The following is a 57,671-nucleotide window of genomic DNA, read 5'->3' on the forward strand; positions in this document are numbered from 1 at the left end:
GGCATTTCCGCCATCTTTTCCTTGACCAGTAACAACTTTAGCGTAAGTGGCTAATTTGAATTTGTTCAAAGACTTTAAAAACTCTGTAGGATTGTTAAAGTCAGCAACAGTTTCCGGTTTGTTAATGTCAATACCTGCATCTCCATCTGGTTGCGGTTTTGAAGGTTCTGTAGGCCCTGTAGGGTCAGTTGGTTTTGAAGGTTCTTCAGTATCAGGACGAGTTGGGTCCGTTACAATAGGGTCTTTGCTACAAGAAAAAATGGCCATAGCCATCCCTAAAGCTAAAAAAAATGAAGCTTTTTTCATTTCAAAGGGTGTTTTTCAATTAAATCAGTGAAGTGTTTTGTCCTATTGATATATAAGTAGTGTTTACAATAGGATATTATATAAACAACAATAGCAAGCTTTAATTAAAGCTTGCTATTGTTTATTTTATTTCCAAAGGTTATTAGCTGTTGGTCCTCCCCAAATTAAAGTAGCTAAGTATGGATTATCAATAAAAGGATTTCTATTTCCTTGTCCATATTGATTACTTGCATTTCCAAGGTACTCATTTCTTTGTGTTTCTATTTCCGAAACTGGATCAATAGCGTTCCATTCTAATAATAGGTCAACCATTTTACTGTCAACTTTGTTTTTAGAACCAATTGCTACTCCAGTTGGTAAACATCTAGATTCATAACGTAAGTACATATACATCATCATACGAGCTACATCACCTCTCCATTCATCACCAGGATACCATCCTCCTGATACTTTTCCAGAAAGTCCACTTCCGTTAGCAAATTTTAAATTTCCACGAGTTGAATTCCATCCTGTATCTGATGCTCTTAAGTGGTGAGCATCAGCACCTGGTCCAGAAGTACCTAAGTTAGGTGTACCCAATGATTTAGCATAGGTGTGTTCTCTATTCCACTGATTGGCATTTCCTCCATTAGCATTTACACCTCTTGTATAGGCTTGTTTACCAGAATTTGTGCCTTTGTGACCGTATAATAAGTATACAGTCCTTCCATCAGGTGTTAAATCAGTGTTTTTGATAGCTCCCCAAACACCATCGTAGCTTAATGTCTTCTTGTGGGTAGATTTAACCAAAGTAGTTAAAGCTTGTTTTAAAGCCATTCCTTTAGTTGTTTTAAAGTCTATTGTACTATAATAGCTTTGTAGTTGAGCAGGAACTTTTATATCACCAGGCTCTGTCGGATCAACGGGATCCACTGGATCTACCGGATCCACAGGAGTTGTAGGTTTAGCATCNTAAATGAAGCTTTTTTCATTTCTAAGGGTGTTTTTCAATTAAATTTTATAAGTGAGTTTAAATTTTAGTTATGTTGTTTGTTTTAGTAGGTAGTTTATTGTTTCTTTCTTTCTAATAAAGCCATGTAAAAACCGTCAAATCCCGATTCGTGGGCAAGAATCTTGTGGTCTTCAACGAAAGTAAAGTCTTTACCAGCCTCGCTATTTAAAAAGTGTTCTATTTGTTTTTCGTTTTCTGAAGGTAAAATTGAGCAAGTAGCGTAAACTAATTTTCCTCCAGGTTTTAATATTTTAGAATAATCTTGAAGAACTTGTCGTTGAACTTGTTTGATTTCTTCTATAAACTCTGGTTTAAGCTTCCATTTGCTATCTGGGTTTCTCTTTAGCACACCAAGTCCACTACAAGGAGCGTCAATTAGTACACGATCAGCTTTGTCGTGTAGTTTTTTAATTGTTTTAGTTCCTTCAATGATGCGGTATTCTATATTGAAAGCACCGTTTCTTTTGGCTCTTATTTTAAGTTGTTTTTGCTTGCTTTCATAGATATCCATAGCAATAATTTGCCCTTTGTTTTCCATTAACGAAGCAATGTGTAGTGTTTTTCCACCTGCACCTGCACAAGTGTCTACCACTCTCATTCCAGGTTGTACATCTAATAAAGGAGCAACAAGTTGGGAAGAAGCATCTTGAACTTCAAAAAGTCCTTCTTTAAAGGCATCTGTTAAGAAAACATTTGCGCGTTCTTTTAAAATTAAGGCATCTGGATATTCAGTAGTTTTGATTGTCTCAATGTCTAAATCCATTAAGATACCATAAAGTTTGTCACGTGTAGTTTTTAGGGTATTTACACGTAGAATCACACTAGCTTGTTTGTTTTGTGCCGCAATTTCTTTTGTCCACAATTCTTCACCCAGTTCTTTTATACCTAATTCATCCATCCAATCAGGGATAGATTCTCTGTATTTTCTCGTTTTTGTTAACTCGTCAAATCTTCCTTTGATTCTTCGAACCGGAGTATTTTCAAAGTATTTCCAATCTGGTAAATTATAACCTCTCAGAACAGCCCATACAGCAAATACGCGCCACATATCATCTCTGTTAAATGGCTCTTTTACTTCAGCTATTTCGGCATATAGTCTTTTCCAACGTACTATTTCGTAAATTGTTTCTGCAACGAATTTTCTGTCAGCACTTCCCCAGCGTTTGTCTTTTTTTAAAGCTCTTGCTACCACTTTATCAGCATATTCTCCTTCGTTGAAGATTGCAAGTAGTGAGTCAATAACTGTAAATACAAGGTTTCTATGTAGTCTCATTAATATATAAATAAAATAGCCCACAAATATACATCTTTTGTGAGCTATTAGAACATGACTAATGTTATTTTATCGTTATTAAATATTATTTCTTTTCCTTGTATTTACGAAGTAATTTTCGGTTGAAATCATCTTCGGCTTTTTTAAGTAATAAGATTTTTTTATTTGACAATATTTTTTTTGCTTCCGTTAAGAAGTCTTTTCGCGTACTAAAGTAAGCCTCTTCAAAATCAATGAGTTCCTGTATCTTTTTTGAAGCTTCTTTCTCACTCATGGTTTCAATCTCTGAAATTTCATTGTGTTTTAAGAATTTGACTATTTCATTGTGTCTCAATTCTGACATTTTATGGTCATAAGTATTGTACAAAGGCCAAAATTTTTCAGCTTCAGTTGTGCTTAAATTTAAAACTGAAGTTAGGTGAGCTATTTTTAATGAGCGAATTTGTTCTCCGTGATCTTGTGCTTTGATTGAAAGCATGCAGATAAATAGAAAGAATAGGGTTATGTGTTTTTTCATAAATTAATCATTTAAATAATACTCAATATCAATGTTTGTCAAGACGTAATCATTAATCTCTTTTTGATTGAGTTCAATGGATTGCTCTAATTCTTGGATGTCTTGTTCATCAAATGAATTGATGAAGTCACTTGATAGGGTGAGTGTTGTGTTGTATTCAATGTAGTTGCTTATTGCTTCGTCTTTGAGTGTTTCTTGTTTTTCAGAAGTATAGAAAAATGTCAAACCTATGACTAAAGCAATAGTGGCTGCTATTGAACTGTAATAATAGCGTTTGATTCTCTTTTGGGGTTTAGAAACGCTATTGTTTTTTTGTTCAATATTTTGCATCAATCTACCTTCAAAAGATTCGAAGTAGTTATCTGGCGTTTTAAAAAGCTTTTTATTATTAAAAGAAGTTTTTCTTTCCATGTTTTTAACCTTTCCATATTAGACGAAAAAAAGCGTCTTGGGTTTAATTGTCTTTTAAATATTCTTCTATTTTCTTCGATGCGATGTGGTATGACGCCTTTAGTGCACCGACACTTGTCTGTAATATTTCAGATAGAGAGTCATAGTCAATCTCTTGATAATACCTCATTTTAAATACTAATTGTTGTTTTTCAGGCAGTGTGTTAATAGCTTTTTGCAAGAGAATCTCAGCTTCATCTCTATTGAATAATTCATCTGCGTATAACTGGTCTATGATGAGGTCATTGAGTTCTTCAGTAGAGACGCGTTGCATTCTACTTTTAGACTTGAGAAAGTCTAATGCCTGATTTGTAGCTATTCTGTACAACCAAGAGAATAACTTGCTATCTTGTTTGAAGGAATCTATATTATTGAAAATTTTGATGAAAGTCTCTTGAAGTATATCATCAGTGTCATCATGGTTGAATACAAGTGAGCGTATCTGATGATACAATCTTTCCTTGTACAAATGAACCACCTCGCGAAAAGCTTCGTTTTTTGTAGAAGGATTTTTTAACCGCTCTATTAAAGTTTGTTCGTCAAGATCCAAGGTGATTCTAATTTAAGATTGCGCTAAAAGTAAAATTAGGTAAACTCTCTGAGATTATACTAATAGTATTCTTATTTTTGCTAAAAAAAACATGGTAAAGACAGTGATTTTTGATATGGATGGTGTTATTGTGGATACAGAACCTGTACACAGATACGCTTATCACAGACATTTTGATGAATTGGGGATAGAAGTGAGTGAACATGTTTACAACTCTTTTACGGGACATTCTACTAAAAATACCTATGAGCGCATTAAAGAATTGTATGGTGTTCAAGGTGAGGTTAAGGATTTAGTCTTGCGCAAGCGAAATTTGTTTAATGATTCTTTCGACACGAAAGCAGATTTAGATTTGATTGCTGGAGTTCGCCCTTTGATTGAAGGTCTATATCAAGCAGGAGTTGAGTTAATTGTAGGTTCTTCAGCATCTAAAAGTACCATTGATAGAGTCTTTACTCGTTTTGGATTATATCCTTTTTTTACCCATATAGTTAGTGGAGAAGACTTTCCTAAATCAAAGCCAGATCCCACTATTTTTTTGACTGCAGCTTCATTAGCCAAAAACAGTGATAAGCAAGATTGTCTTATTATAGAGGATAGTACAAATGGTATAAAAGCAGCAAATGCTGCTGGTATTCGCGTTATCGGATATAAAAGTGAAAATTCGAAACAACAAGATTATACGGGAGCTGATTATATCGTAAGGGATTTTCGTGAGATAGATGCTCAGTATATCATTGGACTAAAGTAAGCTTGTATCATTTTGCAATTAGCACTTTTTATTTTTGAACAGATGGATTGGCAAGCTATCATTAAGTAACTATATAGCTATTGTATCAAAGGATAGGATCAAAGGTGCGTTTAGCTGGGAGAGGATTATAATCTTTTAATCTTTGAGTGACTTACATTTAAAGTTAATACAGGTTTCTGATTGTTTTTATGTTGTCAATGTTAAGTTATAATAGATTCATTGTAGAGTTAATTCAAGTGTATCTATGTTATGTTTGATTGAAGTTATAAGGAACATAAAGATTTAAATAACAAGTTGAGCTTAGAAATAAAAGTGATTTGTTTTTTAAGTAGGGGGAATTTTGTAAATTTGCGTTCTTTGATTATAAACACAAAATATATAAATGTTTCACAGGTATATTAAATTAGGTATTGCAGCTGCACTTTTTGCAACAGCAATTTGGCAATTCGTAGAAGGGAATATAGGGAATGGGATTTTTCTATTGTTTTTAATGGGGTTAGTAATCCTATTGTACTTCAAAAACGAGTATATTCTTTTGGCTTTTTTAAAGCTGAGAAAACAAGATTTTGAAGGTGCTCAAAAATGGTTGGATAAGATTAAAAACCCTGAAACAGCTTTAGTGCGCAAGCAGAATGGATACTATAATTACCTAATGGGAATTATGACATCTCAAACTAACTTGAACGCTTCTGAAAAATACATGAAGAAAGCAATCGAATTGGGATTGAATATGGATCAAGATTTGGCCATGGCTAAGTTACAATTAGCTGGAATTGCTATGACTAAGCGCAGAAAAATTGAGGCGACTAAGCTTTTAAGTGAAGCGCAAAAACTTGACAAACAAGGAATGCTAAAAGAACAAGTAAAAATGATGAAAGAACAAATGAAGAGATTCTAATCTCGTTTGTTTACAATATAAAAAAACCTCTCAATTTATTGAGAGGTTTTTTATTATATAATATCTTCAGATGTAAATCTCAGTTTTACTGAAGGGTATTTGCTTTGTGTCATTTGAATAGAGAATTCACTATTAGCTAAAAACACCAATTGTCCAGATTTGTCAAAGGCAAGGAACTTTTGTTTTACACGTTTAAATTCTTTAAACTCATCATTTTTAGGATCATCTGGCTGTACCCAACATGCTTTATAAGCAGGGAAGTTTTCATACGTACATTTAGCTCCATATTCATGCTCTAAACGGTATTGTATTACTTCGTACTGAAGTGCTCCAACAGTACCAATTACCTTACGACCATTCATTTCAAGGGTGAATAACTGTGCTACTCCTTCGTCCATTAACTGATCAATCCCTTTTTCTAATTGCTTAGATTTCATCGGGTCAGCATTGTTAATGTATCTAAAGTGTTCAGGAGAGAAACTTGGAATACCTTTAAATTGCATGATTTCTCCTTCAGTTAATGTGTCTCCGATCTTGAAGTTACCAGTATCGTGAAGTCCTACAATATCACCAGCATAAGAGATATCTACAATTTCTTTTTTCTCTGCAAAGAAAGCATTCGGACTGGCAAACTTCATCTTTTTACCTTGTCTTACATGTAGATAAGGAGTGTTTCTTTCAAAAGTACCAGATACGATTTTAATAAAAGCTAAACGGTCTCTGTGTTTAGGGTCCATATTAGCGTGAATCTTAAATACAAAACCAGAGAAAGCATCCTCTTTAGGATCTACTAGTCTTGTGTCAGATTCTTTGGCTCTTGGAGAAGGAGCGATTTGAATAAAACAGTCTAATAGTTCGCGTACACCAAAATTGTTTAATGCAGAACCAAAGAATACAGGTTGTAGTTCTCCTTTTACATATTGTTCTCTGTCGAATTCCGGATAAATACCTTCAATGATTTCAAGTTCTTCTCTCAGTTTTCCTGCTGCAGTTTGCCCTACTAATTTGTCAAGTTCTCCAGAAGCTAAGTCTGAAACCTTAATGACATCTTCTATGTTTTTGCGGCTGTCATCACTGAATAAGTTGATATTCTTCTCCCAAATATTGTATATTCCTTTAAAGTCATACCCCATACCGATTGGGTAACTTAAAGGTGTAACTTTCAATTGAAGCTTTTGCTCTACTTCATCCATTAAGTCAAAAGCATCGCGACCTTCACGGTCAAGTTTGTTGATGAAAACAATCATAGGAATGTTTCTCATGCGACAAACTTCCACTAATTTTTCAGTTTGTTCCTCAACCCCTTTTGCCACGTCAATTACGACAATCACACTGTCCACTGCCGTTAGTGTACGGAATGTATCTTCAGCGAAATCCTTGTGACCAGGAGTATCAAGAATGTTGATTTTTTTATCTTTATAATTAAATGCAAGAACAGATGTTGCAACAGAAATACCTCTTTGACGTTCAATCTCCATAAAGTCAGAAGTAGCTCCTTTTTTTATTTTATTGTTTTTTACAGCACCAGCTTCTTGGATTGCTCCACCAAATAATAGTAATTTTTCTGTTAAAGTAGTCTTACCAGCATCTGGGTGAGCAATAACACCAAAGGTTCTTCTGCGTTCAATCTCTTTTAAAAAACTCATTATTAAAAATTTTTAGGCTACAAAAGTAGTTATATTTTAAATAATTTGATAGTTTTTATTCCACAGGGCTAAAAGCAGAGATAAGACAAAGGAATATTGGAGTGTCTTTTAATAAGTTGATCAGTGATTGTTTCCCGTTAAAAGCAAATCCATTGTAATACAGATGGTGCTTTCTTGGGGTTTTCTAGGGGGATGCTTGCAGTTTGCTTGGGAAAACACCCCTTGTTCCCAGTAAAAGTGCAAGAATACCCGAAGAAAAGCGCAAGAAACCCCAAGAAAGGCTCCCTCATTTTATATTCTTAATAAACCTATATTGTAGCTTTAAAGAGGGGCAATGATCAAGTACAAGTCAGTATGTCAATTGACTGATACCCCAATAACAAACAAGTTTGTGTTTTTAAATAATCTCCTAAGTAGAAATATACTCAATAAAAAAGCTGCGACTTGGTGTAGTCATTGGTTCAAGGGACAAAAAGAAATTCTAATTAGATACTTTATGTTGTTTTTTGGGTTTTTGGTCAACAACTCAGCAATATTCTTCTTGATTCTGGTTGATTAGGTTTGATAGCTGTTAATTAATCTTGTATTGCGTTTACCAAATTTTTTCACATAGGGTCAGCAGAGCGTTAGAGAATGAAGTTCTTCTTTTATCCACCTGATTAAATTTGTATTGTATAATTTAGTTTTTCAAGTTAATTGCGTTTCTTACGTTGCACTATTTCGCGTAGTGGTGAAAGTGAAAAAAAGGTTTAGAAAGAGAATTTGGTTTATTTTTAAATACTCAAGCCTCTAAAGTATATATAAGTAAAGTATTTCGTTATTTTTGTAAGATTGAATTTTAAAACAATAAAACTATTGTATTTGGAAATGACTAAATTTAAAAAGAAATGCCTGCAGTTGTGCTTTTTATCTCTTTCAGCATTAGTTGCTTATTCATGTGATGGCAAGGATGCAGAAACAAAGAATAATATGGCTGCTCGAGTAAACAATACTTATTTGGCAAAAGATAAATTAGAAGATATTGTTCCCGTAAAGGTAACTGGCAAAGATAGTCTTGCTTTTGTACATCGTTTTATTGATAAATGGGCTACAAAGCAACTGTTAATCGAAGCAGCACAGTTAAATTTACCAGAAGATAAAGTCGTGGAAATCGATCAGTTGGTAGAGAACTTTAAATCTGATTTATCTATAAAGGCTTATTTGGAGCTATTAGTGCAGAATAAGATAGACACCATTATATCAGATAATCAGTTAAAGGAGTATTACGAATCGTATAAGAGTAATTTTTTAGTAGATGATATGTTGGTTCAGTTGGCCTACGTGAATGTATTAAATGACAATACAAACTTTGCAACTATTAAGAGAAAGTTTAATTCTACAAAGTCAAGTGAGATTAATTCATTAGAAAATTTATCTTTGCAGATGAAGTCTTATTTTCTAAATGACGATGTGTGGATTGAAGTAGGTAATATTTACGAAAGATTGCCGTTTATTACATTAGAAAATAGGAGGGATTTTTTACGTTCGAATTACAGTTTTGAATATAGCGCTGAATCAAGTACATATTTTGTACGTGTGAAGTCTGTAATCCCCAAAGGGGGAATCATTCCTTTCGAGTTTATAAAAAAATCATTGAGATCATTAATTATTAATGACCGCAAAGTAGAATTAATGAAACAGATACAAGAAGATATTATAAAAGATGCAAAAAATAATAAGAGGTATGAGATTTTTTAATAAGAAGACATTATTGGCTTTAGCTATGTCATTGTCTTTTGTTGGTATTTCCCAAGGTCAATCAGCCAATACTCAAAAGAGAAAGATTGATGGAGTAGTAGGAGTAGTTGGTAAATATGTGATTTTAGATTCTGAAATTGACAAAACATTATTGGAGTTAAAAGCACAGAATATCCCTGTGGGAAGTTTATCTCGCTGTGAATTATTTGAAAAATTATTAGAGGATAAGTTATATGCTCACCAAGCGTTGCAAGATAGTTTAGATGTTCCAGATGCAGAGGTAACTACTTTTATGTCTGAACAGATTAATGGGATGGTAGAGCAAGTAGGATCGATGGATCGCATCTTGAAGTTTTACAACAAAAAGAATGAAGAAGAATTTCGCGAGTACTTTTTTGAGATTGTAAAGCAGAATAAATTAACTCAGAATATGCAAAAGCACATTGTAGAGAAAGTAACTATCACTCCAGAAGAAGTGCGTCAGTTCTACAAATCTATTCCTGAGGATGAATTGCCAATGATTGGAGATGAAGTGGAGATTGCAGAAATTGTTGTCAGACCAGAGGTTTCAAAAGAGCAAAAACAAAAAGTAATTGACCGTTTAAATGAAATGCGTAGAGATGTTTTAGAGAACGGGGCGAGCTTTTTTAGTAAGGCTGTATTATTTACAGACGATAAGGGGTCCGCAACAAATGGAGGATTTTATTCTATAACAAAGAAGTCGCCATTTGTAAAAGAGTTTAAAGAAGTTGCTTTTAGTTTAGCAGAAGGTGAAATTTCACAACCATTTGAAACTGAGTTCGGATATCATATCATTTATTTAGAGAAAATTAGAGGTCAGAATTTAGATTTGAGACATATTCTCTTGGTACCAAAACCTACAGATGAGGCTTTAGAAGAAGCAAAGAAAAAAATCGAGGGGATTCGCGAGAAAATTGTCAATAAAGAAATTAGTTTTGCCGATGCAGCAGCAGCGTCTTCAGATAATAAAGATACCAAGCAAAACGGCGGTATTATGAGAGATCAGATGACAATGGATCCGCGTTTCGAGTTAAATAATATGGATGATAGAGAATTGTATCAGTTAGTTGCTAATCTTGGAGAAGGAGAAGTATCTCAACCAGCGATTAAGTACGATTTTCACAAACAAGAAAAAACTTACCGCATTGTTACGATAAATAAAAAGTATCCATCACATAAAATGGATTTTGCGGAAGATTATACGAAGATTAGAAACCTTGCATTGAATAAAAAACAAGGAGAAGAACTTCAAAAATGGATATCTAAGAAGCTAAATGATGCTTATATCAATATCCAAGGTGAATTTCGCGATTGTAAATTCCGTAATAATTGGGTCAAAAAATAAGAATTTAATAATCTGAGATAAAGAAAACGACATTTTAGCAATAGGCTGAAATGTCGTTTTTTTATAAAATAAAGGGTAAATTTTACAAAATCCTATTTTAACCATTAAAAAAGAATTAATATCAAATAAAATGGTTTTAATTATTAAAAGTACTGAGTTTTATTCATCAAAATAGAATCTTTATAAATAATAATTTTTGGTTTTGAGGGTTTGATTAAAAATTTTTGAAAATAAAGAAGTTTGATTAAATTTGTGATGACAAAAATAAATACCAGTACAACTCTTTTTTAGATTAAAAGTTAATTGGTCTTGAATCACTTAAAGCAAGAGTGATATGAGTTTCTTAATCGAAACTTATTTTATTTAATACAATGTTATTTAAGTAGAGAAATCACAGTTATGCTAAGTTTTAAAAGTAGTCCGTTTACCTTTTGTTTGAGAAATGAAATTGTCTTGTATGATAACTAATTAGGAATAATGTTTTACGGGTTGATTAACAAGTTGTATTTAATCAGTCAGCCTTAAATTTAATAGAGATTAATTATGAGCCTTTATAAGGATTACATCAACGAGATTGAAGAAAGAAAAAATCAAGGACTTAACCCTAAGCCAATTGACGGTGCTGAACTATTAAGTGAAGTTATAGCACAAGTAAAAGATGCTGAGAACGAATACCATGAGGATTCTCTTAAGCTTTTTATTTATAATGTTTTACCTGGCACTACAAGTGCTGCTGGTGTTAAAGCAAAGTTTTTAAAAGAAATTATCTTAGGTGAGGTTGTAGTAAAAGAAATTACTCCAGCTTTTGCTTTCGAATTATTATCTCATATGAAGGGAGGTCCTTCTATCGAGGTTCTTTTAGATTTAGCATTAGGTAATGATGAAGCTATCGCTTTAGAAGCTGCTAAAGTACTTAAGACACAAGTGTTCTTATACGATGCAGATACATTACGTCTAAAAGAGGCTTTCTTAGCTGGTAATGCTATTGCTAAGGATATCTTAGAGAGCTATGCTAAAGCAGAGTTCTTTACTGAACTTCCTGAAGTGGCTGAGAAAATAGATGTAGTGACTTTCATCGCTGGTGAAGGGGATATCTCTACAGACTTATTATCTCCAGGTAACCAAGCTCACTCTCGTTCTGACCGTGAACTTCATGGACAGTGTATGATCACTCCTCAGGCTCAACAAGAGATTAAAGCGCTACAAGCAGCTCATCCTGGTAAAAGCGTGATGTTAATCGCGGAAAAAGGAACAATGGGAGTGGGGTCTTCTAGAATGTCAGGTGTGAATAACGTAGCATTATGGACAGGTAAACAAGCAAGTCCTTATGTACCTTTCGTTAATATTGCTCCAATTGTAGCAGGTACAAATGGAATTTCTCCTATTTTCTTAACGACTGTGGATGTAACAGGAGGTATCGGAATTGACCTTAAGAACTGGGTAAAGAAAACAGACGCAAATGGAAAAGTTGTCCTTAACGAAAAAGGAGAGCCTATCTTAGAGGAAGTTTACTCTGTAGCAACAGGAACTGTATTGACAATTAATACAAAGACAAAAAAACTTTATAACGGAGAAAAAGAGCTTATCGATATTTCTAAAGCCTTAACTCCACAAAAAATGGAGTTTATCAAAGCAGGTGGTTCTTATGCTATCGTGTTTGGTAAAAAAATTCAAACTTTCGCTGCAAAAGTATTGGGTATAACAGCTCCAACAGTATTTGCTCCTTCAAAAGAAGTTTCTGTGGAAGGACAAGGACTTACAGCTGTAGAGAAAATCTTCAATAGAAATGCAGTAGGAGTAGCTCCAGGAAAAGTATTACACGCTGGATCTGATGTACGTGTAGAAGTTAATATCGTTGGGTCTCAAGATACAACTGGTCTTATGACTGCTCAAGAGTTAGAGGCAATGGCTGCTACAGTTATTTCTCCTATTGTAGATGGAGCTTACCAATCTGGATGTCACACTGCTTCTGTATGGGACAAAAAAGCGCAGGCTAATATCCCTAAATTGATGAAGTTTATGAACGACTTCGGTTTAATTACAGCACGTGACCCTAAAGGTGAATACCATTCTATGACTGACGTTATTCACAAAGTATTGAATGATATTACAATTGACGATTGGGCTATTATTATCGGTGGTGACTCACATACGAGAATGTCTAAGGGAGTTGCTTTCGGTGCGGATTCAGGAACAGTTGCTTTAGCTCTAGCTACAGGTGAGGCTTCAATGCCAATTCCAGAGTCAGTTAAAGTTACTTTCAAAGGAACTATGAAACCACATATGGATTTCCGTGACGTGGTGCATGCTACACAATCTCAAATGTTGAAACAATTCGCAGGAGAGAACGTATTCCAAGGAAGAATTATCGAAGTACATATCGGAACTCTTCTTGCTGACCAAGCCTTTACATTTACAGACTGGACTGCAGAGATGAAAGCTAAAGCATCTATCTGTATTTCTCAAGACGATACTTTAATTGAATCATTAGAAATAGCAAAAAGCCGTATCCAAATCATGATTGAGAAAGGTATGGATAATAAAAATCAAGTGCTTCAAGGCTTGATTGACAAGGCTAATAAGCGTATCGAAGAGATTAGATCAGGTGAAAAACCAGCTTTAACTCCAGATGCTAATGCTAAGTATTATGCTGAGGTAGTGATTGACTTAGATATTATCGAGGAGCCAATGATTGCTGACCCAGATGTAAATAACGAAGATGTTTCTAAACGCTATACACACGATACAATTAGAGAGCTTTCTTACTATGGAGACAACAAAAAAGTTGACTTAGGTTTCGTAGGTTCTTGTATGGTACATAAAGACGACTTGAAGATTGTTTCTCAAATGCTTAAAAACATTGAAAAACAAAGTGGTGAAGTTAAGTTTAATGCTCCATTAGTAGTGGCTGCTCCGACTTACAACATCATCGACGAGTTGAAAGCTGAAGGAGATTGGGAATACTTACAAAAATATTCAGGATTTGAGTTCAGTGACTTGTTGCCAAAAAGCAATGCTCGTACAGAGTATGAAAACATTATGTACTTAGAGCGCCCTGGTTGTAACTTATGTATGGGGAACCAAGAGAAAGCAGCTAAAGGTGATACTGTAATGGCTACATCTACTCGTTTATTCCAAGGACGTGTAGTAGAAGATTCAGAACGCAAAAAAGGAGAATCTTTATTAGCTTCTACACCAGTAGTAGTATTATCTGCTATCTTAGGAAGAATACCAACTATCGAAGAATATAAAGCTTCAGTAGAAGGAATTAACTTAACTAAGTTTAAGCCAATTCCTACTAAGTAATTTAAATAGTATTTATATATACCAAGCGAGGTAGTCCATACAGACTACCTCGCTTTTTTTATGATATACTTGATTATAATATGATGCTTGTTTTAACTGAAACATTGTGCATGATGCTCTATTTCAAAATTGCAAGAATTAGCAATAAAACAAAGTTTATTGGCTTGGGTATGCAGTTGTAGGGCTAATTCTTTTTGCGATTCATCTTTGATGCGTATTATCGGATTTAAAACTACTTTAGTTATACGTCCACTGCCATCATCATTTAGTACCAATGTAGCTTGTGAATTATCTTCGTAAGTAAGCACCTCTATATTGTGTTGTTGGCATACATACAGATAAGACATCATGTGGCAAGAGGTAATGGCACTCAATAGTAAATCTTCTGGATTTAGCAAGTTAGGATCTCCTTTAAAGGCTTTGGCTGCTGAAATAGCTAAAATATCTTTTCCCTCTATTTTGATAGTGTGACTTTTGGCATACACCTTTTTGTTTGACTCTTTTTGCTTGTCGGGCGCTATCCAATTTAAGGCTGCTTTAAAAAGATGTTTGTACATAGTATTGGCTTATCTAAATGTTTTGTTTTGTGTATTTAGATAGTAGTGGAGTTAGAGTAACTCTTACTATCAATGATTTATTCAAATTTAAACAAAATACACATCTATTTTTTTGTTATCATGTCGTCTTTATACTTTGTATTTGGGTATTCCTTGCAAATCTACTTTGTTTAAGTAGAATCATTTTAAATATATTGTTTTAACATTTATATAGAATTTATAAGCCTTAAAATATATTAAATTGGGTGTAAATATAAATTTGTAAATAAAAGTATTTTACTATGGCTTTTGATATAGAAATGATTAAGAAAGTGTATGCAAAGATGCCTGCTCACGTGGAGAAAGCGAGAGAGTTAGTAGGGCGTCCTTTGACACTAACAGAAAAGATTTTGTACACGCACTTATGGGAAGGGAGTCCTTCTCAAGTATTTGAAAGAGGAAAAGACTATGTGGATTTTGCGCCAGATAGAGTAGCTTGTCAAGATGCAACAGCACAAATGGCATTACTACAGTTTATGCATGCTGGAAAAGATAAAGTGGCAGTACCAACTACAGTACACTGTGATCACTTGATTCAAGCAAAAGTTGGAGCTTCTACTGATTTGCAAGTTGCACAGAATCAATCTTCAGAAGTATTTAATTTCTTGTCATCTGTATCTAATAAATATGGTATTGGTTTCTGGAAGCCAGGAGCAGGTATTATTCACCAAATTGTGCTAGAGAACTATGCTTTCCCAGGAGGATTAATGATAGGTACAGATTCACATACAGTTAATGCTGGTGGTCTAGGTATGTTAGCTATCGGTGTAGGTGGAGCTGATGCAGTAGATGTAATGTCTGGTATGGCTTGGGAATTGAAGTTTCCTAAATTAATAGGTGTGAAATTAACTGGAAAGTTAAATGGTTGGACAGCACCTAAAGACGTTATCCTTAAAGTAGCTGACATTCTAACTGTGAAAGGTGGAACTGGAGCTATCGTAGAGTATTTCGGTGAAGGGGCTACTTCTATGTCATGTACTGGTAAAGGTACTATCTGTAATATGGGAGCTGAGATAGGCGCGACTACTTCTACATTTGGATACGATGATTCAATGAGAAGATATTTAGCTGCTACAGGTCGTCAAGATGTAGTCGATGCTGCTGATAAGGTAGCTGAGCACTTAACAGCTGATGCTGATGTGTACGCTAATCCAGAAAAGTATTTTGATCAATTGATTGAGATTAACCTATCAGAATTGGAACCGCATATTAATGGGCCTTTCACTCCTGATAGAGGAACCCCTGTATCGAAAATGAAACAGGAGGCTCAAGCTAATGGATGGCCATTAAAAGTAGAGTGGGGACTAATAGGTTCATGTACAAACTCTTCTTATGAAGATATGTCTAGAGCGGCTTCTATTGTAGAACAAGCAGTAGCTCAAGGAATCACTCCTAAGGCAGAGTTTGGTATTAACCCAGGTTCTGAACAAATACGTTATACGATCGAAAGAGATGGTATCATTGAGACTTTTGAGAAGATGGGGACTAAAGTATTTACAAATGCTTGTGGACCATGTATTGGTCAATGGGATCGTGAAGGAGCAGATAAGCAAGAGAAAAACACGATTGTGCATTCGTTTAACCGTAACTTCTCTAAACGTGCAGATGGTAACCCAAATACGCATGCTTTCGTAACTTCGCCAGAAATGGTAGCTGCATTAGCTATTGCTGGAGATTTAAGTTTTAATCCTATCACAGATACTTTAATAAACGATGAAGGTCAAGAGGTAAAATTACTTCCTCCAACTGGTGACGAATTGCCAACTAAGGGATTTGATGTAGAAGATCCAGGTTATCAAGCACCAGCTGCTGACGGTTCAAATGTCGTAGTGGAAGTAAACCCAGCATCTAATCGCCTTCAGTTGTTAGAACCGTTTACTCCGTGGGATGGAAAGAATATTACTGGAGCTAAATTGCTAATCAAAGCTTTTGGTAAATGTACTACGGATCATATCTCTATGGCAGGTCCTTGGTTGCGTTTCCGTGGCCACTTAGATAATATTTCGGACAATATGTTGATCGGGGCTGAGAATGCTTTTAATCATGAAACAAATAAAGTTAAGAATCAACTCACAGGAGAGTATGGAGCTGTACCTGCTGTGCAGCGAGCTTATAAAGCGGCTGGTATTCCGACAATCGTAGTAGGAGATCAAAACTATGGTGAGGGATCATCACGTGAGCACGCAGCTATGGAGCCTCGTCACTTAGGCGTTAAAGCGGTTTTAGTGAAGTCTTTTGCACGTATTCATGAAACAAACTTAAAGAAACAAGGTATGTTAGCTTTAACGTTTGCTAATGAAGCAGATTATGATAAAATTCAAGAGGATGACATTATCAACTTCTTAGACTTAACTGAGTTCGCCCCAGGTAAGCAATTATCATTAGAGTTTGTACACGCAGATGGTTCTAAAGACGTGATTAAAGCTAATCACACATATAATGCAAGTCAAATAGAATGGTTTAAAGCAGGTTCTGCATTAAACTTAATTGCAGCAGGTAAATAGATATTAATATATCTACTATAATCAGAAAGGGTATCCTATTGGGTACTCTTTTTGTTTTATTAAAATTGATTTATAAAGTCTTTTTTAGCTACTAAAAGACATTCATTAATGGATGATTTTAGTAAGTCATAATCTCCTACTTTCCATTTTTTCTTGAATTTATTGATATTCTTTTTGTGATATTTTTGTGTGACAATATTATTATTCAGGTCTGTTATGGTAGAGGTAATGTTAATAAATAATTCTTTTCCTACTACGATAAAACCATAGTAATTGACCGTAAGTCCATAGTGTAAATCAATTTCTTGAATTTGATTTACATTATATTTATTTCTTTCTTTCTTATATAATCGTAGTCTAATTCTGTTGTTTCTGCTTTGTGTATTACAGGAAGAGCATTGATATTTTTATAAAAATATATTCCTTATTAATAGAATCGTACTTTTTCTTTATCTCATTATTTATAGCTGTATAAATAATAGGTTTGTAAATGCTATCTATTTGTTCTAATCCTTTTTTGAACTTTGTTTGAGATGTAAGAGCCATATCTAACAAACCTTGTGCTCCACTTTTTAGAACATGGACTTTTGGTTTATATATTGTAACAGCTATTTTTTTATTGTCTTTAAATACTTCTTTATTTAAAACTATCTGCCTTGAACTACAAGAACAAAATAAAACGATAATTGTAAGTAGATAGAATGTTTTGAAAGGTCTCAGAGTATTAGTTTATTTTCAAATTTTTGATAAAATTGTTATTTATTACTGTGATAGTACTGATATTATTATAGTATTTTTTGTACGACACTGTATTTTATAGTTATTTTGCGGTTATAAATACACAATAACACAACATGAGTGAATTAGACGATAAGAAGATTGTTTTGGCAATTGATCAGAAACCAAAGTTAGGACAGTGGATCCTATTGAGTATTCAGCATTTATTTGCCATGTTTGGCGCTACTGTTTTGGTGCCGACTTTGACAGGAATGAATCCCGCAATAGCCCTTATATCAAGTGGGATAGGTACATTAGCTTTTATTGTTATAACAAAAGGGAGAGTGCCTTCTTATTTGGGGAGTTCTTTTGCTTTTATTAACCCGATTATAGCTCTTAAATTATTAGAGGCAGATCCTGCATCAGGTATGCCTGTGGGAAGTTTTTTGGTTGGGAGTTTTTTAGTGGGGGTAGTTTACTCTTTAGTGGCATTGTTAATTTCAAAAGCAGGTACAGGTTGGTTGATGAAATTGTTGCCACCTATTGTAGTAGGCCCGGTAATTATGGTAATCGGGTTGGGATTAGCCAATACAGCGGTAGGTATGGTGACGAACAATCCAAGTGGAGAGTATGATTTAACTTATGTTCTCATAGGATTAGTGACACTTGCGATTACTATTATTACTGCGATTTTTACGAGAGGGTTCTTAAGTGTTATACCTGTTTTGGTTGGTATTATTGGAGGATATTCATTTGCAGCAATTATGGGGGTGGTCGATTTTACCAAAGTAATAGAGGCTCATTGGATAGAAGTACCAGAGTTTATGCTTCCATTTGTTGATTATACTCCTTCTATATCTTGGTATGTTATTTTGTTAATGTTGCCAGTGGCTATTGTGCCGATTGCTGAACATATTGGACATCAGTTAGTATTGAGTAAAGTGATAGGTAAAGATTTAATAAAGGATCCTGGACTACATAAGAGTATGTTAGGGGATGGAGTAGCCACTATGTTGGCTTCATTGATAGGAGGACCACCAAATACTACTTATGGAGAGAATATAGGTGTGCTTGCTATAACACGTGCATTTAGTATCTATGTGTTTATAGGTGCTGCATGTTTTGCAATTATTTTTGGATTCTGTGGAAAGGTAGCGGCTTTGTTAAGTACTATACCAGCTCCAGTAATGGGTGGAGTATCTATTTTGTTATTTGGAATTATTGCATCAAGCGGATTGCGTATGTTAGTTGAAAACAATGTAGATTTTAAGATAAAGCGAAATCTAATTATTTCTTCTGTTATTTTGATTATTGGAATTGGAGGCGCAGCAATTCACATCGGAGAAGCGTTCTCATTAGAGGGGATGGCACTTGCCTCAATCATTGGTATTGTTTTAAACCTTGTTTTACCTGGAAAAAAGAATGTGAAATTCGAGGATATGTTTAAAGATGAATAGGTTTTACATATCTATTAAATAATAATCAGGCATTATTTTATATAAATAAATAATTATGTTAAAATAAATAGAAAAACAGTGTTTGCTTAAGTTTATAGATGATTTTATTTGAATTATTGATTATATTTGGTTTTGACAAGATGAGAAAATGAAAGAAAAGAAAAGTAAACTTCGACTATTATCAAATATCCTTTTTTTTGGAATATTAATTGTTATCCTTTTTACGCCTTTGGGAACAAGTGTTAAAGTGTGGGTTAATCAATTAGTCGCCATGAGTCCATCATTGGAAAATGAAAGTGATTTTGAGAAAGTAGTTTACAATGGTTGGGAGGTCTTAGATAGTCAAGGAAATAAGGTCGACTTTTCTGATTTGGATGGCAAAGTTGTAATTGTTAATTTTTGGGCAACATGGTGTCCTCCTTGTATAGCAGAAAAACCAAGTTTTCAAGAATTGTATGATGACTATAAAGATAAAGTAGTCTTTATGTTTATCACAAATGAAGATAAAGATAAGGTTAAGGTTTTTCAGGATAAGTACAATTATTCATTGCCTGTATTCTATGAAGTAGCTAATACGCCAGTAATGCTTTTTTCAAAGTCTATTCCTGCGACTTATGTCATAGATAAAAAGGGTAATATTGTTGTAAGAAAGTTTAGGGCAGCAGATTGGAACAGTTCTAAGTTTAGAGTTGAGTTAGACTCTTTGTTGAAGTAATTAAGCTTTTGCACTATAAATAAAGCCTTGTAAGTAATGCTACTTACAAGGCTTTTTTATTAGATTGTTCTTTGTGTGTTAGTCTTTTTTTAATCGATGAATAAGATAATCATGGACTTTTACCCCATGAGCAAAGTGACCATTATATGTAATAGATATAAAAAAAGGGAACTGCATTAGCAGCTCCCTTTATACTGATGTATGTAATTCAATTTATATATTGAATGCTTTTTTGATATCCTCAACTCTATCTAATTTTTCCCAAGTGAATAGTTCAACTTGAATCTCTTTTACATCTCCACCTGGTCGAGTGAAAGTTTTAGTAACGACTTGTGGTTTTCTTCCCATATGTCCATAAGCAGCCGTTTCACTGTAAATAGGGTTTCTCAGTTTTAAGCTTGTTTCGATAAAGTATGGTCTTAGGTCAAATAGTTCACTTACTTTCTTGGCAATTTCACCGTCGGTTAAGTTAACTTTAGAAGTACCATAAGTATTTACATAAACTCCAGTAGGCTTAGCTACACCGATGGCATAAGAAACTTGAACAAGTACTTCATCGGCAACACCTGCAGCAACTAAGTTTTTAGCTATATGACGTGTTGCGTATGCGGCACTTCTATCTACTTTACTTGGATCTTTTCCTGAGAATGCTCCACCACCGTGAGCTCCTTTACCGCCATAAGTATCAACGATAATTTTTCTTCCAGTTAATCCAGTATCCCCGTGAGGTCCTCCAATAACAAAAACACCTGTAGGATTGATTAGGTATTCAATGTCGGCGTTTTCAAATAAGTATTGATATTGTGGATACTTTGCAAGTACTCTTGGAATAAGAATATCAATGATATCCTTTTCTATAATAGATTGCATTTGTTTTTCAGCGTCAGCTTTTGCAGCAGCAGACTTATCTACTGGTTTGATAAAGTCATCATGCTGAGTAGAAAGTACAATAGTGACAATGCGAACTGGTTTGTTATTATTGTCATATTCTAAAGTCACTTGACTTTTTGCATCAGGTCTAAGATAAGTGATTTGCTTTTGCTCTCTTCTTAAACCTGCTAATTCTTGTAATAATTTGTGTGATAAGTCTAATGCAAGAGGCATATAATCTTCTGTCTCTATTGTTGCATAACCAAACATCATCCCTTGGTCCCCAGCTCCTTGATCTTCTTTTGATGCACGGTCAACTCCTTGATTAATATCTGCTGATTGTTCGTGTATTGCAGATAATATTCCACACGAGTTTGCCTCAAACATATATTCACTTTTGGTGTATCCAATACGTTGGATTACATCTCTTGCAATTTGTTGAACGTCAAGATAAGTTTTAGACTTAACTTCTCCTGCTAAAACAACTTGACCAGTAGTAACTAATGTTTCACAAGCTACTTTTGATTCAGAGTCAAAAGCTAAGAAATTGTCAATTAGAGCATCAGAAATTTGATCTGCAATTTTATCAGGATGTCCTTCACTTACAGATTCGGATGTAAAGTAATAAGCCATAGTAATTATTATTTTTAAAGTTGTAAAAAATAGAGGAAATGGCTAAAGGGGAGATAAATACACTTCTGCTTTAGCATTTTTTACCGAGGTTGCAATCAGTTCAAATTTTTCCTCCTGTTTATTGTGATGCAAATGTATTAACTATTTTAGTATCAATGCAATTTTTTTTACAATTTATATTATTGTTAACTATTGTTGATTTTCTTACTTCTATTTCGCAAAGCAATTTAATATTAAAAGTAAATAGAAAAGATGGTTTGAATATGTGAAGTAAAAATATTGATATATTGCATAATCGGTAAAAATTACAAACTAAAATACGAATAATATATTTTAGGGTGTATTTTTCCCTACATTTGCTATCAAATTATAGAATTGAAAACAATTAAGTAATGAGATTACACAATATAGAGGATCAAAAGTCTTTAACACCAGAGTTAGCATTGTCATTTCTAAAAGAAGGAAATAAACGTTTTGTTGCTAATTTAAAGGCTCATAGTAACTTATTAGAGCAAGTTAACGACACACAAGCTAATCAGTTTCCTTTTGCTATTATTTTAAGCTGTATAGACAGCAGAACTTCGGCAGAATTGATATTTGATCAAGGATTAGGTGATATATTTAGTACTCGTATTGCAGGAAATGTATTGAACAACGATATAATCGGTTCAATGGAGTTTGCTTGTAAGCTTGCAGGTTCTAAGTTAATTGTTGTATTAGGACATTCTCATTGTGGGGCAATTACTGGTGCTTGTCACGGAACAGAATTGGGGCATTTAACTGATTTGTTAGCGAAGGTTAAACCTTCTATTGAGTATGTGAAACAAAACAATAAAGATTTAGATATTCATTCTAAGGAAGCTGTGGATAAAGTAGCTTTTCATAATGTTGAGTATACCATCGATCACATTCTCAATAAAAGTACCGTTTTAAAACAAATGTATGAACAAGGCGAGATAGGTATTGTAGGTGCGTTTTATAAGGTGGAAACTGGAGAAGTAGATTTTGTAAAGGAAATGTTTGTAAAAAAATAGTTGTTTTGAAACACAATGATTTTTATTTAAAAATACTTGAGAATAATAAAGCTTGGGTTGAGGAGAAGTTAGCTATCAACCCAAATTATTTCAAGCGTTTGTCTGAAAGACAAACACCACCTGTATTGTGGATTGGCTGTTCGGATAGCCGTGTTCCTGCAAATGAAATTATTGGTGCAGAACCTGGGGATGTGTTTGTCCATAGAAATATTGCCAATATGGTCATTCATTCAGACATGAATATGTTGAGTGTTTTAGATTATGCTGTGAATATTCTCAAAGTGACTAATATTATAGTATGTGGACATTACGGATGTGGAGGTGTTTTAGCAGCAATGAAGAATGAATCTTATGGTTTGATAGATAACTGGATTCGCCATATAAAAACTGTTTACAGACTACACAATGTGGAACTTGATCAGATAGATGATGAAGTTGTACGATTTAATCGCTTTGTAGAATTGAATGTTCAGGAACAAGTTTATGACTTGGCAAAGACGTCAATTGTACAAGGTGCATGGGCAAGACAACAGGATCTAAGTATACACGGATGGGTTTATGGACTCAATTCTGGATATGTGACAGATTTAGAGGTTAATGTTACCAATAATCAAGACCTTGATGAGGTTTATCAATTGCGTTTTAAAAAGATTTAATCCTCCTCTAAATTTTCATTGAATGAACTCGGTAGGAGAGAGGGAATAAAATTAAGGATAATAGGCAAAATGATTGTACCTCCTGGTAATAAAAAGATAGCTAAAGAAGGTATGGTTTTAATAACTTCGATGGTCTGCTTTTTTACAACTTTTTTCTCCTGCGAATTTAAATCGCGATAGGTCGAATCCATAAGCAATTTCATCAATTGCTTATTTTTTTGAATTTCTTTTACTAAACGCGTTTTGTTTCTACTCAAAAGGAGCTCGATATTATTGCTTGAGTTAGTGATTATATTGTTGAATAAAGTTGTGGACTTATAAAAGTGGTATTCGCTATTGTGTTTCACAACAAATTCTTCAAACATGTGCTTGCTTAACGAGTAGATATGTTGATTGATATCTAATAGACTAAAAGGTATCTGTTCTAATTTTGGTAGTTCTACCTTCTTAGTTGTATTATTCCATGAATTACAGATTATAAAATCCGCAAGGCAATTCGCTTCTAAAATGCTTGTAGTTTTTTGAAATTTAAAATCTTCTAAGGAATCAATGGATCTTGATAGTAATGCAATAAGACTTTGGTCTTGCTCGTTTTTAATTTCTTTATTTTGTTTGAATTGCAGTAAAAGAGCAATCAGTGTACCAATAAAGTTTTGACTAAATGCTTTAGGTGTTACTTGATCAGGGTTGTTTAAAAAGTGTTCGAAGCTAATTACATCAGAACAAAGAATTATCTTATTGAGTATAAAATCATTTGATTTTGAGTTAGAAAAGAAATGTTCTTTCCATCTCATTGTAAAGATATTTTCAAGTTTAGCATAAGCATTTTTATCTTGAAAGAAAGAAGATAAGTAATTGTTTTTGTGGGGTATTAACAAGGTGTAAAACTCGATGACTTTTTCTATAAAGGCATTTGGATCGGCAGAATTGCTATTGATCTGGTAAACTTTGTAAAATAACTGTAGAACTGTGATTTTTGATAGTTCTTCTTGTGTATACTTAAACTCCTTGAATATAGAAGGTAGGGCGTTAATATCGATTATTCCGAAACTAAAACCAATAGCTCTTATTTCTTCAACTAATAGATCAATATTAGTAGCACTAAATATGTTGTACTTGTCTATTTCTGCTATGTATTTATTAATCCAACCGTTTGTACTTGGGTTCATATCTATACAATTTTAAACAAGTAGTGATAGCTAAATTAACTATCACTACCTTTTTAATTTACCATTTTACTTGTTTCTCTATTGCTTTAATCATTTCTGAGGCAATATCTTTATTAGTAGCGCCTTCTATACCTTCTAATCCTGGTGAGGAGTTAACTTCAAGTAATAAAGGACCTTTTGCTGATCTAATAATATCTACTCCAGCAACTTTAAGGTTCATTGCCTTAGCTGCTTTGATGGCGATTCTTTTCTCCTCTGGTGTAACTTTAATTATCGATGCGGTACCTCCTAAGTGGATATTGGCTCTAAATTCTCCAGGCACTGCTTCTCGTTGTATTGCAGCTACTACTTTACCATCAACAACAAAGCATCTGATGTCTTTACCATTGGCCTCCTTTATAAATTCTTGAACAAGAATATTGGCATTTAAACTTTTAAAAGCATTAATAACACTTTCTGCGGCTTTCTTTGTTTCTGCGAGTACAACACCTTTACCTTGTGTACCTTCCAGTAATTTAACTATTAAAGGACTTCCCCCAACCATTTTGATTAGATCATTAGTATCTAAAGGAGAATTGGCAAACCCTGTAGTGGGAATGTCAATACCGTTATTTAGGAGCAACTGTAGTGAAAAAAGTTTATCTCTTGATTGTGCAATTGCAGCAGCACTATTCAAACTGTATACTTTTAGGGACTCGAAATGTCTAGTTAAGGCACATCCGTAGTATGTCATACTTGGGCGAATTCTTGGAATCACAGCATCAAAGTCATTAAGTACTCGACCTCCACGATAGTGAATTTCTGGCTGATTCGCATCTAATTTCATATAACAGTACTTTAAATTAAGAAAGTGCATTTCATGACCTCTTAATTCCCCTGCTTCAATAATTCTCTTATTGCTGTATAATTCAGGATTACTTGCTAACAGTCCTATTCTAAGTCCTTTTCTATCAACTTTATTTTTACTGTAGTATTCATCGAGTTTTTCAGAAGTTGGTTGACCTAATAAGAAGTGTTTTTCAGGATCAACTAATATTTTACCACTCATCGCTTCTCTTCCAAGAAGCATGCGGTATCCCATCGAATCTCTATTTGTTAGTGTAAGTTCTATTTCCCAAGGAGTTTCATTTAACACGATGTCAGTGCGAATAACATAGCGCGATTCTCTTGATCCACTAGAGCTTTTTACAATTCTTTTATCAATTACTTTAGCTTCACAACTAATGATTGTTTTCCCATTGTTTTGAAGAGGATTGATGTCGAATTTTACCCATTTATCTCCATCCTTTTCAAATGGAATAATATTAACTGCGTGTAATGCAGAAGTTTTCGCTCCAGAATCAACTCGAGCTTTAATTGCAGGAATTTTAAAAGTAGGAAAAGAGCACCACTCTTCACTACCAACAATAACTTTATCTAACATATAATGATATTATGTTGCGAATGTAGTACAATAAATATAATGCTTTTATATCTGTATGTAAAAAAATAGTAAAATTTAACTCTTTAATATATTGTGTTTTACGATTTAGTCTTTTCAATAGATAGGTAATCATTTGTGGAAGTGGATTTACTTAAGTGTTTTTTATATTGAAATAGCGAAAGGAATTGTGTTTAGATTACTATTTCTAATTGCTAAATAGACCAAAAGTTGATGAAAGTAGGAATCCTTAGATAGTTATATAAAAAAATAGCCTACTAATTAGTAGGCTTATTTTTTTCAGTATCAATTGATATTTTTAATTCTTCTTTATTTTCTCCCAGGTTCATTGATATATTATCACCTAAGGAAATCTTCGAATTTACAATTTCTTCAGCAAGAGGATCTTCTATGTACTTTTGAATAGCTCTTTTAAGAGGTCTTGCTCCATATTGTTTGTCGTAACCTTTCTCGGCGATAAAATCTTTAGCTTCCGTACTCAATGTAAGTGTGTAGCCAAGATCTTCAATTCGCTTGTAAAGTTTAGATAACTCTATATCAATAATTAAATCGATATCACTTTTCTCAAGTGCATTGAAAACAACGATATCATCGATTCTGTTTAAAAACTCTGGAGCAAAGGCTTTTTTAAGCGCATTTTCGATAACTGATTTAGAGTTTTGATCGGTTTGTTCTTTTCTGGCTTGAGTTCCGAATCCAACTCCTTGTCCAAAGTCTTTTAATTGACGTGCACCTATGTTAGAAGTCATGATAATGATTGTATTTCTAAAATCAACTTTTCTACCAAGGCTATCAGTTAAGTGGCCGTCGTCAAGAACTTGTAATAAGGTGTTGAATACATCTGGATGTGCTTTCTCAATTTCATCAAATAAAATAACAGAGTAAGGTTTTCTTCTTACTTTTTCAGTTAGTTGACCACCTTCTTCATATCCTACATAACCTGGAGGTGCACCTACTAATCTAGATACAGCAAATTTCTCCATGTATTCACTCATGTCGATACGCAATAAAGCCTCTTCAGAATCAAACATTTCTTTAGCAATCACTTTAGCTAATTGCGTTTTACCTACCCCTGTTTGGCCTAAGAATATAAAAGAACCAATAGGTCTGTTAGGGTCTTTTAAACCAGCTCTATTTCTTTGTATTGCTTTTGCTATTTTGCTAACAGCTTCATCTTGTCCGATTACTTTACCTTTTATTAACTGTGGTAGATTTGCCAGTTTAGTAATCTCTTTTTCAGCAATTCTATTAACTGGAATCCCTGTCATCATAGAAACAACATCAGCAACATCATCTTCAGTAACGGTAATCTTATTAGTTTTAACGTCTTCCTCCCAGCTGTTTTGTGCAGAAGCTAAGTCTTTTTCTAATTGTTTTTCATCGTCTCTTAAGCCTGCAGCTTCTTCGTATTTTTGTTTTTTGACCATTTCATTCTTTTCTTCGCGAACTTCTTCAAGTCGTTTTTCTAAGTCAAGAATATTTTGTGGTACATTGATATTTGTAATGTGAACACGTGAACCAACTTCGTCAAGAGCGTCAATAGCTTTATCAGGTAAGAATCTATCGCTCATGTATCTGTTAGTTAACTTCACACAAGCCTCGATTGCTTCGGGTGTATAAGTTACATTGTGATGAGATTCGTATTTTTCTTTAATGTTGTTCAAGATAATGATTGTCTCATCTACGGTTGTAGGTTCAACAATAACTTTTTGAAACCTTCTTTCTAAAGCTCCATCTTTTTCGATATGTTGTCTAAACTCATCTAAAGTAGTTGCGCCAATACATTGAATTTCACCACGAGCTAAAGCAGGTTTAAACATATTAGAGGCATCTAAAGAACCAGTAGCTCCACCAGCACCAACAATTGTGTGAATTTCATCAATGAAAAGAATAATATCATCATTTTTTTCAAGCTCATTCATCACTGCCTTCATTCTCTCCTCAAACTGACCTCTATATTTTGTTCCCGCAACTAAACTTGCTAAATCAAGTGTTACAACTCGTTTGTTATATAGAACTCTTGATACTTTCTTTTGAATAATGCGCAAAGCAAGTCCTTCAGCAATAGCAGATTTACCAACTCCAGGCTCTCCAATCAAAAGCGGGTTGTTTTTTTTGCGTCTACTTAAAATTTGTGAAACACGTTCTATTTCTTTATCACGGCCAACAACAGGATCTAACTTTCCATTCTCAGCCATTTCAGTTAAATCTCTACCAAAATTATCTAATACTGGAGTTTTTGTACGCTTAGATGTTTTTGTAGAAGAGCTGTCAGTTTTGTCAGTATTTTTACTGTCATCTTGTCCTTCTTCATCAAAAGTTTCTGCTTTTGGTTGTTCTGTAATGTCCTCTTGATCAAAGATACTTGTAGCATCTTGTTGACTTAAGTATTCTTGTTTTACAGCATCGTACGTAACTTTAAGTTTGGTTAGTATTTGAGCTGTAGGATCATCACTGTTTTTTAGAATACACAATAGCAAATGAGCTGTATTTATCTCGTTGTTTTTAAATAGCTTAACTTCTAAGTAAGTTAGCCTAAGTGCTCTTTCTGCTTGTTTAGTTAAATGCAGGGAAGCCTTTTCATTTAAAGGGTTTAGACCTGTTGTATTTGGATTTAAAGCTTCTATTTTATGTCGTAGAAAATCTACATCTATATCTAAATTGTTTAAAATATTTGATGCTTCACCTTGTTCAACTCTCAGTAGCCCTAATATAAGATGCTCTGTACCAATAAAGTCATGACCAAGTCTTAAGGCTTCGTCTTTACTGTAAGAAATTACATCTTTAACTTCTTGTGAAAAATTATCGTCCATTTTTTATAATATTAAATAGGTGAATATTTATTGTACAGTATAAATGCAAAAAGCATACCTACTAAAATATACTGACATAATAGCTAATATGGTGAAAAAAAAGATATTAAAAAAGCAGTGAAATATGTTTTTTTTAAAAATGTATAAACTGTATGCTTTTCTCTGAAATACTAAAGAAAAAACATGGTATAAAGCTATTAATTCTGTATATTAGCACGTTTAATATTTGAGAATTTTAATTTTATATACTTATGTCTGAAGGAGAAAAGTTGATTCCTATTAACATAGAAGAGCAAATGAAATCTGCTTATATTGATTACTCAATGTCAGTTATTGTTTCTCGTGCTCTTCCAGATGTTAGAGATGGCTTAAAACCTGTTCATCGAAGAGTATTATTTGGAATGTATGAATTGGGGGTATTATCTAATAGAGCCCACAAAAAGTCTGCAAGAATTGTAGGGGAGGTTCTAGGTAAGTATCACCCACACGGAGATAGCTCAGTGTATGACACTATGGTACGTATGGCTCAAGACTGGAGTATGCGTTATTTACTTGTTGATGGACAAGGGAACTTTGGATCAGTAGACGGAGATAGCCCTGCAGCTATGCGTTATACTGAGGCGAGAATGAGAAAGATTTCTGAAGAGATTCTTGCTGACATTGATAAAGAAACTGTTGATTTCCAATTTAACTTTGATGATACTTTAGAAGAACCTAAGGTTATGCCTACGCGAATTCCTAACTTATTAGTGAATGGTGCTTCTGGTATTGCTGTAGGTATGGCTACTAATATGGCTCCTCATAACTTATCTGAAGTTATTGATGGTATATTGGCCTATATAGACAATAACGATATTGAGATTGATGAGTTAATGAATCACATCAAAGCTCCTGATTTTCCAACCGGAGGTATTATCTACGGATACGAAGGAGTAAGAGAAGCTTTTAAAACTGGTCGTGGTCGTGTTGTCATGAGAGCTAAAGCTAATATCGAGGAAGTAGATGGAAGAGAGTGTATTATTGTAACTGAGATTCCTTATCAAGTTAACAAAGCAGAAATGATTAAGAAAACTGCTGAAGCTGTTAACGAGAAGAAGATTGAAGGTATTGCTACAATCCGCGATGAATCTGATAGAAAAGGTATGCGTATTGTTTATGTTCTTAAGCGTGATGCTGTACCTAATATTGTTTTAAATACACTTTATAAGTATACTCAATTGCAATCGTCTTTTAGTGTAAATAATATTGCATTAGTAGATGGTAGACCACAGATGCTGAACCTAAAGGATTTGATTTATCACTTTGTTGAGCATAGACATGATGTGGTTACTCGCCGTACTGAATTTGAATTGAGAAAGGCTGAAGAGAGAGCTCATATTTTAGAAGGACTTATCATTGCTTCGGATAATATTGATGAAGTAATTGCTTTGATTAGAGGGTCTAAAAATGCTGATGAAGCAAGAGCTAAATTAATTGAGCGTTTTAGTCTAAGTGAAATTCAAGCTCGTGCAATTGTTGAAATGCGTCTTCGTCAATTAACTGGACTAGAGCAAGACAAACTGCGTGCTGAGTATGAAGAAATCATGGAATTAATCAACCATTTAAGAGCTTTATTAGCAAGTAAAGAAATGAGAATGGACTTGATTAAAGAAGAACTTGTTGAAGTTCAAAATAAATATGGCGATGAACGTCGTTCTCAAATCGAATATGCTGGAGGTGATGTTAGTATTACTGATTTAATTGCCGATGAGCAAGTAGTGATTACTATTTCTCACGCTGGTTATATTAAGAGAACACCACTTTCTGAATATAAAACTCAGAACAGAGGAGGAGTTGGACAGAAGTCTGCAGGTACTCGTGATCAAGATTTCTTAGAGCATATGTATGTGGCAACTAATCACCAATATATGCTATTCTTTACTCAAAAAGGAAAATGTTTCTGGATGAGAGTTTATGAAATTCCTGAAGGAACAAAAACAAGTAAAGGTAGAGCTATTCAAAACTTGATTAATATTGAGTCAGATGATAAGGTAAAAGCATTTATCTGTACTCAGGATTTGAAAGATGAAGAATACATCAATAATCACTTTGTGATTATGGCAACTAAAAAAGGACAAGTTAAGAAAACTCCTTTAGAGCAGTACTCAAGACCAAGACAAAATGGTATTATGGCAATCACTATCAAAGAAGATGATGAATTGTTAGAGGCTAAATTGACTGATGGTAAGAGTAAAGTATTAATTGCTGTACGTTCAGGTAAACTTGTTCGTTTTGATGAAGAGAAAACTCGTCCAATGGGAAGAACTGCTTCTGGTGTTCGTGGAATCACTTTAGCTGATGACAATGATGAAGTAATCGGAATGATCTCTGTTAGTGATTTGAACAGTGAAATTCTTGTTGTTTCTGAAAATGGATATGGTAAGCGTTCTGCATTAGATGAATATAGAGAAACTAACCGTGGAGGTAAAGGTGTTAAAACCATGAATATCACGGATAAAACTGGTTTACTCGTTTCTATTAATTCTGTGACTGATGCTGATGACCTTATGATTATTAATAAATCTGGTTTAACTATCCGTATGCGTGTTTCTGACTTAAGAGTTATGGGGCGTGCAACTCAGGGTGTTAGATTAATTAATATCAAAGGAAATGACTCGATTGCTGCTGTTTGTAAAGTGATGAAAGAGGACGATGAAGATATTGAGGATATTGATTTTACAGACATAGAAGATCAAATTGATACAGTGTCAGATGATCAAAACACTGAAGAATAATTGAATTAAACACTTTAAACTATAAAAAGATGAATAGAAAGTATGTTTATCTATTATCTGCTTTAATGATTTCAGGGGCTTCTTTCGCTCAGAAAAAAGAACTTAAAGAGGCTGAAAAAGCAGTGAAAAAAGGAAACTTAACTGAGGCACAAGCTGCACTTAAGAATGTTGAAGCAGTACTGGGTTCTGCTACAAATGAACAAAAAGCTACTTATTACGCTTTACAAGGTAACTTGGCTTATCAACAAATCGAACAAGATAAAAACGTTGATGCTAACGTGGAACTTATTTTAAATTCATTTAAAAAAGTTAATGAATTTGAAACCAATAAGAACAGTAAAATTGTAAAACAAGCTGACGAGGAAATTAAAGCTGTAGCAACTAAAGTTGTTAATCAAGCAATTGAAGACAATGGTTCACAAAACTATAAAGGGGCTTCAAGACGTTTTAATCAAGCATTTTTGTTGAACCCTACAGACACAATCTATTTATATTACGCTGCTTCTACAGCTATTAATGCAAAAGATTACGAAACAGCTGTGAAGCATTACGAACAATTAATTGATTTAGATTATAATGGATCTGAATCATATTATACAGCTGTGGAGAAAGCCTCTGGTCAAGTTCAAAGTTTTGGTAATGATTCAAAAATGCGTGACCTTATGGTTAAGCAAGGAACACATACTGACCCTAAGTTTGTAAAAGAGGATTCTAAAAAACCAGAAATTGTAAAGAACTTAGCTCTGATTTATTATCAAGAGGGTAAATACGATGAAGCAGAGAAAGCTATCGTTGCTGCTCGTGCGGCTAATCCTGATGATATGAATTTGTTGTTAACTCATATGGATTTATATTTAAAATCTAATAATATGGGGAAATATGAGGAGTTAGCTAAAGCAGCTTTAGCTAAAAATCCTAACGATGATGTATTGTTGTATAACTTAGGAGTAACTAGCTACCAAGCTGGTAAATACAAAGAGGCAAAAGAGTATTATACGCAAGCTCTTCGCATTAATCCTAAATCAGAGAATGCATATTTAAACCTTGCAATTTTAAAACTTCAACCAGACGAAGAGATTACTAATAAAATGAATAACCTTCCTTTAAATGCTGCTGGAAATAAGCAATACGAGGAATTGCTTAAACAAAAGCATGGGATTTATAGAGATGCAATGAATGACTTAGAAAAAGTGATTTCAATTAATCCAAATAATCAAGAGGCTGTTCAAACTTTAAAGAATATTTATCGCGCATTGGAAATGAATGATAAATTAAAAGCTTTAGAGGCTAAATCAAACTAAGAGTATTTGTTTTAGATATGATAGAAAAAGGAGTTGTCTATAGACAGCTCCTTTTTTTGTATGGCATTGTGGGTGATGCATATGCCAAAAAAAGCATTCCAAGGAATGCTTTTTTTGTCTTTGACAAGATAATCAGATAACACTATTCGTTATTACTATCGTCTTCTCCAATATGTTTAATTTGATCTAATTTGTCTGTCCAAATTTTTAGATCATCTTTTAATTTATCGATATTCTTGCGAACTTCTTTTACAAAACTATTGCTTTCAGAAGGGTTTTGAATATAAGCCAAGTTGTTTTCTAACTGCAATATATCGCCATTAACCTCCTCAATTTTGCGTTGGATAAAGATAGCTTCACCTTGCAGCTTTCTCTTGTCGTTGGTCTCTAAAATAGTTTCCAATCGATTATTGAATTTAACCGCTTCCATTTCTCTTCTGCTTAGATTTAATTTTTCAAATAAGCTATCGAGAATTTTGTTGAATTTACCTTCAATAAAACGCTTATGTTGAGGAACTCTACCTAAGGTTTTCCAATTGTTGATATGGTTTTTAATCTCAGATAAATCGGTTTTATGATCTCCCGATAACTCAAAAGTTTTCATTAGATCTAAATACTCCTTTTTCTTATTGTAAGCATCTTGTTCTTCTTGATTCTCTTGATTTTTGATTGAGTGTAAACGATCAAAGTAGTGGTTACAGGCATCTCTGAATTCTTTCCAAAGCTGATCAGAATATTTTCTTGGGACATGTCCAATTTCTTTCCAATCATTCTGTATTTTCTTCATAATAGGAGTAGCCTTGACAAAATCTTCACTGTCTTTGTATTGTTTGGCTTTCTCTATTAGAGCCACTTTCTTAGCATAGTTCTCTTGTTGTTCTTTTTTTAATGTCTTGTAGAAAGTGTTTTTCTCTGCATTAAAATTACGCGTTGCTAATTTGAATAAATCCCATACTTCATCATTGTTCTCAGCAGGTACTTTACCTATTGAAAAGAATCTATTTCTAAGTTCTTCTACTTTGCCAATTTCTTTCTGCCACTGATTGTGATTAGTAATAGGTAGCTTAGAGATTTTATCAATCTCACTGATAATATTCACTTTTTGTGCTAAGTTTTGTCTTTCAACTAATCTTAGTTTATCTAATAGTGATTCGCGTTTTTCGTGTAATTGTCTTGTAATTTCACTGAATTGATCCCAGATTTGTTCTCTATATTCACGCTCAACAGGTCCTATTTCCTCTCTCCAGATACGGTGTAGAGTTTGTAGTTCTCTAAAAGCTTTTACAATATCTTCTTCTTGTAATAACTCCTCAGCTCTTGTTATAATCTTCTGCTTTTGTTCTAAATTGTGCTTGAAGTCAAGATCTCTTGATTCTCTATCTAAATGCAATTGATCGTAAAAGCGCTCAATGTGAAAATGGTAATTATTCCAAAGGTGATTATATTTATCCTTAGGTATAGCTCCAGCGTTTTTCCATTGATCTCTTAGATCATTTAATTGTTTTAAAGCATCGTCTATTGTTTCTTTATTATCTACAAGGTCTTTTAATTGCTCGATAATGTTTAGTCTCTTTTTGTAGTTTGTATTCAAAGAGTCTTGCAATTGTTTGAAGTAGGTATTTTTCTTTTCTCGATATTCCTCGTAATATTCTTCAAATTCGTGCTTAATTGGTAAGTTAAACTCAAAATCTGAATCATTCGCATCGGGATTCTCCTCAAAGAAAGCTTCTTTTTTTTCTTCGATTAAATCAGCATACTTACGTGTAAATACTTTTTTAATTTCTTCTGCATGGTCTTTGATCTCAGTTACCTTGTGCAGTCTTGTTAGTTTATGAAGTTCCTTAGTTAGTTTTTCTAAATCGAAAGTTTCATAATTTTCTAAGGGAATGTGATTCGCTTCATGTACTGCATGATCTTCGCTCTCTTCCGCATTAGAAGCATTAATGGAATCTAAAGCCTTTTCTTTATCAGTTTGGACAACCTTGTTACTATTGGATTCCTGGTTTGGTCCGTCTGCTGGCTTGTGCAGGTTATCAGTCTCGTGATTTAACATAATTAAGATGCTTATAGTTTAACAATTAATTAATTAAAGTAATATACCTTCTTACCAAATTTAGCAAAAAAAAAACAAATAACCTTGTAAAATAGGTGTTTACTGCTAATGTATTTTAGCTATATCCTTTGCGTTTTATTAAATTTCAATCTAAAAACTGCAACCTTGTTGTTTTTATCAATTTGTTGACATTCAATAGCAAGAATTTTTTTATCTATTATTTACTTTTGTTATCTATTCCATATTCTCCATGCTTTTTCAGCTTGAAGCACTAACATTTCATATCCATTTTTGACAATAGCTCCATGTTGTTTGGCATGATGCATAAAGCTTGTCTGTTCTGGATTATAGATTAGGTCATAGGCAATGTGTCTTGGGGAGAATAAGCTGTAGTCTAATGCTGGTTTATTTTGTATATCTGGTGATGTACCTAAGGGAGTTGTATTAATAACAATGGTGTATTTTTGCATTAGTTCAGCTGTTATTTCACTATATGTTATTGTTTTATCAGTTTTGGTTCTACTGACTTGTAAATATTTAATATTTAGTTTTTTTAAAGCGTATTTTACTGCTTTGCTTGCTCCACCTGTACCCAATATTAATGCGCGTTTATGATGAAACTTCAACAGTGGTTTTAGAGAGTGATAAAATCCGTACCAGTCTGTATTATATCCTTTTAGATTACCTTTTTTAGTGACTCTAATTGTGTTGACTGCGCCTATTTTCTTGGCAGTCTTTGACAAACTATCTAAATGTGAAATAATATCTTGTTTATAAGGGATGGTTACGTTATAACCACAAATGTCTTTTTGTGTTTTTACAGCTGTAGAAAACAGATCTATTGTATCAATGTCAAAGTTTTCGTAGGTGTTGTTTTTTAATTTCTCGCGCTCAAACTTTTTGTCAAAGTAATTTCTTGAGAACGAATAATCTATATTCTTACCGATTAAACCAAAGCGTCTTGTCATAAGGTGTGTTTTATAAAAATTAGTTATTATAACCTTTATGCATAGTTAGTTATTTTATGTGAATCAGCAATAAAAAAGAGCGAACCTTTTTGGGGACGCTCTTTTGTAATTTATTGTTTGGTAAATTTTCTAATTGTGTTTTGAACAAACGGACTTTCCCATTGAATAGGGAAGTAGGTTTTGATGATTTCTCTCTTTTCAAAGTTTTTAGTTAAGGCTATTTCTAAATACTCTGATCCCTTGTCGTAATTCTCTATCGTAAAGAACAATACAGAGAGTCTGTATAAAATATCAGCATTATCAGCTTCAAAGTCCATTACTTGTAAAAGTTTATTGATAGCCTCTTCATAGTCACCTAAAACATATAAGGTATCTGCCCAACCTATCCAATGCTCCATGATATGGCTGCCTAACTCTGCTGCTTTTTTATATCCTTTTTCTGCCTCTTTAAAGTCCAGAAGTGTTTTGTTTAAGACAGCATATCTCAACCAGTATTTATCGTTGAATTCATCGATATTAATCGCTTTCTGTAAGTACATTAAAGCTTTGTCATACTTTTCCTCTTTGATGGATAAGTCAGTTAAGGAAAGCCATCCTTTGTCTAATGAAGGATCTTCGTGAACTGCTCTTTTATAATACTCCATAGCTTGAGGGAAGTTGTTTAAGTCTTCATAACAACTACCTATACGCAATAACACATAAGAAGTAGGATCATCTAATTCTAGTGTAACGACATAATTCTCTATAGCTTCTTTGTATTTTTTAAGTTTTTCAAGAGATTTCCCTTTCTCAAGGTAAGCTCCCAAAAATTGATCGTCAATTAAAGTAGCATATTCAAATGCCCAAACAGCTTTTTTGTAATTCTTTAAAGCAAAGTATTGTCTTCCCAATTGATGCCAAGCAATTTCACTGTACGGTTTTCTGTCAATATAGGCAGTTAAGAAATCAATTGCTTCGTTGTTTTCTGATAGAAAATCAAAACAATAGATCACATTGTAAAGTGCTGATTGATCTTCTTCGTCATTTTCTAAACACTGAATAAAACTGTCTTTAGCTAATTCAATTTCATCTACTAACAAGTATTCCATCCCTAAAAGAGAGTACACATCAGCTAAATCCTCTGTTAGCTTCAATGCTTTCTTTAAAGATTCTATTGCGTCGAGGTGATTGCCTTTCTTCGAATAAACTGTTGATCTTTGGATGTACACTTCTTCGTTTGTAGGGTATATCTCCTCTATTTGATCTAATAACTTATCTGCTGCTTCTAATTTATTTTGAAATATAAGCAGTTCAACTTCTACTAATTTTAAACTTGTAGAATTTGGGTGTTGTTCTTGACCTAATTTAAGTGCTTTTTTAGCAAGGGTCAATTTACCTGAATCCAAATAATGAAGAATAATACTTTCAAATTCTTCAGAGTCGAAAAATAGTACTTTATTCGTCTTTAACATTGATTCAAAACGAGATAAAGTCATTCTGTACTCTTCCTCTTCGTTATCTAAATGCATTTTGTTTTGTCTTTTTTAATATAGGTATTAAAGTCCTAATTCTTTTTGTACTTCATCAAGTGCTTCGATTATCATCGCACATCCTTGTTCTATTTCCGTTTCGCTTATCGTTAGCGGTGGTGTTATGCGTATTGCTTTTCCTTCAAATAACAACCAAAATAGGATAACTCCTTTTTCTTGACACTTAATGATGACTCTATTGGTAATGTCTGCACTTAGTGTCATTGGAGCTAACATCAAACCTCGTCCACGTATTTCTGTAATAAGTGGGTGTACAAGTAGTTTTCGAAATAGCTTTTCTTTCTCAAGGGTTTGCTCCATGATGTCTGTCTCTACCAGCTCTTTTAATGTTGCAAGACTTGCCGCTGCAATAACTGGGTGACCACCGAAGGTAGTAATATGACCAAATTTTGGATTGTCATATAACATATCCATATGTTTGTCACTTGCAGTAAATGCTCCAACAGGCATTCCACCACCCATACCTTTTCCCATGACTATAACATCTGGTACAACATCGTAATTTTGAAATCCAAATAGTTTTCCTGTTCTACCAAAACCAGGTTGAATCTCATCTACAATCATTAACGCCCCAACTTCTTGACAACGCTGTTTTACTTTTGTAAGAAAACCGTCAAACGGCTCTACAAATCCTGCTCCACCTTGAATAGTTTCCAAGATAATTCCAGCAGTTTTTGTAGTTATTTTTTGCAAGTCATCTACATTGTTAAAGTGTATGAAATCTACATCAGGTAATAGGGGGCGGAAAGCCCTTTTTCTTTCTTCAAATCCCATTACACTCATAGATCCCATTGTGTTTCCATGATAGGCATTAAAGCAAGATATCAATTGACTTCTTCCCGTTACTCTTTTAGCTAATTTTAGAGCTCCTTCTGTAGCTTCTGTACCTGAATTAACTAAGTATGTTTTGTTTAAAGGAGCAGGGATATTCTCTGCTAATAATTTACAAAACTCTACTGCAGGATCTTGTATATATTCTCCATAAACCATTACGTGAGAATATTTATCTAATTGATCTTTTATTGCTTGATTTACTTTCGGGTGTTGATGTCCTAAAGTACAAGCAGATACTCCTGCTACAAAGTCTAAATAGGGTTTGTTGTTAATGTCGTATATATAAGAACCTTTAGCATAAGCCACTTGCATACCTATTGGATTAGGCGAAGTTTGTGCTTGGTATTTGTAAAAATCAGTTTTCATGATCTAATCTTATGTTATTTTAACTTTAGCATTTTCTCTGGTGCTTTTTCTTCTTTTTTCAACATCTTAGGTTGCTCTTTCTTTTGCTCAGAGAATTTGTTTAAATCTTTTTCTTCTTTCTTGGTGTTTATCGCTTTTGAAGTAGGCGATGGGCTACTTACATTAGTACTACTATCGGTTTTTCTTGGAGAACGATCTAATAGATTCTCACCCGTAGATTCTGCCTCTAATGTTTCGGCTTGAATTGCCATTGGCAAGTCATAGATGTGTTTCTTAGATTTTAATTCTTCAAGTAATAGTTTTTCTTTGTCTAATTCTTCTTGAGAATAGATATTTTGCAGACCCGTAATCTTTTCATCACCTCTGTATAAAAATCCCCTTAGTTTTCTTGCGTTTGTAGGTAAAAAATCATCTGGGTAAAGGGTACTCGTAGGTGCGACAATTCGCGAAGCAGTAGCAATTTTGTTTTCTTCAAATGTAACGTTAATGTGGCTGCAAATACCTTTGTCTATACCTACGAACTCATTTTTCTCATTGTACATATAATATACAATTTCGGCATTTTTAATTACGTCTATTTCATTGAGTTTATTGTCTTGGAATTTGCCATATAAGTTCACACCTTTGACTTGATTAAATCCATCGCCAATAGTATCTCTCTCGATAACAAAAGCATCCTCTAATACTTTTAATGAATCCATCTTTTGCGTTTCAACATTGCTAAGCAAGTGAATTAACTTACCTGAGAGTTGACTTTCTCCATTCCAAAGTACTGGCTTACCGATCATTTTAGTTATTCCAGTCAGCTCGCTTGTGTGTATAGAATCCGCTTTACCACTCATACTATCTCTGAGTATTCTCGCACCTTGATATGCCTTAATGACTCTTTGCTTCTCTTTGCCAGTAAGCGTTATAATTGGAGCGTGGAGATAAAGAGTGTCTTTGGGTTCGTTTTCTTTTTTTACTAATGGTTTTTTAGTAACGAAAATAGAATCTTTCGCTTTGTGCATTTCAGCATAATGACTTGTTATGACAGCTCTATTAACAGTGTCAGTTATTCGCACATTATAGGAAGCAGAAGCAAAGTCTTGTAATTTTGCATAGTAGATCGAGTCGGCTTCTAATTTTCTCTTATCATACCATATATAGGAATTCTTTAAGAGTTTTCCTAAATCTTGTTGAACGTCATAAAAGCCATTTTCCGTGTATATAAAATCTTCTTCACTTGTAATAGTAGATGGACCGAACACATAAGCATGTTCTGGTACTTCATAATAATCTAAGTGGTTTGATTTTACTATTGTTCCCTTTTCTGTAGTGATCTTTACTGCATTGAAAAATTGAAATTTCTTTTCATTTGAAAAGTATTTCCCTTTATTGCTTTCTAAGACATTTCCCTTATTTGTAATTTTTGCATAACTATCGTAATACACAAGGTTTTGACCTCTGTCAAATTTTAATGTATCTGTAACAAGAGTTGAGTCAGGACTGCGAAGCTCTACATCGCCTTGAGCATAAGCAAAACCATTTATTGCGTTATATTCAGCATATTTGCTGTCCATAATTAAAGTGTCCTGTTGGACAATATGCACATTGCCAAATAGTTTTAGATATTCTTCATTTTTGAAGTAATAAGCTTTATTACAGCGCATAGTCATACCATCGTGTTCAGCAAGGATATTACCTGTCAAAATAACTGCATTAGGCAAAAGTTCCTCATTGATATCTGATCGATCAGCATGGTGAATAATGATTTTATTCTTATTAGGAGTTTGGCTGAAACTTATGAAAGTGAAGAGTAAAAGTATAAATGAAATATGTATTGCTCTCAAGTCTAAAATTTTTTTCAAATTTAAGTAAAAAATGTGAACAAAGATTTTAGTTGTGAATAAATTATAACATAGCCTATTAAAGCAAAAAACACTTCCGAAAGGAAGTGTTTTTTATATATCATTTATTTGATGATTGTCTGTGTTCTATCAGGACCTACAGATACTATTTTTACAGGTACTTCAAGTTCTTTTTCAATGAACTCGATATACTCTTTTAATTCTATAGGTAATTCTTCGTATGAAGTCATTCCTGTTAAGTCTGCTTTCCAACCTTTTTTCTCAACGTAAACTGGCTCAACGTTTTCTGGTTCAATGTTAAATGGTAGATGTTCTATTTCTTGACCATTGTATTTGTATTTTGTACAAATCTTTAAAGTGTCAAATCCAGATAATACATCGCCTTTCATCATGTAAAGTTCAGTAACCCCATTTACTTCAACAGCATATTTAAGAGCTACTAAATCCAACCAACCACAACGTCTTGCTCTTCCAGTAACTGATCCAAATTCGCGACCTACATTTGCCATTGTTGCACCTATTTCGTCGTGTAATTCAGTAGGGAAGGGACCACTACCAACGCGAGTAGTATAAGCTTTAAATATACCAAATACGTTTTTAACTTTATTTGGAGGAACACCTAAACCTGTACATGCTCCAGCAGCAGTTGTATTAGATGAAGTAACAAAAGGATATGTTCCAAAGTCTATATCTAAAAGTGAACCTTGTGCACCTTCTGCTAAGATAGATTTACCTTCTTTGAGTGCTTGTGTGATATAATGTTCACTATCAATAAAGGTTAATTTTTTAAGTTGCTCTACTGCTTCAAAAAATTCTTGTTCTAATTCTTTGAGGTTATACTGCATATCTACATCGTGAAACTTTATCATAGCTTCGTGTTTGTCAGCTAAAGTGCGGTATCTATCTTTGAAGTCTACTAATTCAATATCTCCAACTCTTAATCCGTTTCTACCTGTTTTGTCCATATAAGTTGGACCAATTCCCTTTAATGTAGAACCAATCTTAGCTTTTCCTTTTGCAGCTTCAGAAGCAGCGTCAAGTAAACGATGTGTTGGCAATATCAAGTGTGCCTTTCTTGAAATCAGTAATCGACTATAAATATCGATGTTAAATTTCTCCAGACCTTCAATTTCTTTGATGAAAACAACAGGATCGATAACAACTCCGTTTCCAATAATATTGATTGCATTTTTGTGGAATATTCCAGAAGGAATCGTTCTTAATACGTGTTTGATTCCGTCAAATTCTAAAGTGTGTCCCGCATTTGGTCCACCTTGAAAACGAGCAATGATATCATATTTAGAGGTTAAAACGTCTACGATTTTACCTTTTCCTTCATCGCCCCATTGTAGGCCTAGTAGTAAATCTACAGTCATTGTTTGTGTTGTTAAATGTTCTTTTATTAGTTGTTTGTGCTTTCAGAACCTTCTTGTGTAGCTTCTTCGGTTTTCTTTCTTGTTCCGTAGAAGTATAAAGAGTGATTGTGAATTTCGATATTGAATATATCTTCTATCGTTTTTTTAATCGTTTGTATACGCGGATCACAAAATTCTACTACTTCACCTGTATCAGTGATAATAATGTGATCGTGTTGTTTATCAAAGTAAGACTTCTCATAGTGCGCTTGGTTTTGACCAAATTGATGACGTCTTACTAAGCCACATTCTAATAGGATTTCAATCGTGTTGTAAAGAGTTGCTCTACTTACTCGATAGTTTTTATTTTTCATTTTGATATACAAAGACTCAATATCAAAATGTTCTTCACTATCGTAGATCTCTTGTAGAATAGCAAATCTTTCAGGTGTTTTACGATGTCCTTTTTCTTCTAAGAACTTTGTAAATACGTTCTTAACTATTTCTTGATTTTTTTCACTTCCCATATCAAAAATAACTTAGTTGCAAATATATAGCTATTTTTATTTTTAATTGTATAAAACTACATATTGAACATTTATGTCGCTATAATTATTACTTATTTTTATCTTTCAAAAATACATTTTTAAAACTTATAAAGTGTACTTTCTCTTAGTTTAGACTTGTTCAAGGCCTAATTTGGATTGACTCTACTTACTTTTTCTATTCCTTCGATCTTTTTAATATTATTGATCATTTTCTTGAGAATATCATTATTTGGTACAATTACAGTGATTGATCCCTTAAATATTCCTGCATCTTCGCTTAATGAGATACTTCTGATATTACTCACTTTACTCTCCATGATTATTTTGGTAATCTCTGTAGTAAGTCCAGCTGAGTCCAATCCTGTGATATTAATTGTCGCTTCAAAGTTGGCTGCTGTTGAAGAATCTACCCATTGTGCATTCATGATGCGATAAGCGTAATTTGAACGCATGCTGATGGCATTTGGACAATCTGTACGATGTACTTTGATTCCTTCATTTATTGTTACAAATCCAAATACGTCATCTCCTGCGATTGGATTACAACAGGTTGCTAACTTGTAGTCTAATTTCTCTTTTTCTTTGCCAAATACTAATAAGTCAGGCGTTTTAGTATCGCTGCTTTCATTGTTGATAGCAGGGATAGAAGGGGCTCTTTTAATAGTCTTCTTGAAGAAATTAAACAGTGTGTTATTTCGGTTAGAAGCATATTCTTTTAGCTGTGTATTGTCTATCACTCCAGCTCCAATGCGATAAAACAGGTCTTGACTGGTTTTTAGTTTAAAGTGAACAACCATTTCGTTGATCACTTTTTCATCCATATTCACCTTAAGGTGTTTTAACTTGCGCTGTAGTTGCTCTTTTCCATCATCGGCAATCTTCTTAGTGTCTTCATTTAAAGCACTTTTTATTTTATTTCTCGCCCTTGAGGTTGTGACATAGTCTAACCAGCTGACACTTGGTTTTTTACTTTCTGAGGTGATAACTTCTACTTGATCACCACTGACTAAAACGTGGTTCAAAGGAACCAATCGTCCATTTACGCGTGTTCCCCTTGTTCTCAAGCCTACTTCTGAGTGAATAGAAAAGGCAAAGTCTAAAGCAGTCGCTCCTTTTGGAAGGGATTTAATCTCTCCTTTTGGCGTAAACAAGTAAATTTCTTTTGCGTATAAACTTAATTTGAAGTCTTCTACAAAGTCTACAGCATCTGTCTCTGCATTTTCAAGGGCCTCTTTCAATTGGTTAAGCCACTTGTCTAAGCTGTTTTCTTCTGTGATTCCCTGCTTGTATTTATAGTGAGCTGCATATCCTTTCTCTGCAATTTCATCCATTCGCTCACTTCTAATCTGTATTTCTACCCATCTACCTTTTGGTCCCATCACAGTAATGTGCAAGGCCTCGTAACCAGTAGATTTAGGAGCAGAAATCCAATCCCTTAGCCTGTTTGGGCTGGGTCTAAAGTGATCAGTTACAATGGAATATATTTTCCACGCAATGAATTTTTCATCGTGTGGTGTTGATTTATAGATAATTCGAAGGGCAAATTTGTCGTATACTTCATCAAAAGTTACATTTTGAGCCTTCATTTTTCTGCGTATGGAGTAAATCGACTTAGGTCTTCCCTTCATCGAATACTCGATTTGTTCTTCATCTAATGATTCTTTCAGTATATCCGTTACTGATTTGATATAGGCAAGCTGCTCCTCATTAGATTCTTGCATTCTGTTTACAATATCCTTGTATATACGGGGTTCAGTATATTTTAAACCGAGATCTTCTAACTTAGTTTTGATGTTAAATAACCCCAAACGATGGGCAAGGGGGGCATAAATATACAGGGTTTCTGAAGCAATCTTAGCTTGCTTGTAGTCTGCCATGCTCTCCATCGTCTGCATATTGTGCAAACGGTCGGCAATCTTAATAAGGATAACGCGAACATCATCATTTAAAGTCAATAGCATCTTGCGGTAGTTTTCCGCTTGCATAGAAATATGCGGGTCTGGTTCTAATAAAGCCATTTTAGTTAAACCTTCAACTATCTTAGCTATTTTAGGATTGAACCATTCTTCAATTTGCTTGACTGTGATATCCGTATCTTCTACTACATCATGCATTAATGCAGAGGCAATAGAAGTGGCTCCCAACCCAATCTCTGAGGCAACTATTTTAGCCACAGCAATAGGGTGGAAGATATATGCTTCACCTGATTTACGTCTTTGATCTTTGTGCGCCTCTACTGCAACATCAAATGCTTTGCGAATTAGTTTTTTATCTTCATCATTTAGTGTTTGATAACTAATTTTCAGTAACTCTTTGTACTCTTTTGCAATCGCTTTGTTCTCTAATTCAATCTCTTCCTCTGTCATAAAAATAATAGCACTTAAATGAGTTTGTATATTGTATTAAATATATGAAAAAATCAAATTAGCCTTAGTATGACAACTGTTAAAAGTTATTATACTGGCCGTAGTTTTTTCAGTTTTTTGATCTCCCAAATGAAAAAAACGCTTTTGAATCTATTTTACCAAGGGAAAATAGAAAAAGTAGGTTTGTAATTTGATAGGGGGTAGCAATTTTTTTAGATTGTTAATCTTCTTACAAATATAAGATTAAATTGAAGATTTTGTATTTGACTTTCTATGTATTGTCAATAGATATTTCTATTGCGTTATAAATAATTGCAATTGCTCTTTAATTCTGTTTCTTCATTATTTTATTTAGCTTTTCTCTTATGATGCTTGGTGATTTTTACTTGAGATCAAGTGTCTGTACAATAAGGTGATGTTGCAATGGAAGGAATAGAGCGGGAGGGTGAGCAATGTTTGTGGCACTAGCGTTATACGTGTTTGATTTAAGTTAGTTGTCTATCTTTAATTGGGATGTTGTGATTAGTATGCTTGGAGGAATCTGTATTTGGGATATACTATTTCTCGTATAAACTCTAATTTACTCTTGTATCGTTTGCGTATGCACTTTTTTCTTCAACTGTATTTTACCTACTAATAGCAGTAATTTAATTTTTACTTTTTTGTCAGAATCAGTGAAGTAATGGCGACGTGTATTAAAAATCAAATTGACAAGAAACAGAATATCACTTTTAAAAACTGGTAGGTAGATGATCTATTACTTACACTTATAATAGGAAGGGCTACTTATCACTTTGTGCTCATCTGATAAGAGATAGATTGCGAGTATTTGGTACTTTTCTTGCACCTTTCTTCGAGAAAACCGCGCTTTTGACCAGTAAACCCCAAGGAAACTGCAAGAAATCCCCAAGAAACTGCAAGGAATCCCCCTTAATTAAGCATGGGAATCTGCTTTTTATGGCTGCTTTCTTTTTTCAACCATCTTAGTGATTTAGAGAATAGTGTATATTGAAGTGTCCTCGGGTCTATAGTTGTGAATGAGTATCATTAATTCAAAATCTGAGTTAGCCCAATATCGCAACGCAATGCTATTTCTTTGATTCTTCATTAACTCTAAAACCGGATTATGGCATGTTTGTATTACTAATGCTGACTTATTTTGTTTAATGAGTCGTCGTTTATAGGTCTATCGTCCCTTTTGGGTTATAAGCACTTATTCTACATTGTCTCTTTTCGGATGCTGAATTTGCATTGAGATTATCTATAGAGTAGTTCATTGTGATAGTATTGGAAAGGCACAAAAAAAGCGATGAGATCTTCATCGCTTTTTTGTTTTTATTTAAAGTCCCTTTGTCTTTTTGCTTCAAACAATAAAATCGCCGCCGCAACTGAAACATTCATGGAGTCAATTTCTCCACTCATAGGGATAATAATATTCTTTGTACTGGCCTCTCTCCAGGTCTGTGTAAGTCCTGTAGCTTCAGTACCAACTACAAAAGCAGTTGCAGAGGTGTAATCTCTTGTGTGATAACTGGTCGAATCTTGTAGAGTAGCACAATAAATGGCTATATTTTTTTGCTTTAAAAAAGCAATAGCTTCTTCTGTACTTGCCATGGCTATTTGGTTGGTAAACACGCAACCTACACTTGAGCGAATGACGTTTGGATTGTACAGGTCCGTTCTGGGATTCGCGATGATAACAGCATCTATATTTGCAGCATCAGCTGTGCGCAATATTGCTCCTATATTCCCTGGTTTTTCGGTAGCTTCAGCTACAAGAATAACTGGGTTATCTGACAATTTTAAATCGGATAGGCTCAGTTCTTTTGTTCGTGCAATAGCCAAGACTCCTTCTGTGGTATCTCGATAGGCAAGTTTTTGATAGACCTCTTTAGATATCTCTATTAATTCTGTAGATTGATTCAGATATGGCTTTAATTGGTCAAGAGAAATAATATCAGCTTGATACAAAATAGTGTTTATTTGATAGTTTCCTTTTGTAGCTAATTCTATTTCTCGAAGGCCCTCAATTAAAAATGTACCAGATTGTCGTCTGTTTTTTGACTTTTCTTGCAGTTGTACAATGCTTTTTATAAAGCTGTTTTGAGGACTTTCTATCTTTTTAGTAATCATATTATAACTTTCCTTTTGCCTTGATTTCGAGGTATTTGTTTATTGTGTTTATCGACAATTCATCTGGTTTGGTTAGGACAGACATGATACCGTATTTGGTAAGTTCATTGACGATTAAACGCTTTTCAAAGTTAAATTTTTCTGCGATAACTTTGTCAAATATATGATCGGTATTTAATGCCTTTTTATTGGCAAGTTTTGTAAGCTCTGTGTTTTCGAAAAAGACCACTAATAACAAATGACTTTTAGCAATGGCTCTAAGGTACTTTAACTGTCTATTCAAATTCGATAGGGATTCGAAGTTTGTATATAAGATAATTAAACTGCGATGTGTGATATTGTATTTTATTTGGTTGTAAATCAATCCAAAATCACTTTCCTTAAAGTTTGTTTCTATACTGTAGAGTTGCTCTATTATTTTGGTTAAGTGACTTTTTTTGTTTTCAGCCAAAATTTTGTTTTCTACTTTATTCGAGAAAGTCATCATACCGATGCGGTCATTTTTTTTAATGATGACATTGGACAATGCTAAAGTTGAATTGATAGCATAATCTAATAAGGTCATTCCATTAAAGGGCATTTGCATGGTTCGACCTTTGTCCAGGATACAGTAAACATTCTCTGTGTTTTCATCCAAAAATTGGTTGACCATTAACTCATTTCGCTTAGCTGTCGCTTTCCAGTTGATAGTGCGTATATCATCTCCGATGACATATTCCTTAATCTGTTCAAATTCCGTAGTCTGACCAATTTTGCGTATTTTCTTTAAACCAAAGGCAAATTTGTTTTTAGAAAAAGCTATTAAGTCGTACTTCTGCATTTGAATGAAAGAAGGATAGCAGGCCAAGTTCTGTTTGTCTGAGAATGTGTATCTTTTTGCAACTAACTTTAAAGGTGAATTAACAAAAATATTAAGTTTGCCGAATTGATAAACTCCGCGTTTTTTGGGAATTAAGGCGTATTGAAAATTTTGTTTTTCATTGCTTTTAATCCTTTGTTTTATAGTGAAATCTCGCTTTTGAAATTGAAAGGGGATTTCATCAATAATTTGACAGTCTATCGAAAAAGTGTATTTGTTTTGTACAGCTATTTTTATTGGATTTTCATCTCCATTTGACAGGCGTTCAGGTAGTGTTCTCTCAGCTACTATTTTGTTATTACCTAAAAATAGAGCCATTATATCGGACAATATTGCAATTAAGAAAAGCCATAGTAATATCCATACCAAATCGTAGAGGACTGGTACAAAAAAGGATATGACGAACAGGCAGATAATTACTCCAAAGCCTATATATACTCCTTTTAAAAGGTATAATCGTTTAAGTAAATCCAACATACAATGCTTTTTAATTATCTTGGAATATCTATCGATTCTACGATTTGATAAATAATGTCTTTGGCTGTCATGCCTTCCATCTCTCTTTCTGGAGAAACAATAATCCTGTGCTGTAGAACTGGGTATACTGCTTCTTTAATATCTTCAGGAGTGACAAAGTCACGGTTATTTAAGGCTGCAAATGCCTTTGATGCATTTAAAATGGCAATAGAGGCTCTTGGAGATGCTCCCAAATATAAAAGGGGATTAGTACGTGTATTGGCAATAATTTTTGCAATGTACTCCATGAGGTTCTTTTCGATAATAATCTGTTTGACTAATTTCTGAAACGCTACTAATTCCTCTGGTTGGATTACCTTGTCAATTTTTTCCAATTTTGTTTGATCCACTAATGTGTGTTCTTTTTCAATAATCTGAATTTCTTCTTCCAAATTCGGATATTCAATATTGATTTTAAACAAGAAACGGTCAAGTTGTGCTTCGGGTAATCGATAGGTTCCTTCTTGTTCGATAGGGTTCTGTGTTGCAATAACTATAAAAGGTTGGTCCATCTTATAGGTGTGACTATCAATTGTAACTTGTCTTTCTTCCATTACCTCAAACAAGGCTGCTTGCGTTTTTGCTGGCGCGCGATTAATCTCGTCAATCAGAATCATATTGGAAAAAATAGGTCCTTTTTTGAACTCAAATTGACTGTTTTGAACATTGAAGATCGAAGTACCAAGAATATCTGAAGGCATTAAATCCGGAGTAAACTGAATACGACTAAAGCCCATATTAATGGTTTGCGAAATAAGTTTAGCAGATAATGTCTTGGCTACTCCCGGAACTCCCTCTAAGAGGATATGGCCATTTGATAAAAGCGAAGCTAAGATTTGATTAATTGTCTTGTCTTGTCCGACAATTACTTTTGCAACTTCTTGCTTGATCGCTTGAACTTTTTGTGTCAATAAGCTCAAATCTAAACGCGATTCAAACTGTAAGTTTTCTGTATTTTCTTGTATGTTTTCCATAGTGTAATTAGTCAATTATTTTTTCTGTAAGTTTATTAAATTTTATTAAATCGGATTCACTTGCCCCATATTTAGCTTTTCTAAATGCGTTGACAAAATTGACATAGGCTACAATATCCTTTCTATCCTTATTTGTCTTGATATGATAAGACTCTACAAATTTTTCATCTAATTTGGAAGTGTCTATCCAATATAGCCTTCTGATCTTTTCTAAGTTGTAGATAATACTCTTATTTATGATATCGCTATAATCTTTATTTTGAATATACAGGTTAGATACTGTCTTAGTAAAATCTACTGTAGTATTGGTTAAGGGTACTATAATAGGTACTACTCGTTGCTTGCGTTTAGCTGTAAAGACGACAAAGACAATTAAGGTGGTTAGACAAAGGTACCACGCCCATCTAAGTTCTTTGTTTCTCAGTATAAAGCTCAGTATTGAATCATCATCACTAAAAGGTGAATCACTGTCCTTATCGGTAACAAAGTAAGTTATTCTATCCTCTGGTAGATAAGAAAGTACACCTTGAATGTATAGGTGATTATTACTCTTTAACATATTGTAATTGGTAAAGATAGTTGAGTCAGTACCCAAAATAATTTTACCTTTTCCATAAGAGTACTCAATCAAATTAGGATGTTTTTGGCCGTCTAATAACGTTTTATATCCCAATACTTTTACTTTGTTTTTGACACTGTCACTTATTTTAAATACGTTGCTGTTATTGTTCTCAAAGGTAAAGCGTGAAGTATTAATATTCTTATTTGTTAACTCTAAGGTGTAATTGTCTTTCTTATATTGTCTTATTTCGGGTGATACAATGTGAATTTTTAAGGATTCAGCTAAACTTTCAGAGCCAAGCCTTTCAAATACTAAAGCTGTATTTCCTTTTTCAACGTAATCAAGGAGTTGATCCAATAAATAAACGTCAAAATTAGTTTGATTTCGGATACTAATCAATGATGTTTTTACATTGGTGTCATAGCGTTCTTGAGATAAGAAAGTATAGGTTTTTGGACCTACGTGTTTTAATTTATTCTTGGGAAATAAAAAGTCAATTTCTTTATTTAGAATATACATTCCGTATGGATTCTTATCCGTAACACTATAAGACTCCTCCCAGTTAATGGGTGGCTTTTGATTTTTTTTGAAGATTACAACCAGTCCAATAACTACGACAATTGCTATAATAAATTTTTTAGTAGCACTATTCATTTTTACCTGGTTTTAATGTTAAGTCAAAAGCTGCTTTGGCTTTGTTGAATTCTTCTTCAGTGATAAGGTGTTCTCCATACCAAATGTGATTGTATAAATAAGACAAATATTGAAACTGTTCTTTAGTTTCGATATTCTTTATCTCCAGTAAGTAATCCGTATTTGTTTTGTCCACATGCCATTGAATGATGTTTTGTTCTTGTAAATGTTGTAGTAGCCATAAATAATAAAAGCGAATACCAATTCTGTATTCCTTTCGCTGAATCATTTCTTTTATCAATGTAGGGAAATCAGCATTTTCAATATCATTCTCAGCATTTTGCAGTTTAAATTGCAAGTCCTTGCCTTTGCGTTTGAATCCCCAATAAATATCTTTTTGTATAAATGCTCTTATGACATAGTAAACAATAAGGAAAAATACTAATATCGCCAATACTCTCATCCCTGTTACAAAGTTAGATACATCGTTATGAGTGATCGTTCTATTTCCAAAAATATTGTCGAAGAACTCATTTATTGCTTTTAATATTTTTTGTAAGAAATTGTCACGGACAACCAAGGATTCATCATATTGGAAATCCTTATCTTCTAAATATCTCTTTTTGTAGTCACTTCTAAATTTCCTTAAAGTAAGAGCAGAATCCGTATCTACTGTTAGGGGTAGGTCGTATGTCCATGGTTTTGATTCTTTTTGGCCAATTACTCCATATGGTTTTTCTGCTATGGAATCAAGATAAGTTTCTACTTGCTGACTATAGCCATAGGGTATAGTTAGAATAAGACAACTAAAAAAGATATATATATTGATTAATTTACTATTCATGTGCTGTGCTTTGCGTATTAGTCTATATGATTTTGTGTCTCACAAACAAGTTTAATTATGCTGCAGTGTTATCACACATTTCATTTTCAATCTTGTAATAGTTAGGTTAGTGTAGAGGATTAAGTTTTCGATGTACTTTGTAAGGATAGATAAAAAAGTAATAAACAATTATTGCCAAGGTTCCGAAAATAATCAAGTAATTAATGATATCGGGCATCTCTTTGGCATATCTTGTTATATATCCTTCAATAAACCCGGCTGCAATAGTAAAGGGAATTGTCGCTATAAATATTTTGAACCCAGCTTTAAAGCCGATTTTAAAAGAGTTCATTCTCGAAAATGTTTTTGGAAACAGTAAACTTCCACCAAAAATAAAACCTGCAAAAGCTTCGATAACCATCGCTGTTATTTCCATCGCTCCATGTAACCAAATACCTCTGAAGCTATCCATAAAAGCATTGTGTTGTACAAATAGATATTGGAATGTTCCTAGCATGATCGCATTTTGGAATAGAAAAAATAACGTTCCAATTCCGCCAAATACACCATAAACAAAAAAACGCAGTCCAACGTTAAGGTTATTTGCAGTTATACTAATAAAACTCCCCCAATTACTTCCAGATTTATAAACCCCCATAACATCGCCACTCTCTATATTGTTAAGGGTCATATTTACATAACTATCACCTAAAATAGCTCTACTAAAGTTTAAATCATAATGCGCAGAAATCACTCCAATGGCCGTAATAATTAAAAAGGCTAAAACAGAGAATTTTAAGTAATTTCTGTATTGGTATATCGTTAATGGAACTTCTGTCTTAAAAAAATATGAAATTCTATTCTCTTCAATGCGTTTTAGTTTGTAAATTTTTTGATAAGTTTGTGCAGCTAAATTGTTTAGATATTGCGTAACTTTACTTTTAGGGTAAAAAGTCTGCGCGTATGATAAGTCATTCATTATCTGAATGTACATGTCCGCTAAGAAATCAGGTTTTTGAGTTTGATTTGAAAATATCGTTTTTTCAAAAGCTAACCATTGATCTTTATTTTGTTTTATAAAAGCAACTTCTCGCATGAAGTGAAAATGTTTTGAAATATTATGGCTAATTTAACAATAAATACAACACAACATATACAATTAGAGTTTAAAAGTGCTCAAGTTGGTAGCCGAGTGATGGCTTTTTTTTTAGATACTTTGTTTAAAGTGTGCTATATTGTTCTAATCATAAAGTTATTCGATGGTTTTTATTTGTTTGAGAATGTAATGGATAGTTGGTCACAGATGGCAATAATTATTGTGTTATATGCTCCTGTAATTTTTTATACGTTATTTTTTGAAATTGTGCTACAAGGGTTTACTCCTGGTAAAAAGATAGCCAAAATACGTGTGATTAAAATAGATGGTTATCAAGCCACAATTATGGATTATGCTATTCGATGGATTATGAACCTGGTTGATATTTACAGTTTTAGTGCATTGATTGGTCTTGTTTCAATGTCTTTTTCAAAGAAAAACCAAAGGTTAGGGGATATGTTAGCAGGTACTGCCGTTATAATTTATAAGGAAAGAACGGATTTCTCAGCTACGATCTTTCAAGAAGTTGAGGATACTTACGTTCCTGTCTATAATCAAGTTTTGAATCTCTCAGACAATGATTTGCGCATTATCAAAGATACTTACCTTTTGTATAAGAAAAACAGAGATTCTCGATTGCTTCGCAAATTAGTCAATAAAGTAACAGAGGTTATGTCTGTCGATGTTAAGCACTACAGTAATCAAGAATTTATTGAAGTAGTACTGAAAGACTACAATTATTTAACTGCAAGAATTTAATTTTTTATTCATTTAATGTTTAGTTTTTTCGAGATTTTAGACTTGCTCGGAACCTTAGCGTTTGCTATTTCCGGCGCATTGGCTGGTCGTGAACGTAGGTTAGATCTTTTTGGAATGACCATATTGGCATTTGCAACAGCCATAGGAGGCGGAACCATTCGGGATATGATGATTGGGTTTACTCCTGTGATGTGGTTGACTAACTTGAGTTATTTCTACGTTACACTTATTGGGGTTGCCATGGCTATTGTATTTTACAAGAAATTCAATGTGCTTCGCTATTCGCTATTTTTATTTGACACTATTGGTATAGCTGTCTTTACTCTTATTGGTATCGAAAAGGGAATGAGGATTGGGCTACACCCCGTTATCTGCGTTACTTTAGGGACAATTACCGCTTGTTTCGGTGGGGTAATTAGGGATATCTTAGCCAATAAGATTCCAATTATCTTTAGAAAAGAAATATATGCAACTGCTTGTATTTTAGGTGGGGGGATGTATTACTTTTTACATTATTTTCAATTGCAGAAGGATGTGATTTACATTGCTACGGCTGGTACAATCATGATTATTCGTGCGCTATCAGTTAAGTATAAATGGAGTTTGCCATTTGCTCATGACTAAAGCAATGCATCGTTGAAGAAATATATAGCCCAATCCCTTAACCAAAGGATTGGGCTATTTTTTTGCATATTGTTAGTAGGCAATGGCAAAACAGGGAAGTTTGTTGTTAAGTTAGAAAAGGAGTGTTGTCAATCTTTACGGTGTGTCTTGTTGTCAATTTTCTATCCTAAATACTTAATTGGGGCATTCTTGTAGTAGATGTCGTCTGATATGCCGGTGTGTAACTTTTACATTATTCCCTTTTAAAGGAACAAAAAGTAGATTTAAGGAGTGACTTTGTGATGATGTAAAATAAGCGTATTAAGAGTATCAATGAACTTAGTATACACAATAGTTAAATCGTGAATTGCTTTAATGAAATGCTCGTATTGTTGTGGAACCTTTTACTGTTAAAGTTAATCCGCATTGAAGTAATGGGATTTAAGGAAGCTATTTTGTAAGTTGAACATTACTTTAGGCTTGATCTTTACTCTGTGTAGGTAACCTGATATTTGTAAGGGCCTTACTAAGTATTTATGTTTTAACAATAAAAAAGCGAAGAATGTAAAGACAAACTTCGCTTTTTACTTTAGAATAATGGGGGTATTCTAAACAGTATAAATATTAAATTGTTATGAAAAAGTTTCAAATCAAAAATCAAAAAAAGCTAGTTACAGAAAGGGTCCATAACTAGCCTTAACCACTACCATTTGACTATTAAAACCGTTTAGCTTAAAAACAATTTCTATGCCAATATTTTATATTGTAGGAAAATTTTCTTCAGATTCTTCTTTTGAAACAATGACAATCCCTTTCTGTAGCAGTAAACTGTTGGGATAAGAGATCTTTTCGTTTTCTTTGGAAATTATTATTGTACAGAATGCTTTTATATCTGTAATAGTTCCTTCAATTGGAAAATCTTTATCTTGTATTCGTATTACATCTCCAATTCTAAATGGAAATGAAAAGAATAAGAGTATTCCTGCTGTTATATTACTTAGCAAAGACCATTGAGCAAACATCGCTACACCTATTACTGTAAATACCGATGTCAGTGTAAGCATAAAGTTTTCGGGCTGTACTCCCCAAATGGTTAAGATTAGTATCAGAAACAAAACCAATAAGAGTGTATTGAATAATCTTATGACCAAAATAACTCTGTTGTCTTTACGCTTCTCTTTGTTAGAAAAGGAGCGTATGATATACGATACTAATTTTCGACAAGGAAAATAAAGTATAATGATTATTGCTGTAATAACTATTTTCGGATAATAAATGTGTAGCATATTATTCTTTTATAAAAGCGATCAATTCTTGTACTAATTCTGTTGTAGGTAATCCTACGATATTGGTATATGAACCGTCAATTTTAGAGATTCCTATAAGCCCAATCCACTCCTGAATACCATAAGCGCCAGCTTTGTCATAGGGTTTGTATGTATCTATATAAAAGTAGATAGCCTCATCAGACAATTCGATAAAATCAACTTTAGTAATACAATTAAATATCTTGATTTTGTTCTTGCTTCTTAGACACACAGATGTTATTACTTCGTGTTGTTTACCAGACATCCCCTTTATCATGGTGTAGGCCTCTTGACGATCTACAGGCTTTCCTAAAGAGGTATGATTATTCCAAACCGTGGTATCACTGGTAATGATTATTTCATTGTGAGCCAATAGTGGAATCGCTTGAGATTTTGCATTAGCGATAAAGTCCGTAATAGCTTCCCTTTGCAGTGTACTTGGATACGTTTCATCAATATCCGATGCTCTTACCGTAAAAGGAATTTGCAAGTCTTGCATATATTGTTTTCGCCTTGGTGAGTTTGAACCAAGTACAATATTGTAATCTTTAAATATTTGTGATAACATTCGCGTGAATTAATTAATCGTATTTAGCATCAAAGTGCTGAAACCATTTTTGTTGTGTTTTCATCACTTGTTCAATGACTTCTCTTACAGCGCCTTTTCCTCCATTGACATGCGAAATGTATTTAGCTACACTTTTTACCTCTGGTACTGCATCTTGTGGGCAAGTAGGTAGAGCCGCTTTTTGCATAACGTGGTAGTCTGGTATGTCATCACCCATATACATTACGTTTTCAGCGTTAAGGTTGTATTTAGCAAGAAGTTGATCGAATACTTCAACTTTATTAGATACACTCATGTGTATGTCTTTAACTCCTAAGTTTTGCAATCTAATGCGCACACCTTCGTTATTTCCTCCTGAGATGATAAATACGTTATAACCGTGTTCGATTGCTGCTTTGATTGCATACCCATCTCGGATACTCATCACTCTAAGTAAGTTGCCATCTTGTGCTACGTGTACTGAACCATCTGTAAGTACACCATCTACGTCTAAAATAAACGTAGTGATGTCATTCATTATTTCTTTGAAGTGTTTTGACATTATCTATTTAGTATTGAATTAGTTATTAATTGATAAATTTCTTTTTCGTTTGTTCCTTCAAGCATTTGAAGATGACTGTCAATCGTGCCTATATCCTTTCTTGCTGCAGGTCCTGTTTGTGCTTCTTTTGGAGAAAGTACTTGTAGTTTCTCAGCAGTTTCCGCTATTAGTGGCTTGAGAATGTCAAAGGGAACGCTGTTTTTCTTACAGATGTCTTCAGCCAAAGTACATAGGTGATTAGTAAAGTTGTTTACAAATACTGCCGCTAAATGAATTACTTTTCTTTGTTCAGAGCTAATCTTGTATACTTTTTCAGAGAAACAAATGGCAATTTTATCCAGTAGTTTGAAGTCAGTAGGTTTAGCCGCTTCTAAACAAAAAGGCATTTTGGAAAAGTCAACTTCTTTGTCATACGAAAAGGTTTGCAACATATAAAGTACTCCTTTGCGGTTTGTTTTCTGTATAATATCCATTGACTGTGTACCTGAAGTATGAACTACAAAGGCATTGTCAAAAGGAATGGCATTGGACACTTCTGCAATAGCATCATCGCTGACTGCAATGATAAAAATATCTGCAGGCTTTAGCAAATTGATGTCTGTTATTATTTGATTCTCAGAAACTAAGTCGTTAACTTTGTTTTTGCTTCGTGCATACACTTGTTGCAGTGTTAGGTTGTCTTGTTCTAAGATATTTAGAATAAGATGATGAGCTACTTTACCAGCTCCTAAGATTGAAATTGTAATCATAATAAGTACTTAGCAAACAGTTTTTTCAATTGGAACAATTTTTGTAAAATTAAGCAATTTAAGATGAAAAAGGATATAGAAACTTTAGAAGATATCAAGATACTTGTCGATACCTTTTATGGACGAGTACAAGAAAATGAAATGATAGGGCCTATTTTTAATAGTAAGTTAGAAGGGAAATGGCCAGAGCACTTAGAGAAAATGTACAGCTTTTGGCAGACTATTTTATTAGAGGAATACACTTATAGAGGTAAGCCTTTTCCTCCTCACGCACAGTTACCAGTGAATACTGAGCATTTCGAAACTTGGAAAGTAATCTTTAATGGTACAGTTGATGAGCTATATGAAGGTAAGATTGCCGATGAGGCGAAGTGGAGAGCGGAGAAAATGGCAGCGATGTTTTTAAGTAAGATTGAGTACTTTAGAGAATTTGGTGGTAAGCCATTGATGTAAAGAATTTTTGTGGGGTAAAGTATTTCAATTTATCCTGTGTTTGTCAAAATACAGAAAAGTGAGTTAGTAAAACCCTTGAGCTTTTTTGGCAAAAAAAATAGTTAATCAAACGTTTATAAAAGAAAAAAGGAAGATTAATCTTCCTTTTTTTCTTTTATCGTTGTTGCAATATTTCGGTCAAAGATATTGACAAATGCATTTTTAATTGTACCATCTGCGTTTAAGACAATACTTCTTTGGATTTTTGTAATGATCCACTTGTCTTTCATTTGATTAAAATCTGTACTCCTTAATTCAATTAAATTAGCATGTTTATACTTGCTGACAAACTTTACCCACTCAGTGTGCTCTCCATCAATGCAAACAGAGATAATTTGTATATCTGGATTTTGATCCAATAACTGCATTGCTCTTCTGTGTGCACCATCTGCGTGACCAAGTGTGTTTTTGGTCCAGACAAACATTAAGGTTGGTTTCCTTATTATATTGTTTACCTCTACCGGTATTCCATCAGTATTTACTAAGGGAACATTTGGCAAGCGTTTTTCGTATTTGAGATTTTGAACAGCTTCTTGGATTTGTATAATCTCCCCGTGCTGTGATTTATCTGTAGAAAGTTCGAAGTATCGGTCTAAGAACTTGTCATTGTTATTTAAGTTCTGATCTTCTAATAAGTATATAAAGGCAATATTGTCTAAAATAGCATTTTTGACTTTTTTATTCTTGATTAAAGTATCTACTATATTTAGTTTTTC

The 57,671-nt window shown here is 33.7% G+C and carries 45 protein-coding genes and 1 pseudogene (1 of these 46 running past the window's edge); 15 read left to right on the forward strand and 31 right to left on the reverse strand.

All coding sequences use genetic code 11. The features are described from left to right. From GJV76_RS03055 to GJV76_RS03080, 6 genes and pseudogenes are all read right to left on the reverse strand, one after another. Window positions 1–306, reverse strand: a pseudogene (locus GJV76_RS03055) (hypothetical protein); the annotation flags it as partial. Between the two features lie 126 nt (window positions 307–432). Beyond that, window positions 433–1,236 (reverse strand): endonuclease I family protein, encoded by an 804-nt coding sequence (locus GJV76_RS03060; protein WP_317162592.1) that lies wholly within the window; start codon window positions 1,234–1,236, stop codon window positions 433–435. Window positions 1,237–1,352: 116 nt separating this feature from the next. Next, window positions 1,353–2,570 carry an RsmB/NOP family class I SAM-dependent RNA methyltransferase gene (locus GJV76_RS03065; RefSeq protein ID WP_155091175.1) on the reverse strand — a complete coding sequence of 406 codons (1,218 nt, stop codon included), beginning with the start codon at window positions 2,568–2,570 and terminating at the stop codon, window positions 1,353–1,355. A gap of 85 nt (window positions 2,571–2,655) precedes the next feature. Then, entirely contained in the window at window positions 2,656–3,087 is a 432-nt protein-coding gene (locus tag GJV76_RS03070) for a hypothetical protein (protein ID WP_155091176.1), read from the reverse strand. A gap of 3 nt (window positions 3,088–3,090) precedes the next feature. Beyond that, window positions 3,091–3,498 (reverse strand): hypothetical protein, encoded by a 408-nt coding sequence (locus GJV76_RS03075; RefSeq protein ID WP_155091177.1) that lies wholly within the window; start codon window positions 3,496–3,498, stop codon window positions 3,091–3,093. Window positions 3,499–3,541: 43 nt separating this feature from the next. Continuing rightward, complete coding sequence (locus GJV76_RS03080) at window positions 3,542–4,087, reverse strand: RNA polymerase sigma factor (protein ID WP_155091178.1); 546 nt, start codon at window positions 4,085–4,087, stop codon at window positions 3,542–3,544. A gap of 91 nt (window positions 4,088–4,178) precedes the next feature. On the opposite strand from GJV76_RS03080, the gene GJV76_RS03085 reads away from it, so the two are divergent. Together GJV76_RS03085 and GJV76_RS03090 are read left to right on the forward strand one after the other, a co-directional pair. Next, the gene (locus tag GJV76_RS03085) at window positions 4,179–4,838 is read left to right on the forward strand and encodes an HAD family hydrolase (protein ID WP_155091179.1); all 660 of its coding nucleotides are present in this window, start codon (window positions 4,179–4,181) and stop codon (window positions 4,836–4,838) included. Between the two features lie 382 nt (window positions 4,839–5,220). Further along, on the forward strand, window positions 5,221–5,736 hold the full coding sequence (locus tag GJV76_RS03090) for a DUF2892 domain-containing protein (RefSeq protein WP_155091180.1): 516 nt from the start codon (window positions 5,221–5,223) through the stop codon (window positions 5,734–5,736). Between the two features lie 53 nt (window positions 5,737–5,789). Here the strand turns inward: GJV76_RS03090 and GJV76_RS03095 are convergent, their stop codons facing one another. After that, entirely contained in the window at window positions 5,790–7,382 is a 1,593-nt protein-coding gene (locus GJV76_RS03095; protein ID WP_155091181.1) for a peptide chain release factor 3, read from the reverse strand. Window positions 7,383–8,249: 867 nt separating this feature from the next. Here GJV76_RS03095 and GJV76_RS03100 point away from each other — a divergent pair. The 3 genes from GJV76_RS03100 (at window position 8,250) to GJV76_RS03110 (ending at window position 13,791) form a co-directional block, all read left to right on the forward strand. Further along, window positions 8,250–9,119, forward strand: coding sequence for a hypothetical protein (locus GJV76_RS03100; protein WP_155091182.1), 870 nt, complete (start codon window positions 8,250–8,252; stop codon window positions 9,117–9,119). Then, window positions 9,106–10,485 (forward strand): peptidylprolyl isomerase, encoded by a 1,380-nt coding sequence (locus GJV76_RS03105; protein ID WP_155091183.1) that lies wholly within the window; start codon window positions 9,106–9,108, stop codon window positions 10,483–10,485. The genes GJV76_RS03100 and GJV76_RS03105 overlap by 14 nt, the downstream gene beginning before the upstream one ends. Before the next feature lie 543 nt (window positions 10,486–11,028). Then, window positions 11,029–13,791: a bifunctional aconitate hydratase 2/2-methylisocitrate dehydratase gene (locus GJV76_RS03110; protein WP_155091184.1), complete on the forward strand. Its 2,763-nt coding sequence runs from the start codon at window positions 11,029–11,031 to the stop codon at window positions 13,789–13,791. 92 nt (window positions 13,792–13,883) lie between these two features. Here the strand turns inward: GJV76_RS03110 and GJV76_RS03115 are convergent, their stop codons facing one another. Further along, window positions 13,884–14,348, reverse strand: coding sequence for an OsmC family protein (locus GJV76_RS03115; RefSeq protein ID WP_155091185.1), 465 nt, complete (start codon window positions 14,346–14,348; stop codon window positions 13,884–13,886). 281 nt (window positions 14,349–14,629) lie between these two features. Here GJV76_RS03115 and GJV76_RS03120 point away from each other — a divergent pair, with 281 nt between their 5' ends. The 3 genes from GJV76_RS03120 (at window position 14,630) to GJV76_RS03130 (ending at window position 19,780) form a co-directional block, all read left to right on the forward strand. Further along, window positions 14,630–16,891, forward strand: a complete 2,262-nt coding sequence (locus GJV76_RS03120) for an aconitate hydratase (protein WP_155091186.1) — start codon at window positions 14,630–14,632, stop codon at window positions 16,889–16,891. 854 nt (window positions 16,892–17,745) lie between these two features. Then, window positions 17,746–19,065, forward strand: a complete 1,320-nt coding sequence (gene uraA / locus GJV76_RS03125; RefSeq protein ID WP_155091187.1) for a uracil permease — start codon at window positions 17,746–17,748, stop codon at window positions 19,063–19,065. Between the two features lie 148 nt (window positions 19,066–19,213). After that, complete coding sequence (locus tag GJV76_RS03130; protein WP_155091188.1) at window positions 19,214–19,780, forward strand: TlpA family protein disulfide reductase; 567 nt, start codon at window positions 19,214–19,216, stop codon at window positions 19,778–19,780. A 213-nt stretch (window positions 19,781–19,993) separates the two neighbouring features. Here the strand turns inward: GJV76_RS03130 and metK are convergent, their stop codons facing one another. Beyond that, entirely contained in the window at window positions 19,994–21,283 is a 1,290-nt protein-coding gene (gene metK / locus GJV76_RS03135) for a methionine adenosyltransferase (RefSeq protein ID WP_155091189.1), read from the reverse strand. Between the two features lie 392 nt (window positions 21,284–21,675). On the opposite strand from metK, the gene GJV76_RS03140 reads away from it, so the two are divergent. Together GJV76_RS03140 and can are read left to right on the forward strand one after the other, a co-directional pair. After that, entirely contained in the window at window positions 21,676–22,317 is a 642-nt protein-coding gene (locus GJV76_RS03140; RefSeq protein WP_155091190.1) for a carbonic anhydrase family protein, read from the forward strand. A 5-nt stretch (window positions 22,318–22,322) separates the two neighbouring features. Further along, on the forward strand, window positions 22,323–22,973 hold the full coding sequence (can, locus tag GJV76_RS03145; RefSeq protein ID WP_155091191.1) for a carbonate dehydratase: 651 nt from the start codon (window positions 22,323–22,325) through the stop codon (window positions 22,971–22,973). Here the strand turns inward: can and GJV76_RS03150 are convergent. From GJV76_RS03150 to GJV76_RS03160, 3 genes are all read right to left on the reverse strand, one after another. After that, on the reverse strand, window positions 22,970–24,142 hold the full coding sequence (locus tag GJV76_RS03150; RefSeq protein WP_155091192.1) for an LETM1-related biofilm-associated protein: 1,173 nt from the start codon (window positions 24,140–24,142) through the stop codon (window positions 22,970–22,972). The two genes, can and GJV76_RS03150, sit on opposite strands and share 4 nt — an antisense overlap. 58 nt (window positions 24,143–24,200) lie before the next feature. Beyond that, window positions 24,201–25,565, reverse strand: a complete 1,365-nt coding sequence (gene rimK / locus GJV76_RS03155; RefSeq protein WP_155091193.1) for a 30S ribosomal protein S6--L-glutamate ligase — start codon at window positions 25,563–25,565, stop codon at window positions 24,201–24,203. A gap of 275 nt (window positions 25,566–25,840) precedes the next feature. Beyond that, window positions 25,841–28,396: an ATP-dependent Clp protease ATP-binding subunit gene (locus GJV76_RS03160; RefSeq protein WP_155091194.1), complete on the reverse strand. Its 2,556-nt coding sequence runs from the start codon at window positions 28,394–28,396 to the stop codon at window positions 25,841–25,843. A gap of 251 nt (window positions 28,397–28,647) precedes the next feature. Between GJV76_RS03160 and gyrA the strand changes: the two genes are divergently transcribed. Next, window positions 28,648–31,170 carry a DNA gyrase subunit A gene (gene gyrA / locus GJV76_RS03165; protein WP_155091195.1) on the forward strand — a complete coding sequence of 841 codons (2,523 nt, stop codon included), beginning with the start codon at window positions 28,648–28,650 and terminating at the stop codon, window positions 31,168–31,170. A 29-nt stretch (window positions 31,171–31,199) separates the two neighbouring features. Further along, window positions 31,200–32,471 carry a tetratricopeptide repeat protein gene (locus tag GJV76_RS03170; RefSeq protein ID WP_155091196.1) on the forward strand — a complete coding sequence of 424 codons (1,272 nt, stop codon included), beginning with the start codon at window positions 31,200–31,202 and terminating at the stop codon, window positions 32,469–32,471. A gap of 142 nt (window positions 32,472–32,613) precedes the next feature. Here the strand turns inward: GJV76_RS03170 and GJV76_RS03175 are convergent, their stop codons facing one another. The 14 genes from GJV76_RS03175 to GJV76_RS03240 form a co-directional block, all read right to left on the reverse strand. After that, window positions 32,614–34,524 (reverse strand): DUF349 domain-containing protein, encoded by a 1,911-nt coding sequence (locus GJV76_RS03175; RefSeq protein WP_155091197.1) that lies wholly within the window; start codon window positions 34,522–34,524, stop codon window positions 32,614–32,616. Window positions 34,525–34,754: 230 nt separating this feature from the next. Continuing rightward, the gene (locus tag GJV76_RS03180) at window positions 34,755–35,492 is read right to left on the reverse strand and encodes a shikimate dehydrogenase family protein (protein ID WP_155091198.1); all 738 of its coding nucleotides are present in this window, start codon (window positions 35,490–35,492) and stop codon (window positions 34,755–34,757) included. Between the two features lie 110 nt (window positions 35,493–35,602). Then, window positions 35,603–37,000: a tetratricopeptide repeat protein gene (locus GJV76_RS03185; RefSeq protein WP_155091199.1), complete on the reverse strand. Its 1,398-nt coding sequence runs from the start codon at window positions 36,998–37,000 to the stop codon at window positions 35,603–35,605. Between the two features lie 27 nt (window positions 37,001–37,027). Beyond that, window positions 37,028–38,221 (reverse strand): aspartate aminotransferase family protein, encoded by a 1,194-nt coding sequence (locus tag GJV76_RS03190; RefSeq protein WP_155091200.1) that lies wholly within the window; start codon window positions 38,219–38,221, stop codon window positions 37,028–37,030. 14 nt (window positions 38,222–38,235) lie between these two features. Next, window positions 38,236–40,053: an OstA-like protein gene (locus GJV76_RS03195; RefSeq protein WP_155091201.1), complete on the reverse strand. Its 1,818-nt coding sequence runs from the start codon at window positions 40,051–40,053 to the stop codon at window positions 38,236–38,238. Window positions 40,054–40,175: 122 nt separating this feature from the next. Next, window positions 40,176–41,447 carry an adenylosuccinate synthase gene (locus GJV76_RS03200; protein WP_155091202.1) on the reverse strand — a complete coding sequence of 424 codons (1,272 nt, stop codon included), beginning with the start codon at window positions 41,445–41,447 and terminating at the stop codon, window positions 40,176–40,178. A 26-nt stretch (window positions 41,448–41,473) separates the two neighbouring features. Then, window positions 41,474–41,953: a Fur family transcriptional regulator gene (locus GJV76_RS03205; protein WP_155091203.1), complete on the reverse strand. Its 480-nt coding sequence runs from the start codon at window positions 41,951–41,953 to the stop codon at window positions 41,474–41,476. Between the two features lie 167 nt (window positions 41,954–42,120). Then, the gene (locus tag GJV76_RS03210) at window positions 42,121–44,340 is read right to left on the reverse strand and encodes a RelA/SpoT family protein (RefSeq protein WP_155091204.1); all 2,220 of its coding nucleotides are present in this window, start codon (window positions 44,338–44,340) and stop codon (window positions 42,121–42,123) included. 1,335 nt (window positions 44,341–45,675) lie between these two features. Continuing rightward, window positions 45,676–46,473, reverse strand: a complete 798-nt coding sequence (locus GJV76_RS03215) for a TrmH family RNA methyltransferase (protein WP_155091205.1) — start codon at window positions 46,471–46,473, stop codon at window positions 45,676–45,678. Between the two features lies 1 nt (window position 46,474). Continuing rightward, a complete protein-coding gene (locus GJV76_RS03220; protein ID WP_155091206.1) occupies window positions 46,475–47,809 on the reverse strand; it encodes a DUF58 domain-containing protein in 1,335 nt (444 codons plus the stop codon). A gap of 14 nt (window positions 47,810–47,823) precedes the next feature. After that, window positions 47,824–48,822 carry an AAA family ATPase gene (locus GJV76_RS03225; RefSeq protein ID WP_155091207.1) on the reverse strand — a complete coding sequence of 333 codons (999 nt, stop codon included), beginning with the start codon at window positions 48,820–48,822 and terminating at the stop codon, window positions 47,824–47,826. A gap of 7 nt (window positions 48,823–48,829) precedes the next feature. Then, on the reverse strand, window positions 48,830–50,038 hold the full coding sequence (locus tag GJV76_RS03230; protein WP_155091208.1) for a DUF4350 domain-containing protein: 1,209 nt from the start codon (window positions 50,036–50,038) through the stop codon (window positions 48,830–48,832). Continuing rightward, window positions 50,031–50,861 (reverse strand): DUF4129 domain-containing protein, encoded by an 831-nt coding sequence (locus GJV76_RS03235; RefSeq protein ID WP_155091209.1) that lies wholly within the window; start codon window positions 50,859–50,861, stop codon window positions 50,031–50,033. The genes GJV76_RS03230 and GJV76_RS03235 overlap by 8 nt, the downstream gene beginning before the upstream one ends. Before the next feature lie 106 nt (window positions 50,862–50,967). Next, on the reverse strand, window positions 50,968–51,936 hold the full coding sequence (locus GJV76_RS03240) for a stage II sporulation protein M (protein WP_155091210.1): 969 nt from the start codon (window positions 51,934–51,936) through the stop codon (window positions 50,968–50,970). 24 nt (window positions 51,937–51,960) lie between these two features. Between GJV76_RS03240 and GJV76_RS03245 the strand changes: the two genes are divergently transcribed. Both GJV76_RS03245 and GJV76_RS03250 read left to right on the forward strand, forming a co-directional pair. Beyond that, on the forward strand, window positions 51,961–52,695 hold the full coding sequence (locus GJV76_RS03245) for an RDD family protein (RefSeq protein ID WP_155091211.1): 735 nt from the start codon (window positions 51,961–51,963) through the stop codon (window positions 52,693–52,695). 15 nt (window positions 52,696–52,710) lie between these two features. Continuing rightward, a complete protein-coding gene (locus GJV76_RS03250) occupies window positions 52,711–53,319 on the forward strand; it encodes a trimeric intracellular cation channel family protein (protein ID WP_155091212.1) in 609 nt (202 codons plus the stop codon). Between the two features lie 737 nt (window positions 53,320–54,056). On the opposite strand, the gene GJV76_RS03255 is transcribed toward GJV76_RS03250, so the two are convergent. The 4 genes from GJV76_RS03255 to GJV76_RS03270 are packed head-to-tail and all read right to left on the reverse strand — an operon-like array spanning window position 54,057 to window position 56,463. Then, a complete protein-coding gene (locus tag GJV76_RS03255; RefSeq protein ID WP_155091213.1) occupies window positions 54,057–54,584 on the reverse strand; it encodes a mechanosensitive ion channel domain-containing protein in 528 nt (175 codons plus the stop codon). A 1-nt stretch (window position 54,585) separates the two neighbouring features. After that, complete coding sequence (locus tag GJV76_RS03260) at window positions 54,586–55,173, reverse strand: Maf family nucleotide pyrophosphatase (protein WP_155091214.1); 588 nt, start codon at window positions 55,171–55,173, stop codon at window positions 54,586–54,588. 13 nt (window positions 55,174–55,186) lie between these two features. Then, the gene (locus GJV76_RS03265) at window positions 55,187–55,714 is read right to left on the reverse strand and encodes a KdsC family phosphatase (RefSeq protein WP_155091215.1); all 528 of its coding nucleotides are present in this window, start codon (window positions 55,712–55,714) and stop codon (window positions 55,187–55,189) included. Further along, window positions 55,714–56,463 (reverse strand): Rossmann-like and DUF2520 domain-containing protein, encoded by a 750-nt coding sequence (locus GJV76_RS03270; protein ID WP_155091216.1) that lies wholly within the window; start codon window positions 56,461–56,463, stop codon window positions 55,714–55,716. The genes GJV76_RS03265 and GJV76_RS03270 overlap by 1 nt, the downstream gene beginning before the upstream one ends. Window positions 56,464–56,526: 63 nt before the next feature. Here GJV76_RS03270 and GJV76_RS03275 point away from each other — a divergent pair, with 63 nt between their 5' ends. Continuing rightward, complete coding sequence (locus GJV76_RS03275) at window positions 56,527–56,916, forward strand: group III truncated hemoglobin (protein WP_155091217.1); 390 nt, start codon at window positions 56,527–56,529, stop codon at window positions 56,914–56,916. Window positions 56,917–57,050: 134 nt separating this feature from the next. Here GJV76_RS03275 and GJV76_RS03280 read toward each other — a convergent pair whose 3' ends face one another. Next, window positions 57,051–57,671: the 3' portion of a TlpA family protein disulfide reductase gene (locus GJV76_RS03280; protein ID WP_155091218.1), read on the reverse strand. It continues 801 nt past the right edge of the window; 621 of the gene's 1,422 nt are visible here — the last part of the coding sequence; the start codon falls outside the window, past its right edge — the gene reads right to left on this strand; it ends in the stop codon at window positions 57,051–57,053.

Origin of the sequence: Myroides albus, from assembly GCF_009711045.1 — a bacterium.
In the GTDB taxonomy this organism is placed as follows: domain Bacteria; phylum Bacteroidota; class Bacteroidia; order Flavobacteriales; family Flavobacteriaceae; genus Flavobacterium; species Flavobacterium album_A.

Bases quoted from the DNA above. Each gene is read 5' to 3' on its own strand.
- GJV76_RS03115 (WP_155091185.1), bottom strand. From the start codon at position 14,348: ATGTACAAACATCTTTTTAAAGCAGCCTTAAATTGGATAGCGCCCGAC.
- GJV76_RS03130 (WP_155091188.1), top strand. From the start codon at position 19,214: ATGAAAGAAAAGAAAAGTAAACTTCGACTATTATCAAATATCCTTTTT.
- GJV76_RS03185 (WP_155091199.1), bottom strand. From the start codon at position 37,000: ATGCATTTAGATAACGAAGAGGAAGAGTACAGAATGACTTTATCTCGT.
- GJV76_RS03190 (WP_155091200.1), bottom strand. From the start codon at position 38,221: ATGAAAACTGATTTTTACAAATACCAAGCACAAACTTCGCCTAATCCA.
- metK (WP_155091189.1), bottom strand. From the start codon at position 21,283: ATGGCTTATTACTTTACATCCGAATCTGTAAGTGAAGGACATCCTGAT.
- GJV76_RS03175 (WP_155091197.1), bottom strand. From the start codon at position 34,524: ATGTTAAATCACGAGACTGATAACCTGCACAAGCCAGCAGACGGACCA.
- GJV76_RS03140 (WP_155091190.1), top strand. From the start codon at position 21,676: ATGAGATTACACAATATAGAGGATCAAAAGTCTTTAACACCAGAGTTA.
- GJV76_RS03110 (WP_155091184.1), top strand. From the start codon at position 11,029: ATGAGCCTTTATAAGGATTACATCAACGAGATTGAAGAAAGAAAAAAT.
- GJV76_RS03070 (WP_155091176.1), bottom strand. From the start codon at position 3,087: ATGAAAAAACACATAACCCTATTCTTTCTATTTATCTGCATGCTTTCA.
- GJV76_RS03090 (WP_155091180.1), top strand. From the start codon at position 5,221: ATGTTTCACAGGTATATTAAATTAGGTATTGCAGCTGCACTTTTTGCA.
- GJV76_RS03270 (WP_155091216.1), bottom strand. From the start codon at position 56,463: ATGATTACAATTTCAATCTTAGGAGCTGGTAAAGTAGCTCATCATCTT.
- GJV76_RS03210 (WP_155091204.1), bottom strand. From the start codon at position 44,340: ATGACAGAGGAAGAGATTGAATTAGAGAACAAAGCGATTGCAAAAGAG.
- GJV76_RS03200 (WP_155091202.1), bottom strand. From the start codon at position 41,447: ATGACTGTAGATTTACTACTAGGCCTACAATGGGGCGATGAAGGAAAA.
- GJV76_RS03180 (WP_155091198.1), bottom strand. From the start codon at position 35,492: ATGACAAGACGCTTTGGTTTAATCGGTAAGAATATAGATTATTCGTTC.
- GJV76_RS03260 (WP_155091214.1), bottom strand. From the start codon at position 55,173: ATGTTATCACAAATATTTAAAGATTACAATATTGTACTTGGTTCAAAC.
- GJV76_RS03275 (WP_155091217.1), top strand. From the start codon at position 56,527: ATGAAAAAGGATATAGAAACTTTAGAAGATATCAAGATACTTGTCGAT.
- gyrA (WP_155091195.1), top strand. From the start codon at position 28,648: ATGTCTGAAGGAGAAAAGTTGATTCCTATTAACATAGAAGAGCAAATG.
- rimK (WP_155091193.1), bottom strand. From the start codon at position 25,565: ATGTTAGATAAAGTTATTGTTGGTAGTGAAGAGTGGTGCTCTTTTCCT.
- GJV76_RS03245 (WP_155091211.1), top strand. From the start codon at position 51,961: ATGGCTAATTTAACAATAAATACAACACAACATATACAATTAGAGTTT.
- GJV76_RS03085 (WP_155091179.1), top strand. From the start codon at position 4,179: ATGGTAAAGACAGTGATTTTTGATATGGATGGTGTTATTGTGGATACA.
- GJV76_RS03075 (WP_155091177.1), bottom strand. From the start codon at position 3,498: ATGGAAAGAAAAACTTCTTTTAATAATAAAAAGCTTTTTAAAACGCCA.
- GJV76_RS03095 (WP_155091181.1), bottom strand. From the start codon at position 7,382: ATGAGTTTTTTAAAAGAGATTGAACGCAGAAGAACCTTTGGTGTTATT.
- GJV76_RS03105 (WP_155091183.1), top strand. From the start codon at position 9,106: ATGAGATTTTTTAATAAGAAGACATTATTGGCTTTAGCTATGTCATTG.
- GJV76_RS03150 (WP_155091192.1), bottom strand. From the start codon at position 24,142: ATGAACCCAAGTACAAACGGTTGGATTAATAAATACATAGCAGAAATA.
- uraA (WP_155091187.1), top strand. From the start codon at position 17,746: ATGAGTGAATTAGACGATAAGAAGATTGTTTTGGCAATTGATCAGAAA.
- GJV76_RS03255 (WP_155091213.1), bottom strand. From the start codon at position 54,584: ATGCTACACATTTATTATCCGAAAATAGTTATTACAGCAATAATCATT.
- GJV76_RS03240 (WP_155091210.1), bottom strand. From the start codon at position 51,936: ATGCGAGAAGTTGCTTTTATAAAACAAAATAAAGATCAATGGTTAGCT.
- GJV76_RS03230 (WP_155091208.1), bottom strand. From the start codon at position 50,038: ATGAATAGTGCTACTAAAAAATTTATTATAGCAATTGTCGTAGTTATT.
- GJV76_RS03215 (WP_155091205.1), bottom strand. From the start codon at position 46,473: ATGATTACTAAAAAGATAGAAAGTCCTCAAAACAGCTTTATAAAAAGC.
- GJV76_RS03225 (WP_155091207.1), bottom strand. From the start codon at position 48,822: ATGGAAAACATACAAGAAAATACAGAAAACTTACAGTTTGAATCGCGT.
- GJV76_RS03205 (WP_155091203.1), bottom strand. From the start codon at position 41,953: ATGGGAAGTGAAAAAAATCAAGAAATAGTTAAGAACGTATTTACAAAG.
- GJV76_RS03235 (WP_155091209.1), bottom strand. From the start codon at position 50,861: ATGAATAGTAAATTAATCAATATATATATCTTTTTTAGTTGTCTTATT.
- GJV76_RS03265 (WP_155091215.1), bottom strand. From the start codon at position 55,714: ATGTCAAAACACTTCAAAGAAATAATGAATGACATCACTACGTTTATT.
- GJV76_RS03250 (WP_155091212.1), top strand. From the start codon at position 52,711: ATGTTTAGTTTTTTCGAGATTTTAGACTTGCTCGGAACCTTAGCGTTT.
- GJV76_RS03220 (WP_155091206.1), bottom strand. From the start codon at position 47,809: ATGTTGGATTTACTTAAACGATTATACCTTTTAAAAGGAGTATATATA.
- GJV76_RS03170 (WP_155091196.1), top strand. From the start codon at position 31,200: ATGAATAGAAAGTATGTTTATCTATTATCTGCTTTAATGATTTCAGGG.
- GJV76_RS03120 (WP_155091186.1), top strand. From the start codon at position 14,630: ATGGCTTTTGATATAGAAATGATTAAGAAAGTGTATGCAAAGATGCCT.
- GJV76_RS03065 (WP_155091175.1), bottom strand. From the start codon at position 2,570: ATGAGACTACATAGAAACCTTGTATTTACAGTTATTGACTCACTACTT.
- GJV76_RS03100 (WP_155091182.1), top strand. From the start codon at position 8,250: ATGACTAAATTTAAAAAGAAATGCCTGCAGTTGTGCTTTTTATCTCTT.
- GJV76_RS03160 (WP_155091194.1), bottom strand. From the start codon at position 28,396: ATGGACGATAATTTTTCACAAGAAGTTAAAGATGTAATTTCTTACAGT.